The organism is Streptomyces humidus (genome assembly GCF_014649655.1).
Lineage (GTDB): Bacteria > Actinomycetota > Actinomycetes > Streptomycetales > Streptomycetaceae > Streptomyces > Streptomyces humidus.
In genome coordinates this window covers 115,344-173,014 of record NZ_BMTL01000021.1, presented here as the reverse complement: position 1 = coordinate 173,014, position 57,671 = coordinate 115,344, and the positions used below count along the sequence as shown (strand labels likewise).

At 70.1% G+C, this 57,671-nt stretch carries 48 protein-coding genes and 1 pseudogene (2 of these 49 cut by a window edge); 40 read left to right on the top strand and 9 right to left on the bottom strand.

Annotated elements, in window-relative coordinates:
• The 19 genes from folC to galE form a co-directional block, all read left to right on the top strand.
• Window positions 1–337, top strand: partial view of a bifunctional tetrahydrofolate synthase/dihydrofolate synthase gene (gene folC, locus IE239_RS24525; protein ID WP_190151531.1) — the end only. The gene continues 1,196 nt to the left of window position 1, outside the view; 337 of the gene's 1,533 nt are visible here — the last part of the coding sequence; the start codon falls outside the window, past its left edge; its stop codon occupies window positions 335–337.
• Window positions 338–345: 8 nt separating this feature from the next.
• On the top strand, window positions 346–711 hold the full coding sequence (locus IE239_RS24520; RefSeq protein WP_190151530.1) for a DUF4233 domain-containing protein: 366 nt from the start codon (window positions 346–348) through the stop codon (window positions 709–711).
• Between the two features lie 94 nt (window positions 712–805).
• Complete coding sequence (gene ndk / locus IE239_RS24515; protein ID WP_054244926.1) at window positions 806–1,219, top strand: nucleoside-diphosphate kinase; 414 nt, start codon at window positions 806–808, stop codon at window positions 1,217–1,219.
• A 234-nt stretch (window positions 1,220–1,453) separates the two neighbouring features.
• Window positions 1,454–2,473 carry a rod shape-determining protein gene (locus IE239_RS24510; protein ID WP_190151555.1) on the top strand — a complete coding sequence of 340 codons (1,020 nt, stop codon included), beginning with the start codon at window positions 1,454–1,456 and terminating at the stop codon, window positions 2,471–2,473.
• A 207-nt stretch (window positions 2,474–2,680) separates the two neighbouring features.
• Complete coding sequence (gene mreC / locus IE239_RS24505; RefSeq protein WP_190151529.1) at window positions 2,681–3,619, top strand: rod shape-determining protein MreC; 939 nt, start codon at window positions 2,681–2,683, stop codon at window positions 3,617–3,619.
• A gap of 14 nt (window positions 3,620–3,633) precedes the next feature.
• A complete protein-coding gene (gene mreD, locus IE239_RS24500; RefSeq protein WP_190151528.1) occupies window positions 3,634–4,305 on the top strand; it encodes a rod shape-determining protein MreD in 672 nt (223 codons plus the stop codon).
• A 155-nt stretch (window positions 4,306–4,460) separates the two neighbouring features.
• Entirely contained in the window at window positions 4,461–6,710 is a 2,250-nt protein-coding gene (mrdA, locus tag IE239_RS24495) for a penicillin-binding protein 2 (RefSeq protein WP_190151527.1), read from the top strand.
• On the top strand, window positions 6,707–7,906 hold the full coding sequence (gene rodA / locus IE239_RS24490; RefSeq protein WP_190151526.1) for a rod shape-determining protein RodA: 1,200 nt from the start codon (window positions 6,707–6,709) through the stop codon (window positions 7,904–7,906). Before mrdA ends, rodA begins: the two co-directional genes overlap by 4 nt.
• A 102-nt stretch (window positions 7,907–8,008) precedes the next feature.
• Entirely contained in the window at window positions 8,009–9,550 is a 1,542-nt protein-coding gene (locus IE239_RS24485) for a CYTH and CHAD domain-containing protein (protein ID WP_190151525.1), read from the top strand.
• A 123-nt stretch (window positions 9,551–9,673) separates the two neighbouring features.
• Entirely contained in the window at window positions 9,674–11,629 is a 1,956-nt protein-coding gene (locus tag IE239_RS24480; protein WP_190151524.1) for a TIGR03960 family B12-binding radical SAM protein, read from the top strand.
• A gap of 876 nt (window positions 11,630–12,505) precedes the next feature.
• Window positions 12,506–13,774, top strand: coding sequence for a VanZ family protein (locus IE239_RS24475; RefSeq protein ID WP_190151523.1), 1,269 nt, complete (start codon window positions 12,506–12,508; stop codon window positions 13,772–13,774).
• Between the two features lie 186 nt (window positions 13,775–13,960).
• Window positions 13,961–15,106, top strand: a complete 1,146-nt coding sequence (locus IE239_RS24470) for a hypothetical protein (RefSeq protein WP_229878272.1) — start codon at window positions 13,961–13,963, stop codon at window positions 15,104–15,106.
• A gap of 48 nt (window positions 15,107–15,154) precedes the next feature.
• The gene (locus IE239_RS24465) at window positions 15,155–15,919 is read left to right on the top strand and encodes a TIGR03936 family radical SAM-associated protein (RefSeq protein ID WP_190151522.1); all 765 of its coding nucleotides are present in this window, start codon (window positions 15,155–15,157) and stop codon (window positions 15,917–15,919) included.
• A gap of 277 nt (window positions 15,920–16,196) precedes the next feature.
• Window positions 16,197–20,435, top strand: coding sequence for an Rne/Rng family ribonuclease (locus tag IE239_RS24460; protein WP_190151521.1), 4,239 nt, complete (start codon window positions 16,197–16,199; stop codon window positions 20,433–20,435).
• Window positions 20,436–20,892: 457 nt separating this feature from the next.
• Window positions 20,893–22,008 (top strand): DegT/DnrJ/EryC1/StrS family aminotransferase, encoded by a 1,116-nt coding sequence (locus IE239_RS24455; RefSeq protein ID WP_190151520.1) that lies wholly within the window; start codon window positions 20,893–20,895, stop codon window positions 22,006–22,008.
• Window positions 22,005–23,030 carry a Gfo/Idh/MocA family protein gene (locus IE239_RS24450; protein ID WP_190151519.1) on the top strand — a complete coding sequence of 342 codons (1,026 nt, stop codon included), beginning with the start codon at window positions 22,005–22,007 and terminating at the stop codon, window positions 23,028–23,030. The genes IE239_RS24455 and IE239_RS24450 overlap by 4 nt, the downstream gene beginning before the upstream one ends.
• Window positions 23,031–23,138: 108 nt before the next feature.
• Entirely contained in the window at window positions 23,139–24,845 is a 1,707-nt protein-coding gene (locus IE239_RS24445) for a glycosyltransferase family 2 protein (protein ID WP_190151518.1), read from the top strand.
• A gap of 9 nt (window positions 24,846–24,854) precedes the next feature.
• Entirely contained in the window at window positions 24,855–26,138 is a 1,284-nt protein-coding gene (locus tag IE239_RS24440; protein WP_190151517.1) for a nucleotide sugar dehydrogenase, read from the top strand.
• A 74-nt stretch (window positions 26,139–26,212) separates the two neighbouring features.
• Window positions 26,213–27,181 carry a UDP-glucose 4-epimerase GalE gene (gene galE / locus IE239_RS24435; RefSeq protein ID WP_190151516.1) on the top strand — a complete coding sequence of 323 codons (969 nt, stop codon included), beginning with the start codon at window positions 26,213–26,215 and terminating at the stop codon, window positions 27,179–27,181.
• Window positions 27,182–27,270: 89 nt separating this feature from the next.
• Here galE and IE239_RS24430 read toward each other — a convergent pair whose 3' ends face one another.
• From IE239_RS24430 to IE239_RS24410, 5 genes are all read right to left on the bottom strand, one after another.
• Window positions 27,271–29,424, bottom strand: a complete 2,154-nt coding sequence (locus IE239_RS24430; protein ID WP_190151515.1) for a glycosyltransferase family protein — start codon at window positions 29,422–29,424, stop codon at window positions 27,271–27,273.
• Entirely contained in the window at window positions 29,421–30,665 is a 1,245-nt protein-coding gene (locus IE239_RS24425; protein ID WP_190151553.1) for a glycosyltransferase, read from the bottom strand. The genes IE239_RS24430 and IE239_RS24425 overlap by 4 nt, the downstream gene beginning before the upstream one ends.
• Window positions 30,666–30,866: 201 nt before the next feature.
• Window positions 30,867–31,970 (bottom strand): non-hydrolyzing UDP-N-acetylglucosamine 2-epimerase, encoded by a 1,104-nt coding sequence (wecB, locus tag IE239_RS24420; protein ID WP_190151514.1) that lies wholly within the window; start codon window positions 31,968–31,970, stop codon window positions 30,867–30,869.
• A 340-nt stretch (window positions 31,971–32,310) separates the two neighbouring features.
• Entirely contained in the window at window positions 32,311–32,913 is a 603-nt protein-coding gene (locus tag IE239_RS24415; protein WP_190151513.1) for an acyltransferase, read from the bottom strand.
• A 119-nt stretch (window positions 32,914–33,032) separates the two neighbouring features.
• Window positions 33,033–33,296, bottom strand: coding sequence for a hypothetical protein (locus IE239_RS24410; protein ID WP_190151512.1), 264 nt, complete (start codon window positions 33,294–33,296; stop codon window positions 33,033–33,035).
• Window positions 33,297–33,407: 111 nt separating this feature from the next.
• Between IE239_RS24410 and IE239_RS24405 the strand changes: the two genes are divergently transcribed.
• Window positions 33,408–35,690 carry a polymorphic toxin-type HINT domain-containing protein gene (locus tag IE239_RS24405; RefSeq protein ID WP_190151511.1) on the top strand — a complete coding sequence of 761 codons (2,283 nt, stop codon included), beginning with the start codon at window positions 33,408–33,410 and terminating at the stop codon, window positions 35,688–35,690.
• A 9-nt stretch (window positions 35,691–35,699) separates the two neighbouring features.
• The gene (locus tag IE239_RS24400) at window positions 35,700–36,119 is read left to right on the top strand and encodes a hypothetical protein (protein WP_190151510.1); all 420 of its coding nucleotides are present in this window, start codon (window positions 35,700–35,702) and stop codon (window positions 36,117–36,119) included.
• A gap of 159 nt (window positions 36,120–36,278) precedes the next feature.
• Here IE239_RS24400 and IE239_RS43010 read toward each other — a convergent pair.
• A pseudogene (locus IE239_RS43010) lies at window positions 36,279–36,461 on the bottom strand (site-specific integrase); the annotation flags it as partial.
• A gap of 84 nt (window positions 36,462–36,545) precedes the next feature.
• Here IE239_RS43010 and IE239_RS24395 point away from each other — a divergent pair.
• Complete coding sequence (locus tag IE239_RS24395) at window positions 36,546–36,923, top strand: hypothetical protein (RefSeq protein ID WP_190151509.1); 378 nt, start codon at window positions 36,546–36,548, stop codon at window positions 36,921–36,923.
• Window positions 36,924–36,999: 76 nt separating this feature from the next.
• The gene (locus IE239_RS24390; RefSeq protein ID WP_190151508.1) at window positions 37,000–37,320 is read left to right on the top strand and encodes a hypothetical protein; all 321 of its coding nucleotides are present in this window, start codon (window positions 37,000–37,002) and stop codon (window positions 37,318–37,320) included.
• A 218-nt stretch (window positions 37,321–37,538) separates the two neighbouring features.
• Here the strand turns inward: IE239_RS24390 and IE239_RS24385 are convergent, their stop codons facing one another.
• Together IE239_RS24385 and IE239_RS24380 are read right to left on the bottom strand one after the other, a co-directional pair.
• The gene (locus IE239_RS24385) at window positions 37,539–37,715 is read right to left on the bottom strand and encodes a DUF397 domain-containing protein (RefSeq protein ID WP_190151507.1); all 177 of its coding nucleotides are present in this window, start codon (window positions 37,713–37,715) and stop codon (window positions 37,539–37,541) included.
• 10 nt (window positions 37,716–37,725) lie between these two features.
• Window positions 37,726–38,577, bottom strand: coding sequence for a helix-turn-helix domain-containing protein (locus tag IE239_RS24380; protein ID WP_190151506.1), 852 nt, complete (start codon window positions 38,575–38,577; stop codon window positions 37,726–37,728).
• Window positions 38,578–38,828: 251 nt separating this feature from the next.
• Here IE239_RS24380 and IE239_RS24375 point away from each other — a divergent pair, with 251 nt between their 5' ends.
• The 13 genes from IE239_RS24375 (at window position 38,829) to IE239_RS24315 (ending at window position 53,806) form a co-directional block, all read left to right on the top strand.
• Window positions 38,829–39,290, top strand: a complete 462-nt coding sequence (locus IE239_RS24375) for an ATP-binding protein (RefSeq protein WP_190151505.1) — start codon at window positions 38,829–38,831, stop codon at window positions 39,288–39,290.
• Window positions 39,291–39,382: 92 nt separating this feature from the next.
• On the top strand, window positions 39,383–39,994 hold the full coding sequence (locus IE239_RS24370) for a Uma2 family endonuclease (protein WP_190151504.1): 612 nt from the start codon (window positions 39,383–39,385) through the stop codon (window positions 39,992–39,994).
• Window positions 39,995–40,203: 209 nt separating this feature from the next.
• A complete protein-coding gene (gene rplU, locus IE239_RS24365; protein ID WP_007381993.1) occupies window positions 40,204–40,524 on the top strand; it encodes a 50S ribosomal protein L21 in 321 nt (106 codons plus the stop codon).
• 14 nt (window positions 40,525–40,538) lie between these two features.
• Window positions 40,539–40,793: a 50S ribosomal protein L27 gene (rpmA, locus tag IE239_RS24360; RefSeq protein ID WP_010041940.1), complete on the top strand. Its 255-nt coding sequence runs from the start codon at window positions 40,539–40,541 to the stop codon at window positions 40,791–40,793.
• A 148-nt stretch (window positions 40,794–40,941) separates the two neighbouring features.
• Entirely contained in the window at window positions 40,942–42,378 is a 1,437-nt protein-coding gene (obgE, locus tag IE239_RS24355; protein WP_190151503.1) for a GTPase ObgE, read from the top strand.
• Between the two features lie 753 nt (window positions 42,379–43,131).
• Window positions 43,132–44,631 carry a bifunctional cytidylyltransferase/SDR family oxidoreductase gene (locus IE239_RS24350; RefSeq protein ID WP_190151502.1) on the top strand — a complete coding sequence of 500 codons (1,500 nt, stop codon included), beginning with the start codon at window positions 43,132–43,134 and terminating at the stop codon, window positions 44,629–44,631.
• Between the two features lie 159 nt (window positions 44,632–44,790).
• Window positions 44,791–46,893, top strand: a complete 2,103-nt coding sequence (locus tag IE239_RS24345; RefSeq protein ID WP_190151501.1) for a hypothetical protein — start codon at window positions 44,791–44,793, stop codon at window positions 46,891–46,893.
• Window positions 46,894–47,072: 179 nt separating this feature from the next.
• On the top strand, window positions 47,073–48,302 hold the full coding sequence (locus IE239_RS24340; protein WP_190151500.1) for a glycosyltransferase family 2 protein: 1,230 nt from the start codon (window positions 47,073–47,075) through the stop codon (window positions 48,300–48,302).
• Between the two features lie 277 nt (window positions 48,303–48,579).
• Window positions 48,580–49,686, top strand: coding sequence for a glutamate 5-kinase (gene proB / locus IE239_RS24335; protein ID WP_190151552.1), 1,107 nt, complete (start codon window positions 48,580–48,582; stop codon window positions 49,684–49,686).
• Window positions 49,687–49,842: 156 nt separating this feature from the next.
• Window positions 49,843–50,397, top strand: a complete 555-nt coding sequence (locus tag IE239_RS24330) for a DUF8830 family protein (RefSeq protein WP_190151499.1) — start codon at window positions 49,843–49,845, stop codon at window positions 50,395–50,397.
• A 216-nt stretch (window positions 50,398–50,613) separates the two neighbouring features.
• On the top strand, window positions 50,614–51,900 hold the full coding sequence (locus IE239_RS24325; RefSeq protein WP_190151498.1) for a glutamate-5-semialdehyde dehydrogenase: 1,287 nt from the start codon (window positions 50,614–50,616) through the stop codon (window positions 51,898–51,900).
• 136 nt (window positions 51,901–52,036) lie between these two features.
• The gene (locus IE239_RS24320) at window positions 52,037–52,612 is read left to right on the top strand and encodes an SCO2584 family spore wall biosynthesis protein (RefSeq protein ID WP_190151497.1); all 576 of its coding nucleotides are present in this window, start codon (window positions 52,037–52,039) and stop codon (window positions 52,610–52,612) included.
• A gap of 123 nt (window positions 52,613–52,735) precedes the next feature.
• Complete coding sequence (locus IE239_RS24315) at window positions 52,736–53,806, top strand: SCO2583 family membrane protein (RefSeq protein WP_190151496.1); 1,071 nt, start codon at window positions 52,736–52,738, stop codon at window positions 53,804–53,806.
• A gap of 109 nt (window positions 53,807–53,915) precedes the next feature.
• On the opposite strand, the gene IE239_RS24310 is transcribed toward IE239_RS24315, so the two are convergent.
• Entirely contained in the window at window positions 53,916–55,067 is a 1,152-nt protein-coding gene (locus tag IE239_RS24310; protein WP_190151551.1) for a M48 family metallopeptidase, read from the bottom strand.
• 153 nt (window positions 55,068–55,220) lie between these two features.
• Here IE239_RS24310 and IE239_RS24305 point away from each other — a divergent pair, with 153 nt between their 5' ends.
• The 4 genes from IE239_RS24305 to IE239_RS24290 form a co-directional block, all read left to right on the top strand.
• Entirely contained in the window at window positions 55,221–55,382 is a 162-nt protein-coding gene (locus tag IE239_RS24305) for a hypothetical protein (RefSeq protein WP_190151495.1), read from the top strand.
• A 143-nt stretch (window positions 55,383–55,525) separates the two neighbouring features.
• Complete coding sequence (locus IE239_RS24300) at window positions 55,526–55,690, top strand: hypothetical protein (protein ID WP_107450361.1); 165 nt, start codon at window positions 55,526–55,528, stop codon at window positions 55,688–55,690.
• Window positions 55,691–55,787: 97 nt separating this feature from the next.
• The gene (nadD, locus tag IE239_RS24295; protein WP_190151494.1) at window positions 55,788–56,414 is read left to right on the top strand and encodes a nicotinate-nucleotide adenylyltransferase; all 627 of its coding nucleotides are present in this window, start codon (window positions 55,788–55,790) and stop codon (window positions 56,412–56,414) included.
• 16 nt (window positions 56,415–56,430) lie between these two features.
• On the top strand, window positions 56,431–57,671 hold the 5' portion of the coding sequence (locus tag IE239_RS24290) for an LCP family protein (protein WP_190151493.1). 586 nt of this gene lie beyond the right edge of the window; the window shows 1,241 of its 1,827 coding nt (coding positions 1–1,241); its start codon is at window positions 56,431–56,433; the stop codon falls past the right edge of the window.

Genomic DNA, 57,671 nt, shown 5'->3' with positions numbered 1-57,671 from the left:
CGGCGAGGCGTTCGACTTCTCCCGGCTGATCGGTGTGGTCGGAGCCAGCGGCGACAAGAACGTGCGCGGGCTCCTGGAAGCCTTCGAGCCGATCTTCGCCGAGGTCGTGATCACGCAGAACACCAGCCATCGCGCGATGGACGCCGACGAGCTCGCCGCGATCGCCGTCGAGGTGTTCGGCGACGACCGCGTCCAGGTCGAGCCGCGGCTGCCCGACGCCCTGGAGGCGGCGATCACCCTCTCCGAGGAGGAGGGCGAGTTCTCCGGCGGAGGCGTCCTGGTCACCGGCTCCGTCATCACCGTCGGCGAGGCGCGACTGCTCCTCGGGAAGCACTGAGGCCCCCCATGCGTACGCTCTGCTCCTCGACCCTGGTCGGCGAGTTCTTCGTCATCGGCTTCGCCGGCCTGGTCGCCATGAAGGACTCCGACCTGTCCACGTCCACGGTGTGGACGGTCTGCGGCGTCGCCATGCTGCTCACCGTGCTGCTGTGCGGCATGGTCACCCGGCCCGGCGGGGTCGCCCTCGGCTGGGCGCTGCAGATCGCCCTCGTCGCGTCCGGTCTCTTCGTCCCGATCATGTTCTTCATGGGCGTGCTCTTCGGGGCCCTGTGGTGGGCGTCGGTGCACTTCGGCAGAAAGGTCGACGAGGCCAAGGCCCGCTTCGCCGCGCAGGCCTCCGCCGCCTCTGCGGATACCGCTGACGCTGCGTGACGAGCGCCCGGACCCGACCTGTAACCTCATCCCACCGCACCTGCAGGCGCCAGAGCACCGGCGCCGGAACACCGGCCGTAGAAGGAGTCCCCTCGTGAGCCAGCGCACCCTCGTCCTGCTCAAGCCCGACGCCGTCCGTCGTGGCCTGACCGGCGAGATCATCAGCCGTATCGAGCGCAAGGCCGGCTGGCAGATCACCGCGCTGGAGCTGCGCACGCTGGACCAGGACACGCTGGAGCAGCACTACGGTGAGCACAAGGGCAAGCCCTTCTACGAGCCGCTGGTGGAGTTCATGGCCTCCGGCCCGGTCGTCGCGCTGATCGTCGAGGGCGATCGGGTCATCGAGGGCGTGCGCGCGCTGGCCGGCCCGACCGACCCGATCGCCGCCGCCCCCGGCTCCATCCGCGGCGACTACGGCGTCATCGTCCGCGAGAACCTGATCCACGCCTCCGACTCCGAGGAGTCCGCCGAGCGCGAGGTGAAGATCTTCTTCCCCGGCCGAGCCTGACTCCCCGACGGCCGCAGAAGGGTCTGAAGCGGGCGATCGAGGGAACGTGAGCCCCCGAACGCCCGTCTCCAGAAGCGAACCCACACAGCATCTGCAAACAATGGCGGAGACCGCTCCGCAGTGTTCGTGCAGGCGCGTTTACGATGGAAGCCTTCACGTCACAGCACCCACCTCGCCGACCTGATAAGCCCTCAAAGCTCATGGAAGGCCAGTCGAATCCTGATGGGGAACTCAATGTCGTTCATCGGCCGTGACATGGCTGTCGACCTCGGGACCGCCAACACGCTGGTGTACGTCAGGGGTCGCGGGATCGTACTCAACGAGCCGTCCGTCGTCGCGATCAACACCAACACCGGTGGCATCCTCGCGGTCGGCGCCGAAGCGAAGAAGATGATCGGGCGCACGCCCGGCAACATCGTTGCCGTGCGTCCGCTGAAGGACGGCGTGATCGCCGACTTCGAGATCACCGAGCGGATGCTCCGCTACTTCATCCTGAAGATCCACAAGCGGAGGTATCTGGCTCGTCCGCGAGTCGTCGTCTGTGTGCCCTCGGGCATCACGGGCGTCGAGCGCCGTGCCGTCATCGAGGCGTCGACCCAGGCCGGCGCCCGTCAGGTGCACATCATCGAGGAGCCGATGGCCGCGGCCATCGGCTCCGGCCTGCCGGTCCACGAGGCCACGGGCAACATGGTGGTGGACATCGGCGGCGGCACCACGGAGGTCGCGGTCATCTCGCTCGGCGGCATCGTCACCGCCCAGTCCATCCGTGTCGCGGGCGATGAACTGGACAACGCGATCATCCAGCACATCAAGAAGGAGTACAGCCTCCTCCTCGGTGAGCGGAGCGCCGAACAGATCAAGATCACGATCGGTTCGGCGTATGACCTCGACGACGACCAGCACACGGAGATCCGTGGCCGCGACCTCGTCTCCGGACTGCCCAAGACCGTCGTCATCTCGGCCGCTGAGGTGCGCAAGGCGATCGAGGAACCGGTCAACGCGATCGTCGACGCCGTGAAGACCACGCTCGACAAGTGTCCGCCGGAGCTGTCCGGCGACATCATGGACCGCGGAATCGTTCTGACCGGCGGCGGAGCCCTGCTGCGCGGTCTCGACGAGCGGCTGCGCCGGGAGACCGGCATGCCCATCCACATCGCCGAGGACCCGCTGGACAGCGTGGCGCTGGGCTCCGGGAAGTGCGTCGAGGAGTTCGAGGCGCTCCAGCAGGTCCTGGACGCGGCGCCGCGCAGATGACGTAACGCTTCGATTCCGCCGTACGGGACGATCTCCTCTCGTGCGGCGGATCATTGATATAGAGGCATAAGCTCCCATAAAGCGCCCTTGGTCATGCTGGCCCGGGGCTACCCCAATTCCCGACCCGCTTCCTGCAACTGCTTGTCCATACCTGCTTCCTGATTCCTGTTCTGGTTTTTCTCTCGAGGAAGGGCACGGCCGCCGCACGTGAGGGACACACGAGAGAGCCGGCTGCTCCTGGTGCTGCTGATCGCCGTAGCGTTCGCGCTGATCACGGTCGACATCCGGGGCGGGGAGGACTCCCCGGTCGACGGCGCCCGGCAGGCCGCGGCCGCGGCCTTCGGCCCGATCGAGAACGGCGTGGCGTCGGCGGTGGACCCCGTCGGCAACGCCGTCTCGGCCGTCCGTGACTCCGGGGGACGCCATGACCGGCTCACCGCGCTGGAGAAGGAGAACGCGGCGCTCAAGGCGAAGCTCGGCAGCGACGACCGCAACCGCAGCCGGCTGACGCAGCTCGACAGGATGCTGAAGATCGCCGGCACCGGTCAGTACGGCATCAAGGGCGCGGAGGTCATCGCGATAGGAGCGGCCCAGGGCTTCTCCTGGACGATCACCATCGACGTCGGCGCCAACGACGGCGTCAGGCGCGACATGACGGTCCTGAACGGGGACGGGCTGGTCGGGCGGGTCACCACCGTCGGCCCGGACACCGCGACCGTGCTCCTGGCCAGCGACCCCGACTTCACCGTCGGCACCCGGATGGAGGCGTCCGACGAGCTCGGCTTCGCCTCCGGGCAGGGCGACCGCCCGCTGCGCGTCGAACTCCTCAACGGCAAGGCCGACGTGAGGAAGGGCGACCGGCTGGTCACCTTCGGCTCACAGGCCGACAAGCCCTTCGTGCCCGGCGTTCCCGTCGGCGTCGTCTCCCGCGTCGACCCCTCCGGCGGCGACCTCACCCGCACCCTCTACGTCACGCCGTACGTCAGCTTCACCAAGCTCGACATCGTGGGCGTGGTCGTCGAGGCCCCGAAGAAGGACCCGCGCGACACCGTGCTCCCCTCGAAGCCCAAACCGGTCCCCACGCCGACGGTGACCGTCACGGTCACGCCGAGCGCGAACGCACCCGTAGACGGCCAGCAGCAGTAGGAGCTGACACCCCCATGCGCGTCAACCGGATCCTGCTCTCCGTCCCCCTGGTCGTCGTCGCCCTGGTGATCCAGGTGAGCGTCCTCGCCCGCCTCCACCTCCCGGGCGCCGTCCCCGACCTCCTCCTGCTCACCGTCCTCGGACTGGCCATGGTGTACGGCCATGTCGGCGGCGCCCTCATCGGCTTCGGCGCCGGCCTGCTGGCCGACCTCGCGCCGCCCGCCGACCACGCCGCCGGGCGCTACGCCCTGGTGCTCTGCGTGATCGGTTACCTCGCCGGGCTGATCAAGCCCGAGACCGGACAGATCAGATCGGCCACCGGCCCGATGGTCGTGGTCGTCGCCGCCGCCGTCGGCTCCACCCTGCTGTACGCCGGGGTCGGCGCCCTCGTCGGCGACACCGCAGCCCGTCATGTCGGCCTCACCGGGCTGCTGTTCACGTCCGCCCTGTACGACCTGCTGCTCGCCCCGTTCGTGGTCCCGGCGATCATGTTCCTGGCGCGGCGGGCCGACAACGACCCACTCGCCGAGACCAACTCCGCCGCCAGGAGTCCCGACATCTCCTCCGGCTGGCTCTCCTCCGGCACGGGCCTGAGGATCGGCGGGCAGCGCGGCGGACTCAAGCTGAAGGCGGCCAGGTCGCGGGCCACCCGGGCCGGGCGCATCAAGGGGGTCAAGCGGCTGTGAACGCGGGCGTCCGCGCGCCGAGCGCGCCGGTGGATGAATCACCCGAACGAGGAAGTCCAGGCGGAACGAGGTCGCACAGACCGGTCGTTCATCATTCGTCCGCGCACACACGTCCGCACACCGAGTCCGCGTACTGAGAGGGGGAGACAGCCGCAGTGACCAACATTCCCGAGACCGGTCGGAGCCCACGGGTCCAGATCCGGCTCGTCGTGATCCAGATCCTCGTCCTCTCCCTGCTCGGCACCCTCGGCGGCCGCCTGTGGTACCTGCAGATCCGCGAGGGTGCGGCGTACGCCAAGGAGGCCTCCGGCAACCACGTCCAGCAGGTCGTCGAACCCGCCGTGCGCGGCTCGATCCTGGACGCGCGCGGAGTGCCCCTGGCCGACAACGAGACGCGCCTCGTGGTCTCCGCCTCCCGCACCGAGCTGCTGAAGCAGAGGGACGACGGCAAGGCGGTCCTGACCAAGCTGGCCGGGGTCCTCGGCATGAAGCCCGACGAGGTCGCGCTGAAGGTCCGGCTGTGCGACGCGAAAACGCCGCAGCCCTGCTGGAACGGCTCGCCCTACCAGCCGATCCCGATCACCGACGAGGCCACCGCCAAGCAGGCCCTGCAGATCCGCGAACGCGCCGAGGACTTCCCGGGCATCACCGCCGAGCCCGAGGCCGTACGGCGTTACGCGGCCCCCGGCAACGCCAACACCGCCCAGGTCCTCGGCTATCTCTCCCCGGTCACCGACGAGGAGATCACCAAGGCCCAGGACACCGACTCGCCGTACCTGCGCTCCGACCAGGTCGGCCGCAGCGGCCTGGAGCGCCAGTACGACAAGGAACTGCGCGGCAAGGCCGGCGTCACCCGCTACGAGGTCGACAACCTCGGCCGCGTCATCGGCCAGGCCGAGGCGGACGCGGCTCAGCCCGGCTCCAACCTCGTCACCAGCATCGACGCCCGTGTCCAGCGGGTCGCCGAGTACGAACTGAACAACGCGATGAAGATCGCCCGCACCCAGTTCGACAAGATCACCGGCGAGAACTACAAGGCCGACTCCGGCGCCGTCGTCGTGATGGAGGCCAAGACCGGCCGGGTCGTCGCCATGGCGTCCGCCCCGGCCTACGACCCCAACGTCTGGGTCGGCGGCATCTCCGCCAAGGACTACAAGAAGCTCACCGGCAAGGACTCCGACTACCCGCTGCTCAACCGGGCCATACAGGGTCAGTCCGCGCCCGGTTCGACCTTCAAGGTGGTCTCCACGGCCGCCGCGGTCGAAGCGGGCTACGAGTGGGACGGCGGCTACCCGTGCACCAGCTCGTACTCGGTGGGCGGCCAGGTCTTCAAGAACTTCGAGGGGGAGAGCTTCGGCCCCATCTCGCTCGGCCGCGCCCTCGAGGTCTCCTGTGACACCGTCTTCTACGGTCTCGCCGACCGGGAGTGGAAGAAGGACGGCGGCATCAACCCGAAGAAGGGCGAGCCCAAGGACTACTTCTACAAGGCCGCCCACCAGTTCGGCCTCGGCAAGGAGACCGGTCTCGACCTGCCCAACGAGGTCACCGGCCGGGTCCCGGACCGTCAGTGGAAGGAGTCCTACTGGAAGGCCAACAAGGACTCCTGGTGCAAGTCCGGTAAAAAGGACGGCTCTTACGTCGAGAAGATCGCGTACGAGAACTGCCTCGAAGGCAACAAGATGCGCGAGGGCGACTCGATCAACTACTCCATCGGCCAGGGCGACACCCTCGTCACCCCGATCCAGGAGGCCGTGATCTACGGGGCCATCGCCAACGGCGGCACGATGTACACCCCTACCATCGGCAAGGCGATCGTCAGCCCCGACGGCAGGACCGTCCACGAGATCAAGCCCAAGCCCAAGGGCAGACTGCCCGTCACCCAGGCCACGATCAAGGGCATGGACGCCGCGCTGGAAGGCGTGGTCACCCGCGGTACCGCCGCCTGGAAGTTCGGCGGCTGGCCGCAGGAGCAGATCCCGCTGCACGCCAAGACCGGCACCGCGGAGGTCTACGGCAAGCAGACGACGTCCTGGCTCGCCACGTACAGCAAGGACTACACGGTCGTCATGACGATCGCCCAGGCCGGCACCGGCTCGGGCGCCTCCGGCGAGGCCGTGCGGCACATCTACAACGCGATGTACGGCGTCTCCGACGACGGCAAGATCGACAAGAAGAACGCCCTGCTGCCCACGCCGCAGACCGGCCTGCCGAAGATCCAGGCGGACGGCACGATCAAGGCCCCCAAGCTCTCCAAGGACCCGGCCAAGGAGCAGCGCGCCAGCCAGCAGACTGCGCCGAATCCCGGCGACACACAGCCGGCGGGCACCGTGCAGCAGAACACCGACCCCAACCGCGACACCCGCAGACGACGACGGAAGAGGGGAAGCCGGAGGATGTGCACATGACCGGTGCGAACGGTTTCTCCGTCTCCGGATACGGGCCCGCGAGGGCCGGCTGGACGCGGGTCTTCGCCCGTGACTCGCTGGCCCGCAGGCTGGACTGGCCGATACTGCTGTCGGCGATCGCGCTGTCGCTGATCGGCTCGCTCCTGGTCTTCTCGGCGACCCGCAACCGCACCGAGATCAACCAGGGCGACCCGTACTACTTCCTCGTCCGGCACCTGATGAACACCGGCATCGGGCTCGCCCTGATGGTCGGCACGGTCTGGCTCGGCCACCGCACCCTGCGCAACGCGGTGCCGGTCCTGTACGGCCTGTCGCTCCTGGGGATCCTCGCGGTGCTGACGCCGCTCGGCTCCACGGTCAACGGCGCGCACTCCTGGATCGTGCTCGGCGGCGGCTTCTCGCTGCAGCCCTCGGAGTTCGTGAAGATCGCGATCATCCTCGGCATGGCGATGCTGCTCGCGGCACGCGTCGACGCCGGCGACAAGCCCTACCCGGACCAGCGCACGGTCCTCCAGGCGCTCGGTCTCGCGGCCGTCCCCATGCTGGTCGTGATGCTGATGCCCGACCTCGGGTCGGTCATGGTCATGGTGATGATCGTGCTCGGCGTGCTGCTGGCCTCCGGCGCCTCCAACCGCTGGGTCTTCGGCCTGCTCGCCGCCGGCGCGGCCGGCGCGATCGCCGTCTGGCAGCTGCACATCCTCGACGACTACCAGATCGCCCGCTTCGCCGCCTTCGCCAACCCCAGCCTCGACCCGGCCGGCGTGGGCTACAACACCAACCAGGCGCGGATCGCGATCGGCTCCGGCGGCCTCACCGGCGCCGGGCTGTTCCACGGCTCACAGACGACGGGCCAGTTCGTCCCCGAACAGCAGACGGACTTCGTCTTCACCGTCGCGGGCGAGGAACTCGGCTTCATGGGAGCGGGCCTGATCATCGTCCTGCTCGGCGTGGTCCTCTGGCGCGCCTGCCGCATAGCGCGTGAGACGACGGAGCTCTACGGCACGATCGTCGCCGCGGGCATCGTGGCCTGGTTCGCCTTCCAGTCCTTCGAGAACATCGGCATGACGCTGGGCATCATGCCGGTGACGGGCCTGCCGCTGCCGTTCGTCTCCTACGGCGGCACGTCGATGTTCGCGGTATGGGTGGCGGTGGGGCTGCTGCAGTCCATCCGGGTGCAACGGCCGATGTCGGCCTGAGCACCCCGGCACCCCGCGACACCTCGTGTTTCCCCCGGTCCTGCCGCGATTCGGGTCCGGTGCGCACTGCCGCTCGGACCCGAGTGCGACTAGATTCAATTCATGGCGGAGACGAAACGCGAGATCGAGCGCAAGTACGAATCCGACGAGAGCGGGCTGCCCGACCTGACCGGAGTCGGCGGCGTCGCCACCGTCCTCGACAAGGGCGTCACCGAGCTGGACGCGACCTACTACGACACCTCCGACCTGCGTCTGGCCGCGGCCTCGATCACCCTGCGCCGTCGCACCGGCGGCGCCGACGCCGGATGGCACCTGAAACTCCCCGTCGAGGCCGGCGTCCGGGACGAGATCAGATCGCCGCTCTCGGACACCGTGCCCGAAGAGCTCGGCCGACTGGTCCGCTCCCGTGTCCGCGAGGGCCAGTTGGTGCCGGTGGTGCGGCTGCGCTCCAGCCGGGACGTCCGCGAGCTCGTCGACGCCAAGGGCCGGCTGCTCGCCGAGGCCAGCGTGGACGCCGTACGGGCGGACCGGCTGTTCGGCGGCGAGGGCGGCGCCCAGTGGACCGAGATCGAGGTGGAGCTCGCCGACGGCGGTGACCCCGCGCTTCTCGACAAGGTGGACAAGCGGTTGCGCAAGGCGGGCGTCCGGCCGTCGACGTCGCCGTCCAAACTGGCGAGGGCGCTGACGGAGACGGCCTCGAAGAAGAAGCGGAACAAGGGGGGCAAGGGAGGCAACGGGAAGACGGCGGACGAGAAGGCCGCCGTCGGCGATCCCGTCACCGCCGGCGACCACGTGCTGGCGTACGTGCGCGTCCAACGGGACGCGATCGTCGCCCTCGATCCGGCCGTCCGGCAGGAGACCGAGGACTCCGTGCACGACATGCGCGTCGCGACCCGCCGGCTGCGCAGCACCTTCCGCTCCTTCCGCAAGGTCCTCGACCGGACCGTCACCGACCCGATCGCCGACGAGCTGAAGTGGCTCGCCGGCGAACTGGGCGCGGGCCGCGACCAGGAGGTGCTCGACGAGCGCCTGACGGCGGGCCTGGACGACCTGCCCCACACCCTCGTCTCCGGGCCGGTGAGCGCGCGCCTGCGGGCCTGGGCCGAGGCCGAGGCCCGCGGCTCGCGCCACCGGCTGCTCGGGGTCCTGGACTCGCCGCGCTACCTCACCCTGCTCGACGACCTGGACGCCCTGGTCGCCGACCCGCCGCTGCTGAAGGCGGCCGGGGGCAAGCCGGCCAAGGTGCTCGCCAAGGCCGTCCGCAAGGACTTCGCGAAGGTGTCCACGCTGGTCGGACAGGCCCTGGAACAGCCGCCCGGCCCCACCCGCGACGCGACCCTGCACGAGGCGCGCAAGAAGGCCAAGCGGACCCGCTATGCGGCGGAGACCGCCACCCCCGCGGTCGGCGGCCCGGCCAAGACGCTGGCCAAGTCCATGAAGTCGTTGCAGAGCCTGCTCGGCGACCACCAGGACAGCGTCATGGCCCGCCGGACCCTGCGCGAGCTGTCGGCCGTGGCGCACGCCGCGGGGGAGAGCGCCTTCACCTACGGGGTGCTGTACGGCCGTGAGGAGGGGCGGGCCGAGCTGGCGGAGGAGGCGCTGCCCGATCTCTGGGAGAGGGCCTGCGCGCAGATGGAGGTTTAGAACGGATCGCGGCGGATTCTTCGCGGGCGGGGGACGCCTCCGGTCGGGTTACGCTAGATGGTCACCCTCCCCCGAGCCTTTGGCCGGGGGGACCCCCAGTCAGCTCACGAAGGTGCCCCCGCGATGTCTGTCGAGTCGGTCTTCCCGCAGCTCGAAGCCTTGCTCCCGCATGTGCAGAAGCCGATCCAGTATGTGGGCGGCGAGCTCAACTCCACGGTCAAGCCCTGGGAGGCCTGCGACGTCCGCTGGGCGCTGATGTACCCGGACGCGTACGAGGTCGGTCTTCCCAACCAGGGCGTCATGATCCTCTACGAGGTGCTGAACGAGCAGGAGGGCGTCCTCGCCGAGCGCACCTACAGCGTGTGGCCGGACCTGGAGGCGCTGATGCGGGAGCACGGCGTCCCGCAGTTCACCGTGGACGGCCACCGCCCCGTGAAGGCATTCGACGTCTTCGGCCTGTCCTTCTCCACCGAGCTCGGCTACACCAACATGCTGGCCGCCCTCGACCTCGCCGGGATCCCCCTGGAAGCCGCGAACCGCGGCCTCGACGACCCGATCGTGCTGGCCGGCGGCCATGCCGCCTTCAATCCCGAGCCGATCGCCGAATTCATCGACGCGGCGGTCATCGGCGACGGCGAGCAGGCCGTGCTCGACATGACGAAGATCATCCGTGAGTGGAAGGCCGAGGGCCGGCCCGGCGGCCGCGAGGAGGTCCTCTTCCGCCTCGCGAAGACCGGCGCGGTGTACATCCCGCGGTTCTACGACGTCGAGTACCTGCCGGACGGCCGGATCGCACGTGTGGTCCCGAACCGGTCGGGCGTGCCGTGGCGCGTGTCGAAGCACACGGTCATGGACCTCGACGAGTGGCCCTACCCCAAGCAGCCGCTGGTCCCGCTCGCCGAGACGGTGCACGAGCGCATGTCGGTGGAGATCTTCCGCGGCTGCACCCGCGGCTGCCGCTTCTGCCAGGCAGGCATGATCACCCGCCCGGTGCGCGAGCGGTCGATCACCGGCATCGGCGACATGGTGGAGAAGGGTCTGAAGGCGACCGGCTTCGAGGAGGTCGGCCTGCTCTCGCTGTCGAGCGCCGACCACAGCGAGATCGGTGATGTCGCCAAGGGACTCGCGGACCGCTACGAGGAGGACAAGATCGGCCTGTCCCTCCCCTCGACCCGCGTCGACGCCTTCAACGTGGACCTGGCGAACGAACTGACGCGCAACGGCCGCCGCTCGGGCCTGACCTTCGCGCCCGAGGGCGGCTCGGAGCGCATGCGCAAGGTCATCAACAAGATGGTCTCGGAAGAGGACCTGATCAGGACCGTCTCCACCGCCTACGGCAACGGCTGGCGCCAGGTGAAGCTGTACTTCATGTGCGGCCTGCCCACGGAGACCGACGAGGACGTCCTGCAGATCGCCGACATGGCGATGAACGTGATCGCCGAAGGCCGCAAGGTGTCCGGCCAGAACGACATCCGCTGCACCGTCTCCATCGGCGGGTTCGTGCCCAAGCCGCACACTCCCTTCCAGTGGGCCCCCCAGCTCTCCGCCGAGGCGACGGACGCCCGCCTGCAGAAGCTCCGGGACAAGATCCGCGGCGACAAGAAGTACGGCCGCTCGATCGGCTTCCGCTACCACGACGGCAAGCCCGGCATCGTCGAGGGACTCCTCTCCCGCGGCGACCGCCGGATCGGCGCCGTCATCCGGGCCGTCTACGAGGACGGCGGCCGCTTCGACGGCTGGCGCGAGCACTTCTCCTACGACCGCTGGATGGCCTGCGCCGACAAGACGCTGCCCGCCTTCGGCGTCGACGTCGACTGGTACACGACGCGCGAGAAGACGTACGAGGAGGTCCTGCCCTGGGACCACCTGGACTCGGGCCTCGACAAGGACTGGCTCTGGGAGGACTGGCAGGACGCCCTCGACGAGACAGAGGTCGAGGACTGCCGCTGGACGCCGTGCTTCGATTGTGGGGTGTGTCCCGCGATGGGCACGAGTATTCAGATCGGTCCGACGGGCAGGAAGCTGCTGCCGCTGACGGTCAAGAAGGACGCTGCGACCAGCGGAGGACACGCGCACTGAGGTGAGTGGGGCGCCCTCGAGCAGATCGATTCTCGCTGCAGAGTCAATGCTGTTCTGGCGGGTTGGGATCCCAGCCGACCGCGAACGACCAGGTGACCTTCTGATCCGCCGCGAACCGGAGCGAGCCCGTGGCGCGCCCCTCACTGACGTGGATCTCGTTCATGAAAGGCAGCACCTTCCCTTTTTCACACACGAGGGGAAAGGAGATGCCGGTCGGCTGCACCTGCACCCGAAGCCGCCCCGGACCCTGGCAGTTGACGGCGATCGCCAGAGTCGTTCCCGCTCTGATCCCACCAGGGATCGGGTACGTGGCGCTCCCCGTGACCCGAGTGCCGGAGGTCAGCGCGGTGATGCCGCCGGAGGCGAGTTCCGGTGCTGTCGCGACCGACGGTCCGTCCGGCTGACCGGTCGTCCTGGGCGTCGCCGTGGGCGGTGGGGCGCTCGCTGCGGCGCCTGAGGAACCGGGGACGGTGGCGCTGCTCCCGTGGGAGCTGCAGCCGGCTACGGCCAGGGCGGCGGCAAGTGCGCACAAGGCCCCGCGGACCGACGCGCTGGAGTGTGGCATCAGTTCGTCTCCCGGATGTACCAGCCGACGCAGTGGGGGTCCAGCTGGTGATGGTCTTATTTTGATCATTGCATGGCGTTCGACCGGTGGAGCAGGATCGTTGGCTACATGAAGGCGGGCGTCGGCAACTGCTGCACACCCGACCTCGAGGTCTGCCGGCCCGCTTACGCAAGGGCCGGGGTGTCTGACCAGCGTCCCGGTTGCGTGTTCTCGAAGGCTGCAACGTGATTCAAGCGTCCATCTCCGCTGTACCGGGCCTGATCGTCTCTTTCCTGATTCTCGCTGCGCTGGTCGCGGCGCCTACTGCCCTTGTGGCGAAGGCGAGGAGCAAGCCGTGGCCTCTCAGAACGGCTCTGGCCGTCTACCTGGTCGGCATCGCGGCCGTGACGCTGCTGCCGGGCGACGCCGGTCTGGAGTCCTGGCAGTGCGACACCGGCATGCCCACCCGTCTGTTCACGTCGGTGAGTTCCCTGCTGAACATCGCGCTCTTCGCCCCTGGTGCGCTGCTGGCTGTCTTTCTCTTCAGAAGGCCGGTGACGGTCGCGGCTGCCTTCGGGGCCCTCAGCGGAGCCCTGGAACTCGCCCAGTCGGCCGGGCATCTGGGCCGCTCGTGCAGTGTGACGGACCTTGCGGCCAACGCGACCGGCGCACTGCTGGGTTCCTCGGCGGGGGCCCTCTGGATCTACCTCCGGCGGCAGTCTCCGGGCAAGCCGCTGCGCGACCTCGCATGGGGCATGTCGCTCGGCGCACTCGCCGTGCTGGCCGTCGGGGGCGTCTTCGAGTCCCGGATCGACCGGGTCGACATCGTCGCCAGGGATGACCAGAAGCGTGCCCTCGCCGAAACCGCCGTCCAGGCCGACGAGTGGATCACCGCTGCGGCCAGGGGAGTCTTCGGGAGTGATACGCAGGTCCGGCAGACCGCGACCGCGACTGCGAGCGTGACCGAGCCCGATGAAGGCGGATGCCGTCTGCGGATCACCGCGACGACGAACCACGGCACCATCTCCGGTTCCTGGCCGGCGAAGACCCTGGAGAGTGCCCGCTCTTCGGACGTCCGTGCCGACGAGGGCAGCCTCGGCGCGCGGGAAGTCGCGGCGGCCGCGGCACGGCTCGCCCGTGAGTGGTTCCCGCAGCACGCCGCGGGCAGCGTTCAGCGGGTGCGTCCCGTCGGCCACGGCCCGACGACGGTCTACAGGGTGACGTACCGGCGCTACGCGCACGGGGTCCTGATGCCGATGCGCCTCGACCTCACCCTCACCGGCACGGGACGCGTACTCGGGTTCGCGGCCGAGACCGTCGCCGATCCGGTGCTTCCGCCTGTCACCGTCGACGAAGCGGAGGCCAAGGCTCTGGCGCAGGGGGCGGCGGGAGCGCCGGGGGAGTTCCGTCGCGCCCTGCTGCTCGCCCGTCAGGTCAGGGGGGTCTGGCGGCCGGTGTGGCTTGTCGGCGACGGGAGCGGCGGCCGTGCCAGCGGGCGCGATGTCGCCGTCGACGCTGTGACGGGTGAGCGCATCGCCGGGGAGATCTCCGGTGCGGCCACGCCGACGGCGGCGACGGGCGGTCCACCGTCTTCTCGGTGAAGGCCGACGGCGTGGACCCGCCAGGCTCGGCCGTCACGACCATCGTGAACCGTCACGACCGTCTTGAACCGTCACGACCGTCTTGAACCGTCAGGTCGACGGAGTCATGAAGAACACGTCCCGCACCACGGCCTGACAGGCCGTCAGTTCTGCATCCGTCCGGGCGGCTGCGGCGTCTACGTCCACATGGACCTGCAGAAACCGCCTGTCGCCGAGTCGCCCGCGCCGTCGGCCGACCTGACTCCCGGGCAGGGCCCCGAAGGGTGTCTGGCCGTCGCGATCCGGCTGCCCGTGCGCATCGTCGTGCTCGTGCTGGTCGTGCCGGTGCGCATGATGTGGGACGTGCTCGTCGTGGTGGGGCGGCTCCTGCGGGACACGGTGCTGCGGCCGCTCGGGCGGGCCCTGGCGTGGCTGGGGAAGGCGCTGTTCGTCCGGCCGCTGATCGGGTCGTGGCGCTACCTCGTCGTCCCCGCCGCGAGGGCGCTCGCCTGGCTCGGCAAGGTGCTGGTGGTGACGCCGGCCGGCCGGCTGTACCGGTACCTCCTCACCCCGCTCGGGCACGGGCTCGCATGGCTATTGCGAGGAGTCGGTTCCGGTCTGGCGTGGGTGTACGCGCGCGTGCTGACGCCCGTCGGGCACGCCGTCCGCCGGCTGCTGAAGGGGATCGGGTCCGTGGCCGCCGTCGTCGGCGTCGCCGCGTACGGCGCTGCGGCCTGGCTGGTGCGGTACCTCGTCGTCGTTCCCGCCGAGTGGATCCACCGCTGGCTCCTCGCGCCGGCCGGGCGGGCGGCCGTCCGGTGCGCGCGTGGGGTGTGGCTGCTCCTGGGGCTGCTGGCCGGCGGGGCCGGCCTCGTTCTCCACCGGGTCGCCCGGGTCCTGCTCGTGCTGCCCGCGCTCGCCCTGTGGCGCTGGGTGCTGGTTCCCGTCGGCCGCTTCCTCGCGGTCGTCGCACGGGAGGTGGGGGACGCGCTCGGGCACGCCTGGCGGATCGCCGGGCGCGTCTCGCTCTCCGTCGGGCGGTTGCTCGGGACTCTCCTGCGGTGGATCGTCGTGGAACCCGTGCGCTGGGCGTACCGCACCGTGCTCACCCCGGTCGGGCACGTCGTCAGGGACGCCGTGCTGCGTCCCGCGGCCCGGGCCGCGCGAGCCGCGGGCAGGGCCTCCCGGCAGGCGCTGGCCGCCGCCCGGGAGACGGCGCGGCAGACCCGCGCGGACGTGCGCCGCATGCTCTTCGGAGAGCCGGCGCGGCGGGAGGCGGCAGCCCGCCGGGAACCATCGGCGGGCGTGGCACGTACTCTTGGTAGCAGTACGACCGCTCTCACGAAGGACTGAACGACACTGGGCAAGCGACAGCCCGAAGGCCCGCCGCCCGCACCCGCGGTGCAGCGCATCCGACTGCGATACACCAAGCGCGGCCGCCTCCGGTTCACCAGCCACCGTGACTTCCAGCGTGCCTTCGAGCGCGCGTTGCGCCGTGCCGAGGTGCCGATGGCGTACTCGGCGGGGTTCACGCCGCACCCGAAGGTGTCGTACGCCAATGCCGCACCCACCGGCACGGGCAGTGAGGCGGAGTACCTGGAGATCGCGCTGACCGCGGCGCGTGATCCGGAGAAGCTGAGAGCTCTGCTCGACGAGTCGCTGCCCGCCGGGCTCGACGTCGTCGACGCGGTCGAGGCCCGGAGCTCGGGTCTGGCCGACCGGCTGACGGCCTCCGTGTGGGAGCTGCGGCTGGCCGGCGTGGACCCGGCCGACGCCGGCCGCGCGGTGGAGGCCTTCAACGAGGCCGACGCCGTGGAGGTCCAGCGCATGACGAAGAACGGCGTTCGCACCTTCGACACCCGAGCCGCGGTCGTACGGCTGGAAACGTACGGTGAACCTGCTGATAGGCCGACCGACCAGCCCTGTGCGATACTGCGGCTGGTTGTTCGGCACGTGACGCCTGCCGTTCGACCCGACGACGTCCTGTCCGGTCTCCGCGCCGTGGCCGACCTGGCGCCGCCGGTCCCCGCTGCGGTGACCAGGCTGGCGCAGGGGCTGTTCGATGAAGAGACCGGCACGGTGACCGACCCGCTCGCGCCCGACCGCGAGGCAGCTCAGGCCCCCACAACGGCCGATCCCGCTGCCGCCGCGAAGGCGCCCGCGTAGGGAAGGTTCCGCGAAGGAACGTACGTCGTAGCGTCGCCCTCGTACTCGGGAGCCACCTGGGTCGGGCAGCGCACCGACCAGAAGACTTTCGCCAGGCCGTGCGCATTCGGCGTACGGAACCGGCGAGACAGGACACAGAGAGCTCCCGAGCGGCGCCCGCGCCCCGGACGGCGGCACCGCGCATCGCGCGAGCCGCGGACGTCAACGGCGGTCGATCCTTCGTGATCGCCGCCGGACCAGGCGCGGCGCCCGGGAGCCTGACGGGAGAAACGCCCGCATGCTCGAGCCAACCGAATCCACAGAGTCCGTCACGGACTCCGAAGCGAACACCCCCAGCGACACCCTGCCGCCGCGTCGTCGGCGCCGTGCCGCATCCCGGCCGGCGGGTCCGCCGTCCGCAGCCGCCGACGCCTCGGCCGAGATCACCACGCCGGTCGCACCGGCCGTGGAGTCCGTCGAGGAACTGGCGGAGGACGACGTCCAGGACGAGACCGTCCAGGACGAGAACGCCGGCGCGGACGCCAAGGCGGACGAGCCCGAGCAGGCTGTCGAGGCCGCGCCTCGTGCCCGCCGTCGGGCCACCCGCCGCGCCTCCGCGCCCGCCGGCGCACCGGCCGCCGCCGAGGCGGCCGAGACCGTCGTGCCGGTGCCCGCCGAGGCGAGCGCCCCGGCTGTCGAAGAGGCCGCCGCCGAGGAAGCCCCGGCAGAGGACGCGGCTCCTCGCCGCTCGCGCCGTCGGGCCACGCGCCGCGTGACCACGCCCGCCGAGGCCCCGGCCGAAGCCGTGGAGCCCGCCGCCGAGCCCGTCACCGCGGAGGCCGAGCCCGTCGCCGTGGAGGCCGGGGCCGAGCCCGTCGCAGGGACGGCCGAGGAGGCGCCCGCCGAGGCCGCGCCGCGTACACGGCGCCGCGCCACCCGGCGGGTGACCGCCCCCGCCGTCACGCCGGAGACCGAGGCGCCCGCCGAACCCGTCGCAGTCGTGGAGGCCGTCGAGGCCGAGGCGCCCGCGGTGGCGGAGGAGGCGGCCGAACCGGCTGCCCCGCGCTCCCGTCGGCGCGCCACCCGTCGCGTCTCCGCTCCCGCGGCCGAGACCCCCGAGGCCTCCGTGCCCGAACCGGTCCGGGTTTCCCCGGCTGCCGAGCAGTCGCCGGTGTCCGAGGCGGCCGAGGAGCCGGTCGCTCCCGCCGCCGTCGAGGAGCCGAAGGCTCCCGAGGCCGACGACGCCGACGAGGACGCCGGTCCGCGCCGCGGTCGTCGGCGGGTGGTCCGCCGGGCCGCCGGCGGCTTCTCCGCGCCCGAGCCCGTGAGGGGCGAGGACGACGCGCCGCGCCGTCCGGCGCGGCCCGCGGTCGCCGTGTTCCAGGCGCCCGTGTTCGCCGAGCCGCAGTTCCAGACGCCGCAGCGGGCCGCCGCCGAGGCGGCCGCCGAGGCGGAGACCGTCGTGGCGGAAGAGCCCGAAGAGGTGCAGAGCGCCGCGGAGCTTCCCGAGGAGCCCGCCGGCTCGCGTCGCCGTCGTCGCCGCAGGGCCGCCGGCGCCGGTGAGGAGGCCGAGTCCGGCCGCACCGCCGCGCCCGCCGCCCACGCCGTCGAGGACGAGGCGGAGACCGAGCCGGAGGAGGCCGACGAGGCCGCCGAGGACATCGCCGAGGGTGAGGACGACGGCGAGGAGACCGGTTCGCGTCGCCGTCGTCGTCGCGGCGGTCGTCGCCGTCGCCGTGGCGACGCCGCCGACGGTGAGGGGGAGTCCGGCGACGCCGACTCCGACGAACTCGCCGCCGAGCAGGTCGCCCAGGACGCCGAGGACGCCGACGGGCAGGAGGACGAGGAGGACGAGAACACGGAGGACGAGGACGCGGGCGGTTCCACCGCCGGCAGCCGCCGCCGCCGTCGCCGTCGCCGTCGTGCCGGGGACGCCTCCACCGAGGCCGAGCCCGTCGACGGGGACCCGGAGCGCACGGTCGTCAAGGTCCGTGAGCCGCGCAAGCCCTCCGAGCCGTCCGACGAGGTGCAGTCCATCAAGGGCTCGACCCGCCTGGAGGCCAAGAAGCAGCGCCGTCGGGAAGGCCGGGAGCAGGGCCGCCGGCGCGTGCCGATCATCACAGAGGCCGAGTTCCTGGCCCGCCGCGAGGCCGTCGAGCGGGTGATGGTCGTCCGCCAGAGCGGCGAGCGCACCCAGATCGGCGTCCTGGAAGACAACGTGCTCGTCGAGCACTACGTCAACAAGGAGCAGGCCACCTCGTACGTCGGCAACGTGTACCTGGGCAAGGTGCAGAACGTGCTGCCGTCGATGGAGGCCGCCTTCATCGACATCGGCAAGGGGCGCAACGCCGTCCTGTACGCCGGCGAGGTCAACTTCGAGGCGCTCGGCATGGCCAACGGGCCGCGCCGCATCGAGGCCGCCCTGAAGTCGGGCCAGTCGGTCCTCGTCCAGGTGACGAAGGACCCGATCGGGCACAAGGGCGCGCGTCTGACCAGCCAGGTCTCCCTCCCGGGCCGGTACCTCGTGTACGTGCCCGAGGGCTCGATGACCGGCATCAGCCGCAAGCTGCCCGACACCGAGCGGGCCCGGCTGAAGACGATCCTCAAGAAGATCGTCCCCGAGGACGCGGGCGTCATCGTGCGCACCGCCGCCGAGGGCGCGAGCGAGGACGAACTGCGCCGCGACGTCGAGCGGCTGCAGGGGCAGTGGGAGGACATCCAGAAGAAGGCCAAGAGCGGCGGCGGCTCGAGCGCGCCGACGCTGCTGTACGGCGAGCCGGACATGACCGTCCGCGTCGTGCGCGACATCTTCAACGAGGACTTCTCCAAGGTCATCGTCAGCGGCGACGAGGCATGGTCGACCATCCACGGCTATGTCTCGCACGTGGCGCCCGACCTCGCCGAGCGGCTGTCGAGGTGGACGTCCGAGGTGGACGTCTTCGCCACCTACCGGATCGACGAGCAGCTCGCCAAGGCGCTGGACCGCAAGGTCTGGCTGCCCAGCGGCGGCTCGCTGGTGATCGACCGGACCGAGGCCATGGTCGTGGTCGACGTCAACACCGGCAAGTTCACCGGTCAGGGCGGCAACCTCGAGGAGACGGTCACCAGGAACAACCTGGAGGCGGCCGAGGAGATCGTGCGTCAGCTGCGGCTGCGCGACCTCGGCGGCATCATCGTGATCGACTTCATCGACATGGTGCTGGAGTCCAACCGGGACCTGGTGCTGCGGCGTCTGCTGGAGTGCCTGGGCCGTGACCGCACCAAGCACCAGGTCGCCGAGGTCACCTCGCTGGGCCTGGTGCAGATGACCCGCAAGCGGGTCGGCCAGGGTCTGCTGGAGTCGTTCTCCGAGACCTGCGTGCACTGCAACGGGCGCGGCGTCATCGTCCACATGGAGCAGCCGACCTCCGTCGGCGGCGGCAAGCGCAAGAAGCGCGGCCGTGGCGGCGACGGACAGGGCCCCGACCACGAGCACGAGACGGCGGCCGAGGTCGAGCCGTACACGGGCGCCGAGCCGGAGACGGAGAGCGAGGCCGAGGTCGCCGCCGAGGTGGCCGAGCCGGTCGCGCTCGCGGCCCCCGAGTTCACCGCGGACGAGGAGCTGTACAGCAGCGTCGCGGAGGCGGAGGCCGCCGCCACGCGTGGCCGGGGCCGGCGCCGGTCGAGCCGCAGGGCGTCCGCTCCGGCGGGTGCGCCGAGGGGCGGCTCGCGTCGGTCCGGCTCCGAGTCGTTCGTCTCGGAGCTCTCGGCCGGGGCCGTCGCGGAGGAGGCCGTCGAGGCGCCCACCGCGCAGGACGTCACCGTCGAGGCGGAGACCGAGCGTCCGGTGCAGCCGGCCGAGACGGTCACCGCGCACGCGGAGCCTGTCGCCGTCGAGGACTCGGTCGTCGAGGCGCCCGCCGAAACGCCGGTCGTCGAGACCCCGGTCGCCGAGGAGGCCGCGCCCAAGGGCCGTACGCGCCGCCGTGCCACCCGCAAGGCGTCCGCGCCGGCCGGGTCGCCCGCGGGGGCGGAGGCCGCCGTGGTGACGGTCGCCGAGACCCCGTTCGTCGAGACCCCGGTCGCCGAGGCCGCTCCGGCGGAGCAGCCGGAGGAGGCCGGGCAGGCCGCCGAGCCCGTCGCCGGGAGCGCGGCCCCGGCCCGCCCGCGGCGCCGCGCCGTGCGCAAGGCCACCGCGCCGACCGCGTCCGAGGAGACGGCCGTCGTGGTCGTCCCGTCGGTCGCGGCGGAGGCCACCGCCGAGGACGCGTCCCAGGCCGTGCCTGACGGTGCGTCCGAGGCAGCGTCCGAGGAGGCCGCCGAGCCCGCCGAGGAGGCGCAGGCCGCTCCGGCGAAGAAGACGGCCGCACGCAAGACGGCGAAGAAGGCCACGGCCAAGAAGGCCGCCACCAAGAAGACGGCGGCGGCCAAGACGACGGCCGCGAAGAAGACCGCCGCCAAGAAGACGACGGCCAAGAAGGCGGCCAAGTCGGTGTCGAAGAAGACCGTGGCGGCGCAGCAGAGTGTGCCGTCCGTCACGGCCTCGACGGAGGACTGACCCCGCCCGGCGCGGGTACCCATGGCGCGGGCGTCCGGACTTCCGGACGCCCGCGCCGGCGTTTCACCCGCTTCCCGCACTCGCGTCGCCGTGCGTTCACCGGGGAGTTACTCTGTGTCTCGCTTGTGATGGAGTGCACCCGCGCCGCTGGGTTTCGGGGTGGTGACCCTGGGCAAGATCGCCGTCTCCAGACTGGTAACGTGCACTCTGGTCCCGGTGGCCATAGGCATGCACACCGTGACCACAGCCGAAGAGCACATCCGGTCTCAACAGCCGGAGACGGCTGACTTCCCGCAAGGAACCCTCACGGGGCGGGGTCCTGTGTACAAGCCGTCCGCCCGCCTACAGGCGTCGGCGGACAACCAGGGATGCGGCCGTGCTGTGCATCGACACGGTCCCTTCCCGACCATGCATGACGTGGTGCGCCTTCGAGGTCGCCGTAGAGGAGGGGATGTCGATGACCGACGCCCATGAGTTCGTACCGGCCGCCAAACCAGTGATCGGCGAGGAGGAGATCGAAGCCGCCGTCCGTGTTCTGCGCAGCGGCATGGTCGTCCAGGGGCCCGAGGTGGCCGCCTTCGAGGAGGAGTTCTCGGAGCTGGTCGACGGACGGCACTGCGTAGCGGTCAACTCCGGCACCTCGGCGCTGCACCTGTCGCTCCTCGCCCTCGGCCTCGGCCCGGGCGACGAGGTCATCGTGCCGTCGTTCTCCTTCGCCGCCTCCGCCAACGCGGTGCGGCTCGTCGGCGCGGACGTGGTCTTCGCCGACATCGACCCGGAGACGTACTGCCTGGACCCGGCCGCGGTCGAGGCGGCTCTGTCGCCGCGCACGGCCGCGATCATGCCGGTTCACCTGTACGGTCACCCGGCCGCCATGGACCAGATCATGGCGATCGCCCGGCAGCACGGACTCGCCGTCGTCGAGGACGCCTGCCAGGCCCACGCGGCGGCGCTGAACGGCACCCCGGTCGGCGCTTTCGGCGCCGTGGGCACGTTCAGCTTCTACCCGACGAAGAACATGCACAGCCTCGAGGGCGGCATGATCTCCACCGGGGACGCGGAGACCGCGCGGACCCTGCGTCTGCTGCGCAACCAGGGCATGGAGAAGCGCTACGCGAACGAGATCGTCGGCGCCAACGTGCGCATGACGGACGTCTCGGCCGCCATCGGCCGCGTGCAGCGCCGCAAGCTGGACGGCTGGACCGAGCAGCGCATCGCCAACGCCGCGTACCTCAGCGAGCACATCACCGCGCCGAACGTGATCACCCCGAAGGTCGCCGAGGGCGCCCGGCACATCTACCACCAGTACACGGTGCGCATCCAGGGTGACCGCGACGCCGCCATGGCCAGGCTGACCGAGGCCGGCATCGGCAACGCCGTGTACTACCCGACGCCCATCCACCGGCTGAAGCCGTACTGGGAGCCGGACCAGAAGGCGGGTCGTGACTGGGACCTGCCCGAGACGGAGCGGGCGGCCGCCGAGGTCGTGTCGCTGCCCGTCCACCCGGCCCTGTCCGCACAGGAGCTGGAACGCATCGTCACCGCCGTCAATGCTCTGGGGGAGCAACTGTGAGTACCGGGAAGTCGCTGCGAGCGGGACTCGTCGGCCTCGGTTCCATGGGGCGTCACCACGCCCGTGTCCTGTCGGGTCTGGACGCCGTCGACCTCGTCGGCGTCGTCGACCCGATGGGCGACAAGTTCGGCGCCGCCCAGGGCGCGCCGATCCTGGACACCGTCGAGGAGCTGATCGCCCTCGGTGTGGACTACGCCGTGGTGGCCTGCCCGACGCATCTGCACGAAGAGGTCGGTCTCGCGCTCGCCGACGCCGGCGTCTGCGCGCTGATCGAGAAGCCGGTCGCGGAGACCGTCGAGGGCGCCCGCCGTCTCGTCGAGGCGTTCGAGTCGCGGGGCCTGGTGGCCGGCGTCGGTCACATCGAGCGCTGCAACCCGGCGCTGATGTCGCTGCGGGCGCGGCTGGAGGCCGGCGAGCTCGGTGACGTCTACCAGGTCGTCACCCGCCGCCAGGGCCCCTTCCCGCACCGCATCGCGGACGTCGGCGTCGTCAAGGACCTCGCGACGCACGACATCGACCTGACCGGCTGGGTGACCGGGCGTCAGTACGTGTCCATCGCCGCGCACACCGTCTCCAAGAGCGGCCGTGAGCACGAGGACATGGTCTCCGCGGTGGGCCGTCTCGACGACGGCACCATGGTCAACCACCTGGTGAACTGGCTGAGCCCGCTCAAGGAGCGGTTCACCTCGGTCACCGGCGAGCGCGGCTGCTTCATCGCCGACACCCTGACCGCCGACCTGACGTTCCACTCCAACGCCGCGGTGACCACCGAGTGGGAGGCCCTGCAGGCCTTCCGAGGCGTCTCCGAGGGCGACATGATCCGGTACGCCATCCCGAAGCGCGAGCCGCTGCAGGTCGAGCACGAGCTCTTCCGGGACGCCGTGCTCGGCAAGCCCGTCGACATCTGCTCCCTGCGCCAGGGCATGCGGACCGTCGAAGTGGCGGCGGCGCTGCTCGAGTCGGCCACAAGCAACACCAGCGTTACGCTTCCGGTGGAGGACCTGGCCGTCCATGGCAGCTGAGCATCACACATCGGGGGAACGGTGCGTGCTCGGCGGGACTCCTATGTTCTGTGAGACTTTCCCCGCAGGACCCGGCCGGCACGGCCGGCGGAGACCAGGAGTCCCAGCATGAGTGCTGCGCCTGACGTCAGCGTCGTCGTCGCGGTATACAACACGATGCCGTACCTGACGGAGTGCCTCAACTCCCTGGTCAATCAGACCATCGGGCGCGAGCGGCTGGAGATCGTCGCCGTCGACGACGGTTCCACCGACGACAGCGGCCGCGAACTCGACCGGTTCGCGGCCCTGTACCCGGACACCGTCAGGGTGATCCACCAGTCGAACTCCGGCGGCCCGGCGGCGCCCAGCAACCGGGCGCTGGAGGTGGCCACCGGCCGGTACGTGTACTTCATCGGCTCCGACGACTACCTCGGCGAGGAGGCGTTGGAACGCATGGTGAAGTGCGCCGACAAGTACGACTCGGACGTCGTCGTCGGCAAGATGGTCGGTACCAACGGCCGTTACGTGCACCAGGCGTTGTACAAGACGAGCGACCCGGACGTCAGCCTGTACGACTCCGCGCTGCCCTTCACCCTGGCCAACACCAAGCTGTTCCGCCGTGAGCTGGTCGAGAAGCACAAGCTGCGCTTCCCCGAGCACCTTCCCGTGGGCAGCGACCAGCCGTTCACCATCGAGGCGTGCGTCCGCGCGACGAAGATCTCGGTGGTGGCCGACTACACCTGCTACTACGCCGTCAAGCGGGGCGACGCCAGCAACATCACCTACCGCGCCGACCACCTCGCGCGGCTGCGGGCGGCCGGCGAGATCATGGACTTCGCGGCCGGTCTCGTCGAGGCGGGCCCCAAGCGGGACGCGCTGCTGCGCCGGCACTTCACCTGGGAACTCGCCAAGCTCGTCCAGGACGACTTCCCCGGCCTGGACCGCGAGCTCCGGCGGCAGATCTGCGCGGGCATCGCGCGGCTCGCCGACGTCTACTTCACCGACGGCATCCGGGACGCGATGGACGTCAAGCGCCGGGTGCGCATCGCGCTGGCCCGGGCCGGTGCGGTCGACGAGCTCGCCGCCGCGATCAGCTCGGAGCAGGAGCACGGGGCGCCCCCGTTCGTCCTCGAGGGCGGGCGGGCGTTCGCCCGTTACGCCGGTTTCCGCGACCCGCGCATCGGCCTGGAGGACCGGGTCTACGAGCTGCTCGGGGAGTCCGTGCCCGGCGCTCTCGCCGGGGGCACCGAGCTGCTGGCCTCCGCCTGGGAACAGCAGGGCGAGGCGCTCACGTACACGCTGTCCGTGCGGGTGCCGGTGGTCGGCGACGTCCAGGGCAGCGTGGTCCGGCTCGCCACGAAAGCGATGCCCAAGTCGGCGGACAAGCCCGGCGCGCGCCGGCTGAAGGCCGGCCACGTCCTGCCGGCGCCGGTGGGCGAGGTGACGCGCGAGCCCTCCGGGGACGGCGCGGCCACCGTGCTGCACGCCCGGATCCCGCTGGAGTACGTCACCGCCGAGCGCGGTGTGCGGGTATACCTGGACGTGGCCGGTTCGACGTACGAGATTCCCGTGCGGGGCGAGAACCTGCCCATGCCGCTGGCCCGCCTCTGGGGCCGGGAGGGGGATCCCTACCGGGCGTCGGCCGTGGTGAACGGCAAGGGGCGTGTCGTGATCGACACGGCTCAGATGTACCCGCCGAAGAGGGCACTGGTCCTCAGGGCGCTGGCAGCTCCCGTCCGGAAGCTGAAGTCCCTGGCCGTCCGCGTGCGGGCGGCCGGCGTCAGAAAGTTGAAGTCCGCCGGTTTCAAGAAGCCGACCGGTTCCAAAAGGAAGTAGCGACCCTCCATGAACATCTGTGTAGTAGCACTCGGCAAGATCGGCCTTCCGCTGGCCGTGCAGTTCGCCTCCAAGGGCCACCGGGTCATCGGCGCGGACGTCAACGAGAAGGTCGTCGAGCTGGTCAACGCCGGCGTCGAGCCGTTCCCCGGCGAGCACGACCTGGACGTCAAGCTGAAGCAGGCCGTCGACGCCGGGCTGCTGAGCGCGACGACCGACACCGCGTCCGCGGTCGCCGAGTCCGAGGCCGTCGTCGTGGTCGTCCCGCTGTTCGTGGACGCCGAGGGCACCCCGGACTTCGGCTGGATGGACTCCGCGACGAAGGCGATCGCCCAGGGCCTCAAGCCCGGCACGCTGGTCTCGTACGAGACGACCCTCCCGGTCGGCACCACCCGCACCCGCTGGGCGCCGATGCTGGCCGAGGGCTCCGGCCTGACCGCGGGCGACGACTTCCACCTCGTCTTCTCCCCGGAGCGCGTCCTGACCGGCCGCGTCTTCTCCGACCTGCGCCGCTACCCCAAGCTGGTCGGCGGCATCGACGAGGCGTCGAGCGCCCGCGGCGTGGAGTTCTACGAGCAGGTCCTCGACTTCGACGAGCGCGCCGACCTGCCCCGGCCGAACGGCGTCTGGGACCTGGGCACCGCGGAGGCCTCCGAGCTGGCCAAGCTCGCCGAGACCACCTACCGGGACGTCAACATCGGCCTGGCGAACCAGTTCGCGCGCTTCGCCGACCAGAACGACATCGACGTCAAGAAGGTCATCGAGGCCTGCAACTCGCAGCCCTACAGCCACATCCACCAGCCGGGCATCGCCGTCGGCGGCCACTGCATCCCGATCTACCCGCGGATGTACCTGTGGAACGACCCGGCCGCGACCGTCGTGCGCTCGGCGCGCGAGGCCAACGCCGCGATGCCCGAGTACGCCGTCGACCTGCTGGCCGCCGCGTACGGCGACCTGACCGGCGTGGGCGTCCTCGTGCTGGGCGCCGCCTACCGCGGCGGCGTGAAGGAGACTGCCTTCTCGGGCGTCTTCCCGACCGTCGAGGCCCTCAAGGCGCGCGGCGCGGTCCCCTTCGTCTCGGACCCGATGTACACCGACGAGGAGCTCCTCGCCCACGGCCTCACCCCGCACACGGGCGAGAAGGTCACCGCGGCGATCCTCCAGGCCGACCACGCCGAGTACCGCACGCTGACCCCGGCCGACCTGCCGGACGTGACGGTCCTGGTCGACGGCCGCCGCACGACGGACCCGGAGGCCTGGAAGGGCGTCCGCCGCGTCGTCATCGGCGGCTGACACCCGTACGCGAACAACCTCGTGGCCCCGCCCCGCACCTCGGGGCGGGGTCCTCGTGCAAGGAAGGTTTTCCCATGTCCTGGCTGATCACGGGCGGAGCCGGATTCATCGGCTCGCATGTCGTGAGGGCGATGACGGACGCCGGTGAGGGGGTCGTCGTCCTCGACGACCTGAGCACGGGCCGGGCCGAGCGGCTCCCGGACGGTGTGGTGCTGGAGGTCGGCACGGTCCTCGACGCGGACACCGTCGCGCGGGTGCTGCGCGAGCACGGCGTCACCGGCATCGTGCACATCGCAGGCAAGAAGCAGGTGGCGGAGTCCGTGGACCGGCCGCTGTACTACTACCGCGAGAACGTCGAGGGCATGCGGGTCCTGCTCGACGCGGCCGTCGCCGCGGGCATCGGCCGGTTCCTGTTCTCCTCGTCCGCCGCCGTGTACGGCATGCCCGACGTCGACCTCGTCACCGAGAAGACGCCGTGCGCGCCGATCAACCCCTACGGCGAGACCAAGCTCGCGGGCGAGTGGCTGGTCGGGGCGGTCGGCGCCCGGCACGGCATGGCGACGGCCTCCCTGCGCTACTTCAACGTGGCGGGCGCCGCCACCCCCGAGCTGGGTGACGAAGGGGCCTTCAACCTCGTCCCGATGGTCTTCGAACGGCTCGAGGCGGACGAGGCCCCGCGGATCTTCGGCGACGACTACGCGACGCCCGACGGGACCTGCGTCCGCGACTACATCCACGTCGAGGACATCGCCACCGCCCACGTCGCGGCCGCCCGCCGGCTGGCCGCCGACCCGGACGCCCGGCTGGTCCTCAACATCGGCCGTGGCGAGGGCGTCTCGGTCGCCGAGATGATCGGTGTGATCCAGGACGTCACCGGCCGCGCGGAGGCCGAGCCGGTGGTCTTGGGCCGCAGGCCGGGAGACCCGGCCCGGGTCGTCGCCTCCGCCGACCTCATCCGCGAGGAACTCGGCTGGAGCGCGGAGCGCGGTGTGCGGGAGATGGTGGAGTCGGCGTGGGCGGGATGGCGGCTGCGCCACCCCTGAGCGCCCGCGCGAGCACCTCGGTGAGCGCATGAGTGAGGGCCCCGGGACCGATCCCGGGGCCCTCACTCATGCGGGGGAGTGCCGGCCGCTCAGCCGGACCGCTCCTCCCCGAGGAACAGCTTCTCGAAGTGCTTCTGCACCACGGGCCAGTCCCACACGCTCAGCGCGTGATCGGCGGCGAGCTCGCCCGCGGCGCGCCAGGACTCCTCCGTGGCCGTGATCTTCAGGATCCGCTCGGCCGCCTCGGCGGGGGAGGCCACCACCCAGCCCTCGGGGTAGAGGGTGCGGGCGCTGTTGGGCTTGCCCGCGTAGAACGGCCAGTCGCGGACGACGGGGACGGCACCGCTGGCCGCGCCCTCCATCAGGCCGACGTGGCAGCCCTCGCGCACCGAGGAGCTGAGGATCGTACCGATCTCGACGAGCTTGGACGGGACGTCGTCCGTCGCGCCGAGCCGGACCACCGCGCCGGACTCCTCCAGCGGCGCCAGCAGCTCCTCGAACTCGTTCAGGTAGTGCTTGGTGGCCTGGCTGGTCTTCGGATCCATGTCGCCGCCGACCAGGAGCAGCCGGTAGCGGTCGTCGTGCTTGCGGACCCGCTCCAGGACGTCCAGGGCCCACTTCGGGTCCTTCGCGACCTGGCTGATGCCGACCAGGCCGAGGCTGAAGCGGGCCTCGGCCGGCTTCGAACGGTTGAAGCCCGACAGGTCCATGGCGTTGTCGATGAGGTGGAACCGCGGGGCCTGCTCGCCGCGCAGAGTGGGCACGAGCGAGGCCGTCAGGTCCTTCACGTGCGGGGCGACGAAGACCATGTCGTCGATCCGGGAGAAGTCCGTCATGTGCGGCCAGCGCGTGAACGCCTCGTAGCTGTGCAGGCGCACCACGATCCGGGTGTCGCCCGGGTCGATCGTGGTGAGCATCCCGGCCGGGCCCGCCGCCCACTCCAGGAACAGGGTGTCGGCCCAGTCGAGGTGAGGGCGCATCAGGCGCTCGACCTCTTCCTGGTAGTCGCTCGTGTCGCCCGCCAGGCGGTCCTTGAGCATCCGCGGCGCGGCCCAGGAGATCCGCTTCAGGTGCTTGTTGGCGGCCAGGTCGAGGTAGCGCAGCTCGACGCCGGGGTGGCCGGCGAAGTGCTCCTTGATCAGGTGCAGGAAGTTGTCGTTGGCGCTCGTCGCCACCAGCAGCCGCAGCGGGCGGTCGGTGGGGGCGGGCGCGGCGGGCGCCTTGCGGCCGCGGGGGCGGCTCAGCGCCTGGAACGCCTTGGAGCGGTGCAGCGGGGCGACGAAACCCTCGGCGTCCGTCGCCAGCGGCGACGACAGCTGGTCGATGTGCAGCACCCGGTGGAAGTGCAGGAACAGGGCGCGGTTCAGCGCCTCGGCGGCGTCGTCCGTCTTTCCCCCGGCGAACAGCGCGTCGGCGTTGGCGAGCTGGGCGGCGACCGCCTTGCCCAGCTGGCGGGGGCTGATGCCCTTCTTCAGCTCCTGCATGACGCCCTCGTAGTAGAGGTCCGCCCGCAGTTGCAGGTCCGGGATCTTCGAGGCGGCGTCCCCCAGCGTGAGCGCGGCGCCGCTGGTACGGCCCGCCCACTGCATGCCCTCGGCGACGTACCGCGAGGTCGCGGCGCGCACCCTTATGGGCACGCCGGGAGCGGTCACCGCGGAGCGCCACAGACGGGCGCCGACTCCGGAACGCATCAGGGGCCGGGGGGTGACGGTGCGCACCAGCTGTGCGGGGAGCCGGTCGACCGAGCGCTTCACGTCACGGGCGACGGCGCTCAGCGGCGGCAGGACGGTGGAGCGGCGGGCCGTGGGACCGCCCTGCGCCTTCAGTTCCTCCACGGCCTTCAGCGCGGGCGCGAGCCCGAACTTGGCCGCGGCGGTGCGGTTGTACTCGGCGAGCCGCCACACCGTGTACACGGCTGCCACGTCGAGGGCGACGAGGACGTCGGCCTTGCGGCCGTGGGAGCGCAGCCACGAGTCGCCGCGCACCTGCGTCCAGTTGCGCAGACCGCGCGGGGCCTTGCCGAGCCGGCGGCGCACGGCCTGGCTGCGGTGCCTGAGGGTGCGCGGCAACTGGTGCGCGGAGGCCAGCTCGACCTGGGCGAGTTCCTCCGGGACGCCCTCCGCGTCCAGCTGGAAGATGCCCGCCAGATGGACACGAGCACCCAGGGCGTTGAACTTGCGCACCGTGTCGGCGAGCACGCCGAGATTCGGCCGCACGGACGCCACGAGCAGGACTTCGGTCACTTGGCGAGCTCCTCGACAAGGTTCTTGACGGCGACGGACATCAGCGCCTCACGAGTGAACTGGTCGGCGTGGGCCATCGCCTCGGCGTGCTCCTCGTCGCTGGTCTCCACCGCCATGTGGGCGGCTTTGATGAAGGACTCGGTCAGGCCCGCCTCGTCGAGGCCGGGGGCCCCGGTCCACAGCGGATGGCCCCTCAGCACGTTCGAGGCGTCGTGCTCGACGGCGTGCGCCGACACGATCGGCAGGCCGGTCGCCATGTACTCGTACACCTTGCCGGAGGTGACGAACCGGCCGCCGATGAGGATCAGCACCATGGCGTCCCAGCGGGCGTAGATCGAGGAGACCTCGGCCTTGGCGGCGGGACCGCCGAAGAAGACTCCGTCGGCCTCGGCCGCCTTGAAGACCTCGGCGTGCCGGTTCGCACCGCGGGTGGCGCCGTTGCCGAGATGGCCGCGCAGCTCGAAGCGCGCGTTCGCCAGCAGTGGCTCCTTCGCACGGGCCGCACGCCAGGCGTTGAGCACGGTCTCCAGGTGCGGGACGGTGAAGTTGACCGTGCCGAGGTAGCCGAAGACCAGTCCGGACTCCGCGTCCGGGCTGTGCGACCGGCCCGGCGCGCTGTCCGCGTCGTAGCCGTTGCGGACCACGTGCACGCGGTGGGCGTGCTCGGGGTAACGCGCCCGGTAGTGCTCGGCGATGGGATCGTTGACGACCCACAGCGACACGGCGTCGTCCAGGATCTTCTGCTCCCAGACGCCCTCGGCGGAGTCGCGGGCGAAGGCCTCGACGCCGTCGATGACGTCGATGGACCAGCCGTCGCGGAAGTCCACCGCGTACGGCACCTTGGCCTCTTCCCACAGCTTCCAGGCCGCGGCGAGGTTCACGTACGGCACGCAGCTGGCGAGCAGCAGGTCCGCCGGGTGCTCCTGGTGGATGCGCAGCACGGCCTCTTCCAGGTCGCCGCGCCACTCACCGAAGTTGGGCTCCGGGAACGTCTTGGTCTGGCGCTTGCGGAGCTTGGCGACCCAGCCGTTGGGGTCGAGGGCACGCGCCTCGTCGAAGAGACGGATGTCCGTCTCGAGGTCGTCGCGCGACAGCGGCAGCTCGACGATCTTCACCCGGGGGTCGACCTGGTCCAGCAGGGAGAGGTCGATGCCCGAGTCGAGTTCCCAGGACTCCCGGGCGATGTTGACGACCGTGACGTCCCAGCCGACCTTCACGAACTGGTTGGCGGTCTCGCGCATCCGGTACGTGGAACTCTTGGCGGCCGGCGGGAAGCCGATGGCGAGATAGATGACGTGCGGTCGCCTGCCTTCCGCAGGCGGCCCGGACGGGGAAGACGATGACATAGCGGTTGACGCTAGCACGCTGACATGCGCGGACTGTGAGTCACATGTCGCCGCCGGTAAGGCGGACTCCACGGCCCCCTGTTCCACGTCCTCATGTCAGACGGGCCGGCTGCCCCCCTTCCATTCCTCCATGAGACGGACGACGTTGTGCGCCGCGCGGCCGTCGCCGTACGGGATGCCGGGATCGTCGGTCGGCACGGCACGGGTCACGGTCTCGGCCCACTTCTGGGGCGACAGCGTGTGCGGGTCGGGTACGAGGACGTTCCAGCCCGTGTCGACGGTTTCCACCCATTCGGTCTCCGGGCGGATGGTGGTGCAGATGCGCTCCAGCAGGAACGCTTCCTTCTGCAGACCGCCGGAGTCCGTCACCACACCGACCGAGGCCAGCACGGCGGCGACCAGGCTCGCGTACGGCAGCGGACGGCCGACGTGCAGGTTGCCCCTGGACAGGTCGATGCCGTGCTCGTGGGCGCGGGCGACGAGCCGCGGGTGGGCGGCGAGCGCCACCGGCACCGGCAGTCCGGCGAGCGAGTCGACGATCGCGGCGAGCCGCTCGGGGTCGTCGGTGTTGTCCGGGCGGTGCAGGGTCGCCAGCAGGAAGGGCTGGGCCGGGTCGATGCCCTCGGGCAGTTCCGGCGCGGGGAACTCCCCGGCGCGGACCTGGTCGCGGATGCGCAGGCAGATGTCGACCATCACGTCACCGGCCAGCCGGGCGCGCTCGGCGAGTCCCTCGTTCGCGAGGTGGCGCATGGCCTCCTCGGTGGGCGCGAGGAGCAGGTCGGCGCTGTGGTCGGTGAGGACGCGGTTGTGCTCCTCCGGCATCCGCCGGTTGAAGGAGCGCAGGCCCGCCTCCAGGTGCGCCACGGGCAGGTGCATCTTCACCGCCGACAGCGCGCCGGCGATGGTGGAGTTGGTGTCGCCGTAGACGAGCACCCAGTCGGGCCGCTCGCGCTCGAGGACCGGGTCCAGAGCGGAGAGGACCGCCCCGGTCTGCACCCCGTGGCTGCCGGAGCCCACGCCGAGGTGGACGTCGGGGTCGGGGATGCCGAGTCCCGAGAAGAAGACGTCGGAGAGGTCGGCGTCGTAGTGCTGCCCGGTGTGCACGATCACGTGCTCGTGCTCGGTGCCCGCGAAGGCGGCCGCGATGGCGGCGAGCTTCACCAACTGGGGACGGGCACCGACGATGCTGATGACTTTCACAGAGCACTCTTCTTCTGGGGGCGGACTTCTGGACTTCTGGACTTCTGAGACTGTCTGGGGCTGCCGGTCTGCCGGACCGCCGGGTCAGGGCGGACGGGCGGACGGGCGGACGGACAGATGAAAGCGGCAGGGAAATGGTAGGCAGAGCGTTGGACGCGTCAGATCCCCGGTGGGTTGCCCCGAGGTGAGCGAGTCGGGTGCGCGCCGTGGTCAGAACACGACTACCGGGCTTCGACTCGCTCGCATAACGGTTTCGTGAATCTTGTGTTCGGACCGGTGGAAACCCGTCCAACCCGGGCGGCCGTCCCGCCGGCCGCCCGGGTCGCCGCCGCGATGGCGGCTACGCCGCACGCTCGACGAGCGACCCGTCCTTCTCCTCGTACAGGGAACCGGTCTGCGGGCACTCCCACACGCCCGGCTCGCCCTCCCGTTCGACCAGCCGCACGCCGGCGTGCCCGACCCATCCGACGCGGCGCGCCGGAACACCCACGACCAGCGCGAAGTCCGGCACGTCCTTCGTGACGACGGCGCCCGCGGCGACCATCGCCCAGCGGCCGATGGTGATCGGCGCGACACACACCGAGCGTGCCCCGATGGACGCCCCGTCGGCGATCCTCACGCCGACGGCCTCCCAGTCGCCGCCGCGCTTCTGCTTGCCCTCGGGATCCACGGAGCGCGGGTTGTGGTCGTTGGTGAGGACCACGGCGGGGCCGATGAAGACGCCGTCGCCGAGCTCGGCGGGCTCGTACACGAGCGCGTAGTTCTGCAGCTTGCAGTTGTCGCCCATCCGCACACCGGAACCGACATACGCCCCACGCCCGACCACACAGCCCTCACCGAGCCGCGCACCCTCCCGGATCTGCGCGAGGTCCCACACACTGCTCCCGTCGCCGATCTCGGCACTCGCGTCGACCTGGGCGTTGGGCTGGACCCTGTAGTTCACTTCTCCGCCTTCCGGTGTCTGGCTACGCCTGGCGAGCATACGGGGAGGAGCCGCCCGGACGATGTGGGCGGCCCCTCCCCGCTGACCGGCCGGCGTCCTTCGGGCGGCCGGTGCGTGCGTCAGTGTCCGTCGGTGGTGACCTGGTTGGCCGGAATCCAGTACCCGGCGAGTTCCTCCGAGGTGATCCGCACCATCGGCCGCCCGTTCACGACCGCCCTGCGGTCGAACTGGAGGGTGCGCGCCTGGGGGTACTTCAGGGTCTTGAGCGTGCCGGCCACGCCGTTGGCGCCGTAGTCGATCGCCTCGGCGGAGGCGTTGGCGGCGATCGTGAGGGTGCGGGGCGCCTTGTAGGCGACGGTGATGTGCTCACCGCGCAGGAACACCTTCGGGTAGGACTCGCCGACCCAGTAGCCCTTGTACGCTCCGGCGCTGATCCGATACCCACGGGCGGCCGGACGGACGCCCAGTGCTTCCAGTACGACTACCAGCGCCGGATGACCCAGGCGTGGACGAGTTCGACGACGCCGGACAGCGCGATCGGCACGGGCACGACGAACGCGGCCTGTGCCGCGACGCCTTCGGCCTCCAGCGTCGGAGGCCCGGCTCCGTACTGGCGCTCGTACGAGTTCGACGACGTCACGGGCAACCGCAAGAAGGAAACGGCTCACGGCTTCGGCACGGCCGCCGCACCGGACGTCACCCGCACCTACTCCTACGGTGACGCCGACCAGGACGGCACGCCGGGCGAAGCCGGCGACGGCGGCCCGCACGCCCTGACCAAGGTCGAGACGCTCACCCCGGCCTACCAGGGCAAACCGGAGGTGAAGTCCCAGGACACGTACAAGTACGACAGCACGGGCAACACGACCACGCGTGTCCTGAGCGGCAACACCCAGACGCTGGAGTGGAACTCCCAGGGCGACCTGTCGAAGGTCGCCGACGCCAAGACGACGGACTACCTGTACGCAGCCTCGGGCGAGCGCCTGCTGCGCAACGTCGGCGGCGAGAAGACGCTGTACCTGCCCGGCATGGAACTGAGCCTGAACCCCACGACGAAGGCGGTCACCGCCACCCGCTACTACACGTTCGGCGGCGCTACGGTCGCCATGCGCACAACAGCCGGCATCCAGTTCCTGGCGGCCGACCAGCACGGCACGGCCGAGATCGCGGTCAACGCGACCACGGGCGGGATCACCCGCCGCCGCATGGATCCGTACGGCAACGAGCGGGGCAACGACGGCAAGTCCTGGGTCAACGACAAGGGATTCCTGGGCAAGACGGTCGACGAGTCGACCGGTCTGGTCAACGTCGGAGCGCGCGAGTACGACCGGTCGACCGGCCGGTTCATCTCGGTCGACCCGATCATCGACCACAACGACCCGCAGCAGATGAACGGGTACGCCTACGCCAACAGCAACCCCGTGAGCGGCAGCGACGCCAGCGGCCTGTTCTGTGACGGCTGCAGTGTCGACAATCCCGGCACCGCATGGACCGCAGCAAACGGTCCTGGGTGCACGACCGAGGGCTGTTACGACCACGGTGGCAAACTCCTCTACCGGACCAACGGCCAGTCCGCTGCGGAGGAACGGGCCGCGGCCGCACGCGCCAAGGCGAGCAAGGCCAAGCAGCGTGCGGCCGACATCGCCATGGAGCTCGCGGACATCGCGATGGAAGAGCTCGGCATCAAGGACGCCCTGGACTGCTTCACCACGGGCAATCTGGGCGCTTGCGGGGCGACGGTCTTCAACGTCGCCTCCAGCTTCGCCGGGGGCCTGATCGGCAAGTTGGGCAAGAAGTACGGGTTGCCCTGGAAGTGGGACAAGGCGGCAGCCCTCGGCAAGCGCATCTGGGGGCTGGTCAACAAACTGGGCAACGCGGTCAAGGACTGGTTCAAGTCCAGCAAGCTGGCGAAGAAGGCCGAGGATGCGGCTGAAGCAGCAGTCGAAGCCGGAGAGACCTGCAACAGCTTCGTCCCGAAGACGAAAGTCCTGATGGCTGACGGCAGCCGGAAGTCGATCGAGGACATCGACATTGGCGACCGTGTCGTCGCCACCGACCCGGAGACCGGCAAGACCGCGATCCAGACGGTCACTGCGGAAATCAAGGGCAAGGGAACCAAGCACCTGGTGCAGGTCGCCTTCGACACAGACGGCGACAAGGGCTCCAAGACCGCATCCGTCACCGCGACCGACGGCCACCCGTTCTGGGTCCCTGAACTGCGCGAGTGGATCCGCGCCACAGACCTCAAGCCGGGTCAGTGGCTCCGCACTTCGGCCGGCACGCTCGTCCAGATAACCGCAGTCCAGCGCTGGACCCAGCAGTCGGTCGTCCACAACCTCACCGTTAGCGACCTGCACACGTACTATGTGCTGGCGGGGGCTACGCCGGTACTCGTTCACAATTGCGGAGAAGGAACGGCCACGGTCTACTTGGACCCGGTGGAAAAGCACGCGACCGTGAAGGTTGAGACAGCGGATGAGGCGCTGCATACCGAACAAGTGGGCGTCCCCGGTACGGATGCGGTGCCCGCGATTCGCACGGAGTCGCACGCGCCCACTACGATTAGGGTGCGGATTCCATTGCCGAACCCGGGAGGCGCTCTAGCCTTCCAGGAAGTGACTTTGGGGAGGAATCTTGGCCGCTACAACGTCGACAGTCGAAGTTGCGTTACGTACTGTGCTGAAGTTCTACGCGCAGGAGGGGTCACAGATCTCCCGGATATGTCGTCATCCATTGAGCTGACGAAGTACTTGATCCGGCGACACAATGCCGGGTGACAGGGGAAGATGATGTCAGTATCTGATGACTGGGCATGGCTGGAAGAGATGCCCGAGGAGTGGCCAACCCCGGCAGAAATCACCGGTCCAACAGCAGTTCCAGCCACGAACCTGGTCCTTCTGATGTTGAGTAGCGAGATGCTCGGCAACGATCTGGTGGAACTGATCGGTGAATTCATCGCCGAGGATGCCAGGTTTAACAGTTGGATTGGCGCGGCAGGAAAGCGCGAGCTATCTATGCGTCAAGTAGCTGAATGTTCCGCACTGCTCCGGGAGTGTACAAAATCGATTTACGAGGCGTGGTGCGACTTCTCTCAGGCGCATGAGAGGGCGCAGCGGGCAGCAGGTTCGGCTTTGCCTGAAAGGCGTGCACTGTTCGACAATCTCAAATCTGCATCCGAGGAATTGCGCAATGCGAGAATGAAGTGAGATTGCTCGCGTGATGCATCAAATTCGGCAGGTTCGCATGGAGGGTGATTCAGCCTAGCGTTAGCCTCATCCATTGGCGCTCCAACGGAAAGAGGGGCCTCGCCAGAGTCGATTCTGGCGAGGCCCCTCGGGCGTTTGACGGCAACGCTGGCGGCAACGTCAGCGGACGACGGCTGCGGTGGGTGGTTCGTCAGTGCCGTCCTGGGTTGGGCTGAGGGCGCTGTCCAGGGTGTCGATAGCTTGGCGTTGGAGGCGGAGTCGTACGTGGGCGTAGACGCCAGCCGTCACGCCGATGTGAGCGTGGCCCAGGAGTTCCTTGATGACGACGAGGTCCACGCCTTGGAATTCGCTGACCAGCGAAAATGCAGGTGACGCCCGCCCGGCGCGCACACGTACTATGTGCTGGCGGGGGCTACGCCGGTCCTTGTGCACAACTGCGACGAATCTGTTTTCTTTCATGGTAGCGATGTTGAGCCCTTGAAAGAGATATGGGAAAAGGGATTGGACGCTGGATCGGCGGCTGCGAAACATAATGACGGGGTCGGCGGGTTCTTCCTGGCAACCGAATACGATGATGCCGAATACTATGCGTTGCGTGCGCGTGGCGGAATTATCAAGGCAACGATTAGTGCAGATGCGATGAAGGCGCTTAAAATAGCCGGTGCTCAGGTGCGAGACATACCGTACGGAGGACCCGGCACTGTGGCTCGCGTCGGGCAGGAGTTCCACATCCCGACGTCGGCATTCGGCGTCTACAACGAACTCAGAAAAGCGGGAGGAATTGCATATGGTCCAGCTAGATGAGTTCGGGGACCCTCGCGATTTCATTCGACGTCAGCAGCATCGGTTTTTCCGCAGGGGTGTCTATGACTCCCGGGACATGGCTGGACAGATCAGTGCCGAAGCGGTTCTTGCCGGCGCAACAGAAGTGTGTGTTGCAATTGATTCCGAGTGGGTCATCATCGAAGCTGATGTCGACTGGCTCGAGGCATGTACCGAGGATGCATTTTCCTATTTGGCACCCTTTCCTCCAGGTGGGGGCACGGACACGACGAGAGAGATCCTGGCAGTTACATTCTCGCTTGGTGTCGTGACCGCGACGACGCGCGGAATCCGGGTAATCAAGGGCAATTCGGCCGGTCCCGTAACGGAGATTCCGAAAAATGGGCGCGTATTTGCGTTCAGGATGGCCTTCGAATAGGAGAAGTGAATCGGGGCGAGGCTTTATTTGGAGGTCTTGCCGGTTTCTTGCATGTGAACTGCAAAGTTGAAGCCTCGTTAGGTGCGTCCTGGCGGGGCTTCTGCATGGGCCGACGGCAGTAGTTGACGATGCGGTCCAACATCTCACTCGCCTTTTCAGCGACCAGGCCGGTCTGTGTAGTGGACGGTGGAACTCGTTTGAGAGTGCCCGCTTGGCCTTCAGGGGTTACGCAGGGCGGATATCAGGGCTCCGAGTTGGTTCGGGCCGGTGGTGACGATGGTTTCCGGTTCGTCGCTTTCGCGGAGGAGGATCGTTCCGGTGGGGGTAGCGGCGAGGTAGATGCAGGCGGAGCCCTCCTCGCTGTACGTCGACTTCTGCCAGTTCTGGTCGGTCATGTCTCGACTCTCAGGTGTCTTGAGCGATGTGGTGGATGAGGTCCCGGGAGGCGGTGGGCGTCAAGGTGACTGCCTCCATACGGTCCAGGACGAGGCGGTACTTCTCCAGTTGTCCGGCGGCGTCGACGAGTTCGCTGCCGTGGGCGGTGTCGACCTCCACCGTGTCGAGGGTCGGCACCGGACCGTGGAAGTAGTCCACGGCGTGGCCCGTGGTGGGGAACGACGTGCCGTTGAACGGGATCACGCGGAGGGAGATGTTGGCCTGCTCGCTGGCTTCTGCAAGGTGCTCCAGTTGGGCCCGGGCCACCTCGCGGCCGCCGAACTGCATCCGCAGGGCAGCCTCGTGGACGATCGCGGTGTACGACGGAGGCTGCTCGCGATGGAGGATGGCCTGGCGCTTGATGCGGTGGGAGATGCGGAATTCGATCTCGTGTGGGCGCAGGGGCGGAACCGCCTCGCGGAACAGTGCGCGGGCGTGCTCCGGGGTCTGGAGCAGGCCCGGGATATTGATGACCTGGGTGACGCGTAGGGCCGTGGCGTGGTGCTCCAACTCGGCGAGGTCCAGGAGGCGGGGAGGCAGCGTGTCCCGGTACTCCTCCCACCAGCCGCGGGTCCGGTCCGCCGCCATGCCCGCGAGGGCCTCGACCAGGCTCTCGTCCGTGCAGTCGTAGATGTGGGCGAGGGTGCGCACGCGCTCGGCGCTGATGCCGAAGCGGTTGGCCTCGATGTTGCTGATCTGCGCCTGAGTGGTGCCCAGCGAGCGGGCGGCCTCGGCGGCGGTCATGCCGGCGCGTTCCCGCAGGCGGCGCAGCTCGATGCCGATGCGGAGGCGGCGTGCCGTGGGGACGCTTCGTGCTGCCATATCCTCGTCCTCGCTCCGTTCCGTACACCTGCGTGGAGGTCACCCACACGAGGTAAATACCTGAAGGTTTTGCCCGTTACTGCAAAACCTTCAGGGTCTGCGGCCTACGGTGAGAACCGAGCCCCTCGACCGCCCCCGCCGAAAACCCGGAAGCGCACCGCGCACCAGCTGAATACGCGCGGCACTGCCACCGCCCGGCCGGGACTTCGAGCGGGCCGTCGAGCCAACTTCCCCCACCGCAGGAGGCCTTCATGGTCACCGTATCCCCGTCGGAGTGCGAAGCTGTCCCAACTTGGACGTACGTGCTTCAACTGCCTCACGACCCGCGAGCCGCCCGCATCGCCCGCGTCACCCTGCGGGCCGTCCTCGCCGGGCACGGCATGTCCCAACTCCAGGACTGTGCGGAACTGTTGGCCACCGAACTCGTCGCCAACGCCTACCGGCACTCCACCGGCCCCGCCACGCTCCGGCTCCGTGGCCTCGGTCGCGGTCGGCTTCGGGTGAGCGTCTGCGATGCCAACCCGCACATCCCGCCCCCCTTCGGCGAGCGGTCCGGGTCCCGCCGCCTCCCCGTCCCGGCAAGCGCCGACGCCGAGGGTGGACGCGGGCTCTTCCTCGTATGTCATTACGCCGAGGCGTGGGGCGGGTATCCGCTCGGCGGCGGCCACTCCGGGGGCGGCGGGAAGCTCCTGTGGTGCGAGGTCGGCGGGTGAGCGTTGCCGAGGGGCGGGCGGCTGTCACGGCCCGGGGCTATCGTGGTGCAGGCGACACGCTCTGTAATCAGTGGAGGATCGTGGTGACCGTCATGACCGAGCGCCCCCGGGCCATAGACACCCCGCCGAGTGGGTCCTTCGAGGACATGCTGCGGATCGTCGAGGGACTGGACACACCTGCCGGCTACAAGGCCGAGCTCATCCGGGGGAAGATCGTCGTGTCGCCGTGGTCGAAGCTGCGTTACCTGCGTCCCATGCGAAGGCTGCGTGAGCAGGTGGAGGCGCATGCGCCTGACGGGCATGTCACGGAGACCTCCCCCTTTCTCTTCGTCTTTCCTCGCTCCGAGCGTGGCTACGGGCCCGACCTCTTCGTCGCCGACGAATCCGCCTTCGACGCCGAAGGCCGTCACGCCGACGGCACCGCCCTCTCCCTCGCCGCTGAGCTGACCTCCGACTCCACCAAGGACGTGGACTGGCTCGACAAGATGGAGACGTACGGGCGGGTCGTGCCCGTGTATCTGCTGCTCGACATGCGGGTCGGGGAGATCAATGTCCTCTGGGACCCGTCTCCCAAGGGGTATCGGTCGCGGACCAACGTTCCCTTCGGGCGGCCCGTGCGTATCCCCGCGCCGTTCGACTTCGAGCTCGACACGTCCGGGTTCGCCGTCGAGGAGGCCGGGAACCCGGAAGACGAGCAGAGGTGAGGCGTGGGCCTGCCGGCCCGGCCCGGTTTGACCCCTCAAGCGGGGCCCCGTAGCCTGGTCCCTCGGCGTGTCGGTTGACGTGCCACATCTCCGTAAACCCTCTTCCTCCCGGGTACCGGTACCTAGGTGGCCGGGAGAGGCCGTCCGTGTTCGTTCCCGGGCGGCTGGACTGCGGGGATGCCGTCCCAGAGCGAGAGAGTGAGATCCGCGTGTACGCCATCGTGCGCAGCGGTGGTCGCCAGCACAAGGTTGCTGTCGGCGACATCGTTGAGGTTGACAAGATTTCCACTGCCAAGGTTGGCGACACGGTCGAGCTCTCGACCCTGCTCGTTGTCGACGGCGACGCTGTGACCAGCGACCCGTGGGTGCTGGCCGGCATCAAGGTCCAGGCCGAGGTCGTGGACCACCACAAGGGTGTCAAGATCGACATCCTTCGCTACAAGAACAAGACCGGCTACCGCCGTCGTCAGGGCCACCGCCAGCAGTACACGGCGATCAAGGTCACTGAGATCCCCGCGGCTGCGAAGTAAGGGACTGAGGAGACATGGCACACAAGAAGGGCGCATCGTCCACCCGGAACGGTCGCGACTCCAATGCCCAGCGGCTCGGCGTGAAGCGCTTCGGCGGTCAGGTCGTCAACGCGGGTGAGATCCTGGTCCGCCAGCGCGGCACGCACTTCCACCCCGGCGCGGGCGTCGGCCGTGGCGGCGACGACACGCTGTTCGCCCTGCAGGCCGGTTCGGTGCAGTTCGGCACCCACCGTGGCCGCAAGGTCGTGAACATCGTTCCGGTCGCCTGAGTCAGTACCTGACTCACGGCTTGACCGAACGTTTCGCGAGGCGGACCTCACTTCCCTTCGGGGAAGGCGGGTCCGCCTTTCGCGTGTTAGAGCAGTAGACAGAGCAATAGCTCGACCCTGACGTTTTCGTAGTGCTGGAGGCACCCACATGACCACCTTCGTGGACCGCGTCGAACTGCATGTCGCCGCGGGTAACGGAGGCCACGGCTGTGCCTCCGTCCACCGTGAGAAGTTCAAGCCGCTCGGCGGCCCCGACGGGGGCAACGGCGGCCGCGGCGGCGATGTGATCCTGGTCGTCGACCAGTCGGTCACCACGCTCCTCGACTACCACCACAAGCCCCACCGCAGCGCCACCAACGGCAAGCCCGGCGAGGGCGGCAACCGCTCCGGCAAGGACGGCCAGGACCTGGTCCTCCCCGTCCCGGACGGCACGGTCGTCCAGGACAAGGCCGGCAACGTGCTGGCAGACCTCGTCGGCCACGGCACCTCGTACGTCGCCGCCCAGGGCGGCCGCGGCGGCCTCGGCAACGCGGCGCTGGCCTCGGCCCGCCGCAAGGCGCCCGGCTTCGCGCTGCTCGGCGAGCCCGGCGGCCTCCAGGACATCGTCCTGGAGCTGAAGACGGTCGCGGACGTGGCCCTCGTCGGCTACCCGAGCGCGGGCAAGTCCTCGCTGATCTCCGTCCTGTCCGCCGCCAAGCCGAAGATCGCGGACTACCCGTTCACGACCCTCGTCCCGAACCTGGGCGTGGTGACGGCCGGCTCCACGGTCTACACCATCGCCGACGTGCCGGGCCTGATCCCGGGCGCCAGCCAGGGCAAGGGCCTCGGCCTGGAGTTCCTGCGCCACGTCGAGCGCTGCAGCGTCCTGGTGCACGTGCTGGACACCGCGACGCTGGAGTCCGAGCGCGACCCGCTCTCCGACCTCGACATCATCGAGGAGGAGCTCAAGCAGTACGGCGGTCTCGGCAACCGGCCGCGGCTCGTGGTGCTCAACAAGATCGACGTGCCGGACGGCAAGGACCTCGCCGAGATGGTCCGCCCGGACCTGGAGGCGCGCGGATACCGCGTCTTCGAGGTGTCCGCGGTCGCCCACATGGGTCTGAAGGAACTGTCCTTCGCCATCGCCGAGATGGTGGCCGCTGCGCGCGCGGCCAAGCCGAAGGAGGAGGCGACCCGGGTCGTCATCCGTCCGAAGGCGGTCGACGACACCGGCTTCACCGTCTCGCTGGAGGAGGACGGCCTCTTCCGCGTCCGGGGCGAGAAGCCCGAACGCTGGGTGCGGCAGACCGACTTCAACAACGACGAGGCCGTCGGCTACCTCGCCGACCGGCTCAACCGCCTCGGTGTCGAGGACGCGTTGATGAAGGCGGGCGCCCGCGGCGGCGACGGCGTCGCCATCGGCCCCGAGGACAACGCCGTCGTCTTCGACTGGGAGCCGTCGGTCACGGCCGGCGCCGAGATGCTCGGCCGCCGGGGCGAGGACCACCGCTTCGAGGCCCCGCGTCCCGCGACCCAGCGCCGCCGGGACAAGCAGGCCGAACGCGACGAGGCGGCCCAGGAGTTCGAGGGTTTCGAGCCTTTCTGACCCCCTCACCGAACGGCCCTCGCCGAACGACGCGTGCGAACGGCGCGTGTCGAACGGTCCCGGCCCGGGGCGATTGTGGGGCGGGCCCCTTCCGGGGGTCCGCCCCACAGGCGTCCCGGGCTCCGTCAGGGGATCCGCCGCCGCCCGAGGTCTCTCAGCGTCCCCTCAGAAACGTCCGCTACCGTGCCTCTGACCACGGAGACGGACCGCCCAGCCGTGACAGTGCACCCGTTTCCGGCTCGGCGAATCATTCTCCTGTGTCGGCGGGACGGAAAATATCCGGGAATCCCGGATACGAATTCCGTGTTCCGTGTTTTTCGACCTCCGGTGCGGGCTGGAATCCGGTCCGGTCGGCGAAGGGACGGCCACGTGTATGAAGAACGCGTGCCGTCCTGTCGTCCCGCACGTGAAGATCTCGGACCGCTCGCGGACGTCCGGTGCGCCACCGGCCGCCGAAGCGGGGCCGTGCGCCCCCGCGTCACCGCCGCCGCGGGAGGTCGCGGCGGCGTCGGCATGCGTCCGGGACCGTTAGAGTCACATCGGTCACCCGGCAATGCGTTACCCATGTGGAGTAACTCACAGGGTTTAAAGGGGTGTCAGCGGGAAGCCGCGCCGACGCCTCGAACATTGGTCAGCACCCCGAGGTGAATGCCGGGTTGCGTGCACATTTGCAGCGAACGGCGCTCACCTTGCATCGCGGTAACCGCAAGTGGGACCATTTCCCCGTCCCTGTCGCCCCAAGGTAGGTCCCCTGTGTCCCAGCACATAGCCAAGCCCCGTACCACCGCAGTGATCCTGGCCGGTGGCACCGGCCAGCGCGTGGGTCTGTCGATCCCCAAGCAGCTGCTGAAGATCGCCGGCAAGGCAGTCATCGAGCACACGCTGACCACCTTCGAGAAGGCGGACTCGGTCGACGACATCATCGTGCTGATGGCGCCCGGTTACGTCCCCGACGTCGAGAAGATCGTTTCCAAGGCGGGCTTCACGAAGGTCCGGGCGATCATCGAGGGCGGCTCCACGCGGAACGAGACCACCGAGCGCGCCATCGCAGCCCTGGGCGAGGGGCTGGCCGACGGCGAGGATCTCAACGTCCTCTTCCACGACGCCGTACGCCCCCTGCTCTCGCGGCGCGTCATCGACGACTGCGTCACGGCCCTGGAGCGCTACCAGGCGGTCGACGTGGCCATTCCGTCCGCGGACACCATCATCGTCACGCGCACGCACGGTGAGGACGGCGAGTTCATCACCGAGATCCCGGACCGCTCCCGGCTGCGCCGCGGCCAGACACCGCAGGCCTTCAAGCTGTCCACCATCCGCCGGGCCTACGAGGTGGCGGCGGGCGACCCCAACTTCCAGGCCACCGACGACTGCACGGTCGTCCTGCGCTACCTGCCGGACGTGCCGATCCACGTCGTCGCGGGCGACGAGTACAACATGAAGGTGACTCAGCCCGTCGACGTCTTCATCGCCGACAAGCTCTTCCAGCTGGCCTCCTCCGCCACCCCCGAGCAGAACGGCGAGGAGGTCTACCGCGAGCTGCTCACCGGCAAGACCGTGGTCGTCTTCGGCGGTTCGTACGGCATCGGCAAGGACATCGCCGAGCTCGCCGAGTCCTACGGAGCCCGGGTCTACGCCCTGGGCCGCTCGACCACCGGCACGCATGTGGAGAACCCGGAGGAGGTCGACGACGCCCTGTCCAAGGCCTACGGGGAGACCGGGCGCATCGACTACGTCGTCAACACCGCCGGAGTGCTCCGCATCGGCAAACTGGCCGAGACCGACAACGCGACCATCGAGGAAGCGCTGAAGGTCAACTACCTGGCGCCGGTGCAGATCGCACGTTCGGCTTACAAGTACCTGGCCGAGACCAAGGGTCAACTGCTGCTGTACACCTCGAGCAGCTACACCCGCGGCCGCGCCGAGTACAGCCTGTACTCCTCGACCAAGGCCGCCATGGTGAATCTCACCCAGGCCCTGTCCGACGAGTGGGCCGGGGACGGCATCCGGGTGAACTGCGTCAACCCCGAGCGCACAGCCACCCCCATGCGGACCAAGGCCTTCGGGCAGGAGCCCGCGGGCAGCCTGCTGTCCTCCGAGGCCGTCGCCCGTACCTCCCTCGACGTGCTTCTCTCCGAGCTGACCGGCCACGTCGTCGACGTCCGTCAGCAGGACCCGACGGCCGCCGCGGGCAAGGCCTCCGGCTTCGAGCAGGCCCTGGCCGGCGTGCTCGACCGCCAGGACGGCGTGGCATAATCGAGATCAAATAGCCATCGAATTTTCAGGCCTCTGTGGCTCCCGGTTTACGGAGAATTCACAGAGGCCTGAATCCGTAAAACTCCCGAAACCTTCGAAAAAGGATTTTCCGGACTTTTTGGCACCTATGACCGGCCCCCTCCCAGAGCAGGTTTCTCCGTGATATCCACCGCTATTCGCGTAGCCCGGGTGGGCAGCGCGGCCGAACTGGCCGCAGCGGTCCTCATGATGCTGGGCTACCCCGGCCTCATGGCGACCGCGCTCGTCCCGAGCGCTCCCGCCTTCGCCGTCGCGGCCGCCGTGACGTACCTGGCGGACCTCTATCTCCACCACAAGCGCAGTCGCCTCATCGGCCTGCTGTCCAAGGTGCGAGCCGGTGCGTCCACCCGGTTCCTGGTCCGCGAACTGCTGCTGATCCTGTTGCTGGCGAGGCTCGACCTCTCGCGGGAGCCGGTCTTCTACGCGGCGATCGCGTGCTTCACGGTGTTCTTCGGCCTGCAGGCGCCGCACGGCGCGCTGGTCACCCTGATCGGCAAGCGCCGTCAGATGCCGGTCGCGACCCGGAACGTCGACCTGGTCTCCCGGCTGCGCATCCCGGACGCCCCGCCGCGTCTGCTGCTGAGCCGCGCCACGGTGAAGATGCTCCACCTCGACCTCGCGGCCGTCGTGGGCCTGCTCGTCTGCGCCATGGGCGACTCGGTGCGCCCGGGCTTCGCCGGCATCGCCGTCACCCTGGGCCTCGGTGCGCTGTACGTCCTCGCGCTGGTGCCGTATCTGCGGGGCAGGCGGCTCCCGCCGAAGGCTCCCAAGGTGCTGGCCACGGTCAGCTCCTGGCTGCGCGAGTACCGGCCCGAGGTGGTCCTGTACTTCTCCGGCTCCGACGACTCCGCCTACCAGGTCAACATGTGGCTGGAGACCATGGAGCAGATGGAGGCCCGGTCGTTGGTGATCCTGCGTGAGCGCGCCGTCCTGGAGAAGATGGCGCCCACGTCGGTCCCGGTCATCTGCGTGCCCGGGGGGGTGCACCTGATGAACCTGGACCTGTCCATGGTGCGGGTCGCGTTGTACTGCGCGAACGTCGGCAAGAACATCCACCTGCTGCGCGTGCCGACGATGAAGCACGTCTTCATCGGCCACGGCGACAGCGACAAGGCCGCCAGCGTCAACCCGTTCAGCAAGGTCTACGACGAGGTGTGGGTCGCCGGCCGCGCGGGCCGCGACCGTTACGCCATCGCCGACGTCGGCATCCGCGACGAGGACGTCGTGGAGGTCGGCCGTCCGCAGCTGGCGTCCATCAGGCCGGGCGACGGCGTGCCCGCGGACCGCGTCCCGACGGTGCTGTACGCGCCCACCTGGGAGGGCTGGGACGACAACCCGGGCAACACCTCGCTCCTGCTGGCCGGCGAGAACATCGTCAGGAAGCTGGTATCCGCCGAGCCCCCGGTCCGCGTCCTGTACAAGCCGCACCCGTTCACCGGCACCCGCAGCGCCAAGGCCGGCGCCGCGCACCGGCGGATCATCGCTCTGATCAAGAAGGCCGCCGCCGAGCGCGCGAGCGACCCGCGCTTCACCGCGGACCCGGCCGCCCAGGCCAGGGCCAAGGCCGAGCTGACCCGGCTCAAGACCCGCCTGGACGGTCTCTCGCTCGCCTTCGACGAGCGGGCCGACGAGGCTGTGACCAGCCGCGACGGCATCGTCGACGTCCGCAAGCACCAGGAGGCCGCCCGGCTGCGCGCCGAGTGGAACGAGACCTACTGGCGCTCGTTCCCCTCGTACGAGCACCGGGTGATCACCGGCGCCTCACCGCATCTGTACGACTGCTTCAACGCCTCCGAGGCGATGGTCTCCGACATCTCCAGCGTGGTCTCCGACTTCATCGCGAGCGGGAAGCCCTGTGCGGTCACGGACTCCGCGGAGCTGGGCGCGGAGGAGTTCAGGCGGCAGAACACCGCGGTGCGCGCCGCGGTGATCCTCGGCAACGACGCAGCCGAGCTGGACCGGCTTCTGGACGCCGTGCGGGACCCGGCCGGCGACCCGCTGGCGAAGGACCGTGACGAGCTCAAGGAGTACCTGCTCGGACCGGACGAGCCCACCTCCCTGGCACGGTTCGACATCGCCGTCGCCGACCTCGCGCTGAAGGCCGAGGCGCGCAACGTGGGCCAGGTGTCCCTCGTGGTCGCGCCGGACGACATGCCGGACGGCGAGACGAGCGCCGAGGCGGACGGCGAGGCCGCGCGGACCAGGGACGTCACCACCGCCTGACACACGCGTCGCCGCGGGCCGGGTCTTCGGGAGAGAATTCCTCCGGAGGCCCGGCCTTCGGTGCATCCTGTGATGTGGAACACGTGGTGCGGCGCAGGCAACCCTTCCCGTTCACCCACCGTCTTTCGGGTGTCCAAAGCATTTCCGTGTCGGGGAACCGCGCGTGATGAGAGGGAACAGTGACCGTTGCGCAGCCTGACGTCACGGTGGTCATCGGGGCGTACGAAGCGATGCCGTATCTAGTGGAGTGCCTGGCATCGGTCGAGGCCCAGACCCTGGACCCGGCCCGCATCGAGGTCATAGCGGTCGACGACGGATCACGGGACGGCACCGGGGACTGCCTGGAGGAGTTCGCCGCCCGCGCCCCCATGGACGTCACGGTGATCCGCCAGGCCAACTCGGGTGGCCCCAGCGGCCCGCGCAACGTCGGCCTGTCCAAGGCCACCGGGCGCTACGTCTTCTTCCTCGACGCCGACGACCGGCTCGGTGCGGAGGCCCTGGAGCGCATGGTCGCCATGGCCGACAAGAACGGCACGGACGTGGTCCTCGGCCGGGTCGAGGGCGTCAACCGCACGCCGCCCAGGTCGATGTGGGGCGAGACGCTCGACCGGACGGACGTCTACTCGTCCAACATCAAGTTCACGCTCAGCGCGCAGAAGCTGTTCCGCCGGGAGTTCCTGGAGCGGCACGGCATGCGCTTCGACGAGTCGCTGTGGACCGGCGAGGACGCGCTGTTCACGATGGAGGCGTATCTGCGGGCCGACGGGGTCTCCGTGGTCGCCGACTACACCTGCTACTACCTGGTCGGCCGCAGCGACGGCAAGCACGTGACGAAGAGCGGCAGCTACACCCTGCGCTTCGACTCCGCGCGTGCCCTGATGGGCCTGCTGGAGCGGCTGGTCCCGCCCGGCCCCAAGCGTGACGTGCTCATGGTCCGCCCGTTCCTGGTCACCGTGCTGCCGCAGTTCGGTCCCGTCTTCCTCAGGAACGACGAGGAGATTCGGCGCACCAAGCTGGAGCTGGCCAAACCGCTGATGGACGCCTACTGGAACGAAGGGGTCGCCCAGCGTCTCCTGGTCCACGAGCGGCTGCGTCTGGAGCTGGTGGCCCGCGGCCGCGCCGACCTCCTCGTGGACGTCCTGGAGTTCATCCAGGCCAAGAGCAAGCCTGCCCCCGTCCTGAAGAAGCGCGGCACCCAGCTCTACCTGGCCTACCCGCACTACGGCTCCCCGGAGGCCGGCGTCCCCGACCGGATCTACCTGGCCGAGCCCCGCGAGGCCAAGGCGTACCCGGGGTGGCGCAAGAACCCCACCGAGACCTTCCTGCGCGGCTTCGTCCGCAAGGTCCGCCGCAAGGCGAGCCGCGTGCGCCGCACGGCGCGTCCCGGCGGCGGCGCGGCGGCGGCCTGAGCCGCCGCCGCGCGGCGGCAGGCGAGCCGTCGTCGGCGATCCGTGACCGCCCTTCCCGCTGGACCCGGCCCGCACGCAGGGGGAGACGCCGTCGTCGGGCGTTCTCCTCGCCGCGGTCAGGGCGTGAGCGAATCGGCTCCGCGGGCGTATCCGTCCGTGCAGTGAAACCCCTGCGCGGCCCGCGCCCACGTTCGCGTAGATTGCCGGAAAGGGGGCCGTGGACAGCCGTGGACCTATGCGAGGAGCGCAGAACAAGGTGGCAGGGGCAAGGCAGGCCGTGGGCGAAGCCCGCAGGATCGTCGTCAAGGTCGGCTCCTCGTCGCTGACCACCGCCGCCGGCGGACTCGACGCCGACCGGGTCGACGCGCTCGTCGACGTCCTCGCCAAGAGCCGCAGCGGAGGGGAGAAGGAGGTCGTCCTCGTCTCGTCCGGTGCGATCGCGGCCGGACTCGCCCCGCTGGGCCTGCGGCGCCGGCCCAAGGACCTGGCCCGCCAGCAGGCAGCCGCCAGCGTCGGCCAGGGACTGCTGGTGGCCCGCTACACCGCCTCCTTCGCCCGCTACGGCGTCCGTGTCGGGCAGGTGCTGCTGACCAGCGACGACATGAGCCGGCGTGCCCACCACCGCAACGCCTCCCGCACCCTCGACAAGCTCCTGGCGATGGGCGCGTTCCCGATCGTCAATGAGAACGACACCGTCGCCACCGACGAGATCCGCTTCGGCGACAACGACCGGCTCGCCGCCCTCGTCGCCCACCTCGTCCACGCCGACCTGCTGGTCCTGCTGTCCGACGTCGACGGCGTCTACGACGGCGACCCCAGCAGGCCGGGCACCTCGCGGATCGCCGAGGTGCGGGCCCCGGAGGACCTCGCGCACGTCGAGATCGGCAGCGCCGGCAAGGCGGGCGTCGGAACCGGCGGCATGGTCACCAAGGTCGAGGCCGCCCGGATCGCGGCGGCCGCCGGCATCCCCGTGGTCCTCACCAGCGCCGTCCACGCGGCCGACGCCTTCGCCGGCGGGGACACCGGCACCTTCTTCCACGCCACCGGCAAACGCTCGGCCCACCGGCTGCTGTGGCTGCAGCACGCGTCCGCCCCGCAGGGGTCGCTGACGCTGGACGACGGCGCGGTGCGCGCGGTCGTCGAACGGCGCACCTCGCTGCTGCCCGCCGGGATCGCCTCCGTCGAGGGCGAGTTCGTCGCCGGCGACCCCGTGGAACTGCGCGACGCCCGGGGGCGCGCGGTGGCCCGCGGCCTCGTCAACTTCGACGCCAAAGAGATCCCCCAGCTGATCGGGCGGTCCACCCGGGAGCTGGCCCGGGAGCTCGGCGCGGAGTACGAGCGCGAGGTCGTCCACCGGGACGACCTGGTGATCCTGCACCCGTAAACGCGCTCGAACGGGCCGTACCGGTGGGGGACGTTCCGTGAAACCGCCCCACGGAGCCGTGCGGCCTGCTCAACTTTGTCTCAGGAACAGACCGCGCGAGTCCGGTGGGCGAGCGCGGTACACGATCCGCACGAGCGCTGCGAAAAGGAGGCCTTCGTGAGACGAGTGCGCCCTGGGGTGGCAGCGGCCCGTGGGAGTGCCGGCGGGGCCGGCGGGACGGCGTCACGCACGGCCGGGCCGGCGTCGTCGCGGACCGCGGGTGCGCCGGCGCGCGCGCCCGGCGAGGAGCGCGCCCTGACCAGCGTGGCGGCCGGGGAGACGTACGGGGCGCGGGAGGCCGCCGAGCCGAAGGGCGGGCAGCCCGTGGACGTCCCCCGGCTGTGGCATGTGACCCTGAGCGTCTCCGGTGAGCAGGCCCCGCTGACGGAGGTCCGGCGCGCTCTCGAACAGCTCGCTCACGACCACCCCTTCCTCCTGACCAGCAGATACGCGGGCGACCACGCCGAGATCCGGTACTGGGAGGAGGCCCGCGACCTGCACGACGCGGCCGCCGTCGCCCTGCGTCTGTGGGGTGAGCACCGTCAGACCGCCGGGCTTCCGCCGTGGGAGATCGTCGGCCTGGAGGTCATCGACCGCCAGACCTACCAGCAGCGCATCGCCGAGGGCTACGGCCCGGCCCCGGCGACCCCGGTCGGGGTCCACCCCTACTGAGTCCCGTCGCCGGTTGCCCGTCCCCGGTTCCCTGTGGCCGGTCGCCCCTGGCGCGAGCCGTCGCGGGACGTGTCCCGTGCTCGGGATGCGCGGGGTGATCGCGGTGCTCGGGGCGCCGGGCGTCAGCGGCATCCGGGCTGTCTCAGGGTGTCTCGGGGGATCTCGGGGTGTGGACCGAACGGAGATCGGGCCGGGGCGGCGCACTACCCTTCCCTTATGACCACGCTCTCGCCGTACGACTCCATGTCCCCGGTCACCCGCGCCGCCTACCGTGCCAAGGCGGCCGCCGCCGACCTCGCGCCGCTGCCGCGTGCCGTGAAGGACGACGCGCTGCTCGCCATCGCGGACGCGCTGGAGGTCCGCACGAGCGAAATCATCGAGGCCAACGCCAAGGACATCGCCAAGGCCCGGGAGGCCGGCACCAGCGATGCCATCGTCGACCGGCTGACCCTGACCCCGGAGCGGGTCCGGGCCATCGCCTCGGACGTGCGGGACGTCGTCGCCCTGCCCGACCCCGTCGGCGAGGTCGTCCGGGGTTCCACCCTTCCCAACGGCATCGACCTGCGCCAGGTCCGGGTCCCGCTCGGCGTCGTCGGCATCATCTACGAGGCCCGTCCGAACGTCACCGTGGACGCCGCCGCACTCTGCCTGAAGTCCGGCAACGCGGTGCTGCTGCGGGGCTCGTCCTCCGCCTACGAGTCCAACACCGCCCTGGTCAGGGTGGTCCGCGACGCCGTCGGCGGGGCCGGACTGCCCGCCGACGCCGTGCAGCTGGTGCCCGGTGAGGGCCGCGAGAGCGTCGGCGAGCTGATGCGGGCCCGTGGACTGGTCGACGTCCTCATCCCGCGAGGCGGCGCCTCCCTGATCCGCACCGTGGTCACCGAGTCCACCGTCCCGGTCATCGAGACAGGCACCGGCAACTGCCACGTCTACGTCGACGCCCACGCCGACCTCGACATGGCGATCGACATCCTGATCAACTCCAAGGCGCACCGGGTCAGCGTCTGCAACGCCGCCGAGACCCTTCTGGTCCACCAGGACATCGCCCCCGAGTTCCTGCCGCGCGCCCTCGACGCCCTCGCCGAGGCGGGCGTGACGGTCCACGCCGACGAGCGCGTGCTGGCGTACGCCGAGGACTCCAAGGCGACCGTCGTGGAGGCCACCCCGGAAGACTGGGAGACCGAGTACCTCTCCTACGACATCGCCGCCGCCGTCGTCGACTCGCTGGACAAGGCCGTCGAGCACATCCGGCTGTGGACCTCGGGTCACACCGAGGCGATCGTCACCACCTCGCAGCAGGCGGCCCGCCGGTTCACCCAGTTGGTCGATTCCACCACGGTGGCCGTGAACGCCTCCACCCGCTTCACCGACGGCGGCCAGTTCGGCTTCGGCGCGGAGATCGGCATCTCCACCCAGAAGCTGCACGCCCGGGGCCCGATGGGCCTGCCGGAACTGACCAGCACCAAGTACATCGTCACCGGCGACGGGCACGTACGGCGCTGACAGCGGCCCTCGGGCCCGGTTGGTCGAACCCGGCCGGTCGGGCCCGGTCGCCGACCGGCCGTGACCGGCGTCTCATCCGGCGGACGATTTTCCCTGTCGTCTGCCCAAACCGACCCCCCAGGTCTACTCTGGAACCGTGCCGGAGGACGTGGGGGGTTTGCCGTTCCCTGACGGCTGGGAGCCCGACGACGATCACGACCGCGGGGTGTCGGACGAAGAGTTCGCCTCCGTGGTCTTCGACGAGGCCTTCGTACAGGCGGCCGTGGTGCACGAGCCGACCGCCGTCGAACGTCTCCTGGCCGCCGCGGAGGCGAGAGCCAGGGCCTCCGAGGCAGAGGCCCGCCGAGCCCGCGCCAGAGGCGACCGCTATGACGACCTCTACGGGGCCGGCGGTTTCGGCCATGATCCCGACCTCGACGATCCGGACGAGGCCGACCACCCCGAAGCCTGGGAAGGACGCTTCGGCGGTCCCGGCGCGTACGGCAAGCAGGTTCGCTGGCACCGCGCGGTGGCCTGGATGCTCGCCCTCGTGATGGGTATCGGGATGGTCGCGCTCGCCTTCGCCGCGGTCTACCGGGGCGGGTCCTCGGGCAGCCGGGACCAGCTGCCGCAGCCCGCCACGACCGGCCTCGAACAGGGGACCGTGCCACCCCCCTCCGCATCCGCCGACTCTTTCCGGCCACCCGTCTCCGCGGTCCCTCGCACCCCCTGAACGCATGTGCGAGACAGGGCCGCGAGAAGGCCCTGCTGCCAGGGATGAAGCTGGTGAGTACCTGTCAGAAGTTGCGGTACGGCGGGGCGTTTACGCGAGCTCCGCGCGACCTACTCTGAAAGTATGGCCGGGCCTGGAGACCCACCGGAGGGGACACCCGAAGGCACTTCCGGAGGTGGAGAGGACGAGTACCGATCCGTCGTCTTCGACGAATCGTTCGTCCGCGCTGCCCGTATCCAGGAGTACTCCGCCCAGGAGCGTCTGACCGACCATGCGCCCGCCGTCCGCCGTCGTCCGCCCCTGCGTCGGGGGCTGTCCCGGCAGGTGCTGATCCTGGTCCTGCTGATCGCCGTCGCCTTCGGCACGGCCGTCTACATGGGCCTGCGCAGCCCCTACCCGAACCAGGCGGCCCGCCCGGCGGTCGAGCCCCTGCGGATGACCGTCATCCCACTCTCCCCCCAGGGCGTCGTGCCCGGGGCGGCCGCCCCCGAAGCGCTGTTCGCACACAGCCCGGCCGCACAGTTCCGCGTCGGCGCCGAGGGCGTCACGCTGCCCGCCTCCCGGCGGACCGCGCACTTCTCCGAAAGCCAGGTGGTCACCGCCCTGACCACGGCCAAGGACTACATCGTGCACTCCTCCCTCTATCCGGAGGTGCTCACCGGGCAGCAGGTGCGACCCGTGCGCGCCCTGGTCGACGCCGACCAGCTCGACCAGTTCGACGAGAGCTTCAGCCGCCCGACCGCCGACGGGCGGCACGCTCCGACCGGCTGGCTGGTCCGCTTCGACCCGGCCCGGGTGGAGCTGGCCGACACCAGGATCCGCGTCCAGGGCACCCTGCAGGCCGTCGAGGCCGCCGCCTCGACCCTCGAGGTGACCGCCGACCACACCTTCGTCTACGCCCTGCGCCCCACCGGTGCGCGGACGGGCACCGCGGCGTCCCTCTTCACCGTCCGTCGCGAGCTGCACTTCCGCTTCGACCGCACCGACCTGCGCACCCACCAGGTCCAGCTGAGCACGTCCTACGTGCAGGCCGGACCGCTCTCCTGCGCCGAGGACTCCACGAACCACCTGCGTCCCCTGCTCGCCGGCCAGACCGCGAAGGCGGGCGGCCCGGCCGGCACGGACCCCTACGCGACCGGCGACGCGACGGCTCTGTGCGGCGCCCTGGCGACCAGCGCCCAACCGAAGATCTGACCCCACGCCCCGGGCCCCGGTCGTGGGTCACGGCCCGAGGGCCGCCGACCGCCGTAGGCAGGGGGCATGCCCGGCGCACGTGCGGGGCGCTGGCCGTCCCGAGGACCCCTCAGGTCGCGTCGCGCGGAGGCGTGTCCGCCGGCCCGCCGGTGTCATCCGTGCTGCCGGCACGGTCCGAGCCGTCGCGCGGCGTCGAGCCGCCGGACGAACCAGGGCCGGTGAACCCGCCGAAACCGCGCCTCACCCTGCCGCCCAGGTCGCCCGCCCCGCCGGCTATGTCGCTGACCAGCTTCATCAGCGGGTCCTTGGAGCTCTTGACGCTGTTCGCGTAGTGGGCTGCCGACTCGCGGAAGGAGTCCGTGACCGAGGTGTCCTTGTCCTCGCCGCGCCGCGGGTAGTGACCGTCCATGATCCGCTGATGGTCGCGGGACTCCGCCCACTTCTTCAGCTCGGCCGCGCGGACGGCGGAGAAGGGGTGGGTACGGGGCAGCACGTTGAGGATCTTCAGCACCGAGTCGCGCAGGTCCCCGGAGGCCTCGTACTCCTCCGCCTGCTGCAGGAACGCGTCCACGTTCATCTCGTGCAGATGATTGCCGCCGGCGATCTTCATGAGCCCGCGCATCGAAGCCTTCAGGTCCTGGCCGACGAGAAGACCCGCGCGGTCTGCGGACAGCTCCGACTTGCGGAACCACTCGCGCAGCGCCGTCACGATCGCCATGATCGCGAGGTTGCCCAGGGGGATCCAGGCGACCCGGACCGCCAGATTGGTCAGGAACAGCAGGATCGTGCGGTACACGGCGTGCCCGGACAGGGCGTGGCCCACCTCGTGCCCGACGACCGCGCGCATCTCCTCCTCGTCCAGGAGCTCGACGAGACCGGTGGTGACGACGATGATCGGTTCGTCCAGACCGATGCACATCGCGTTGGGCTGCGGATCCTGGTTGACGTACATGGGCGGGACCTTCTCCAGGTCCAGGATGTGACAGGCGTCCCGCAGCATGTCGTCGAGGTGCGCGAACTGCTGGTCGGACACCCGAACGGAGTCGGACAGGAACAGCAGCCTCAGACTCCGCTCGGGCAGCAGCCCGCTGAGCGCCTTGAACACCGTGTCGAAGCCGCTCAGCTTGCGCAGCGCCACCAGCGCGGAGCGGTCCGCCGGGTGCTCGTACGCACGCGAGGAGATTCCCGGGAAGCGCCTGCGCCGCCTGCTCGGCGCCTTCTCGTGACCGGCGCCGTGCTGCTCGTTGCCTGCGTCCGACATGTCTTCCCCCATGTGCGTCTGTGTGGCTGTGCGTCTGTGTGGCCTTTGCCCGACCCTTTGCGGACCCTTGTGCGGCCCTTTGCGCCCCAGAAGCAGAACCCCGCCCGGGCGGAGTTACCGTGGACGGGCACTACACCTGAGGAGTCCACCGCCATGGAGCACCACCCCGCAGCCGACTGGCTCGCCCAAGCCGCCGGCGCCGCCCAGCAGCAGGGGGCGGGGAATCTGCTCCGCGTCGTACTGATCGTGATGATCCTGGGCTGTGTGCTCACCGCGTGGTTCCTGCTGCGGGGGTACAAGCGGAAAGACGACTGAGCCGTCGCGAAGGTTCCCGATGGCGGAGTCGGCGTGATCGCCGCCGAGGCTCACGCTTACCATGGGCCGACGTCGTTTCCCGCCCTCCCCCACTCTCGCCTCCGGTCGAGCGGGGGACCTCCATCGGATAGGTCCTGCCGAAGATGAGCCTTCACAGCGCCGCTGCCCAGTTGGTCACCCTCGCCGCCGAGGGCGAGGAGCACGGTGGCAACCACGAGAGCCTGAGCCCCCTGGTCACCGGTGGCAGCGCGTTCCTCATCCTGCTTCTCCTGCTGTGGATCACCACCCGCTTCAACCGCGACCGCTGAGACGGCACATGTTCACCGACGGGCAGTCCGGCATAGCGGGACGCTCCGGGCGACCGCCGGCCGGGGCCCCGGGACCGGGCCGGTAGGGTCTGCACGCATGGGAGAGCAGGACATGCCTACCGGCCCGAGGAACCCCGGCAAGCGCCGCCTCGGCGTCATGGGCGGAACATTCGATCCGATCCACCACGGACACCTCGTGGCGGCCAGTGAGGTCGCCGCGCGGTTCCACCTGGACGAGGTCGTGTTCGTCCCGACCGGGCAGCCGTGGCAGAAGAGCCACCGCAGTGTCTCCCCGGCCGAGGACCGCTATCTGATGACGGTCATCGCGACCGCCGAGAACCCGCAGTTCTCGGTCAGCCGCATCGACATCGACCGCGGCGGACCCACCTACACCGTGGACACCCTTCGTGACCTGCGGGCCCTCAACCCGGACACGGACCTCTTCTTCATCACGGGCGCCGACGCCCTGGGCCAGATCCTGACCTGGCGGGACAGCGAGGAACTCTTCGCCCTCGCGCACTTCGTCGGCGTGACCCGGCCCGGGCACAACCTCATGGACCCCGGCCTGCCCGAGGGGGGAGTCTCGCTCGTCGAGGTCCCCGCCCTCGCCATCTCCTCGACGGACTGCCGTGCGAGAGTCGCCAAGGGCGACCCCGTCTGGTACCTGGTGCCCGACGGAGTCGTGCGCTACATCGACAAGCGCGAGCTGTACCGCGGCGAGTGAGCCGAGAGGGGTACCGGTGAACGACCGATACGACGCGGGGTACGGGGACGACCAGTACGAACTCGTCGGCTACGACGAGTACGGGCAGCCCGTCTACCGACAGGTCCCGCAGGTCCCGCTCCAGCAGATGCCGCAGCAGTCCTACGACTACGGGCACCAAGGGCAGCAGGAACACCAAGGGCAACACGGACAGCAGGGGCAGCACGGGCAGCAGGGATACGGCTACGACCCGTACGCCACGGGCGGGCAGCAGCAGACACCCGCCTACGACCCGTACGACACCGGTCGGCAGGCGGACGCCTCCGGTTACGACACGGGCCGGCACGCCTCCGCCGGCTACGACCCCTACGGCACCGCCGCCCAGGCGCCGTACGACCCCTACGGCCAGACCGCCCCCGGTGGACAGCAGCCCCGGGTCGAGCAGCCCCGTGCCGCCGAGCAGACCGCGTACATCCCCCAGCAGGCCGGTCCCGTCGAGACCGGGCCCGCCGAGGCGGCCCGCGAAGCCGATGACCCGGCGTCCCGCGCGCGCGACACGTCCGACGCCTCCGCGGGGGAGCAGGGTGATTACCACACCGAGCAGTTCGCGTTCGTCGAGGAGCAGGGCGGTGACTCCGAGGACGTCATCGACTGGCTGAACTTCACCGAGAACCGCACCGAGCGCCGCGAGGAGGCCAAGCGTCGCGCCCGCAGCCGCGTCGTCGCCCTCGCCGTGGTGCTCGCGCTGGCCGCGGCCGGCGGAGTGGGCTACCTCGGGTTCGCCGGCAAGCTGCCCGGGCTGTCGTCGTCCTCGGACACGGACGCCAAGTCCCCGACCGCCGGCGCCCAGAAGCGTGACGTGGTCGTCGTCCACCTGCACAACACCGCGGGGGGCGGCACCTCCACGGTGCTGCTCGTCGACAACACCACGACCAAGCAGGCCACCACGGTCCTGCTGCCCAACTCCCTCGTCCTCACGAACGACGACGGCGCTACGACGACCCTCGCCAAGTCCGTCGACGACGACGGCTCCGCCGGCACGCGCGACGCGCTGGACACGGTTCTCGGCACCAGCATCGAGGGCACCTGGCGGCTCGACACCCCCTATCTGCAGAACCTCGTCGACCTCGTCGGCAACATCGAGGTCGACACCGACGCGGCCGTGCCCGACCCCGCGGCCAAGAAGGGCCAGGCCCCGCTCGTCGCCAAGGGCGCGGACCAGACCCTCAGTGGCAAGATGGCCGTCGCCTATGCCACCTACCGTGCCCCGGGCGAGGC

What these genes read in the sequence shown, in the direction of transcription:
- IE239_RS24455 (WP_190151520.1), top strand. Translation starts at nt 20,893, where the DNA reads ATGACCGACGCCCATGAGTTCGTACCGGCCGCCAAACCAGTGATCGGC.
- IE239_RS24510 (WP_190151555.1), top strand. Translation starts at nt 1,454, where the DNA reads ATGTCGTTCATCGGCCGTGACATGGCTGTCGACCTCGGGACCGCCAAC.
- rpmA (WP_010041940.1), top strand. Translation starts at nt 40,539, where the DNA reads ATGGCACACAAGAAGGGCGCATCGTCCACCCGGAACGGTCGCGACTCC.
- mreD (WP_190151528.1), top strand. Translation starts at nt 3,634, where the DNA reads ATGCGCGTCAACCGGATCCTGCTCTCCGTCCCCCTGGTCGTCGTCGCC.
- obgE (WP_190151503.1), top strand. Translation starts at nt 40,942, where the DNA reads ATGACCACCTTCGTGGACCGCGTCGAACTGCATGTCGCCGCGGGTAAC.
- IE239_RS24390 (WP_190151508.1), top strand. Translation starts at nt 37,000, where the DNA reads ATGGCTGGACAGATCAGTGCCGAAGCGGTTCTTGCCGGCGCAACAGAA.
- IE239_RS24460 (WP_190151521.1), top strand. Translation starts at nt 16,197, where the DNA reads ATGCTCGAGCCAACCGAATCCACAGAGTCCGTCACGGACTCCGAAGCG.
- nadD (WP_190151494.1), top strand. Translation starts at nt 55,788, where the DNA reads ATGGGAGAGCAGGACATGCCTACCGGCCCGAGGAACCCCGGCAAGCGC.
- IE239_RS24315 (WP_190151496.1), top strand. Translation starts at nt 52,736, where the DNA reads ATGGCCGGGCCTGGAGACCCACCGGAGGGGACACCCGAAGGCACTTCC.
- IE239_RS24445 (WP_190151518.1), top strand. Translation starts at nt 23,139, where the DNA reads ATGAGTGCTGCGCCTGACGTCAGCGTCGTCGTCGCGGTATACAACACG.
- IE239_RS24310 (WP_190151551.1), bottom strand. Translation starts at nt 55,067, where the DNA reads ATGTCGGACGCAGGCAACGAGCAGCACGGCGCCGGTCACGAGAAGGCG.
- IE239_RS24305 (WP_190151495.1), top strand. Translation starts at nt 55,221, where the DNA reads ATGGAGCACCACCCCGCAGCCGACTGGCTCGCCCAAGCCGCCGGCGCC.
- IE239_RS24370 (WP_190151504.1), top strand. Translation starts at nt 39,383, where the DNA reads ATGACCGAGCGCCCCCGGGCCATAGACACCCCGCCGAGTGGGTCCTTC.
- IE239_RS24405 (WP_190151511.1), top strand. Translation starts at nt 33,408, where the DNA reads ATGACCCAGGCGTGGACGAGTTCGACGACGCCGGACAGCGCGATCGGC.
- IE239_RS24520 (WP_190151530.1), top strand. Translation starts at nt 346, where the DNA reads ATGCGTACGCTCTGCTCCTCGACCCTGGTCGGCGAGTTCTTCGTCATC.
- IE239_RS24470 (WP_229878272.1), top strand. Translation starts at nt 13,961, where the DNA reads ATGGACCTGCAGAAACCGCCTGTCGCCGAGTCGCCCGCGCCGTCGGCC.
- IE239_RS24425 (WP_190151553.1), bottom strand. Translation starts at nt 30,665, where the DNA reads ATGCGCGAGACCGCCAACCAGTTCGTGAAGGTCGGCTGGGACGTCACG.
- IE239_RS24485 (WP_190151525.1), top strand. Translation starts at nt 8,009, where the DNA reads ATGGCGGAGACGAAACGCGAGATCGAGCGCAAGTACGAATCCGACGAG.
- IE239_RS24380 (WP_190151506.1), bottom strand. Translation starts at nt 38,577, where the DNA reads ATGGCAGCACGAAGCGTCCCCACGGCACGCCGCCTCCGCATCGGCATC.
- IE239_RS24375 (WP_190151505.1), top strand. Translation starts at nt 38,829, where the DNA reads ATGGTCACCGTATCCCCGTCGGAGTGCGAAGCTGTCCCAACTTGGACG.
- IE239_RS24300 (WP_107450361.1), top strand. Translation starts at nt 55,526, where the DNA reads ATGAGCCTTCACAGCGCCGCTGCCCAGTTGGTCACCCTCGCCGCCGAG.
- rodA (WP_190151526.1), top strand. Translation starts at nt 6,707, where the DNA reads ATGACCGGTGCGAACGGTTTCTCCGTCTCCGGATACGGGCCCGCGAGG.
- galE (WP_190151516.1), top strand. Translation starts at nt 26,213, where the DNA reads ATGTCCTGGCTGATCACGGGCGGAGCCGGATTCATCGGCTCGCATGTC.
- IE239_RS24480 (WP_190151524.1), top strand. Translation starts at nt 9,674, where the DNA reads ATGTCTGTCGAGTCGGTCTTCCCGCAGCTCGAAGCCTTGCTCCCGCAT.
- IE239_RS24400 (WP_190151510.1), top strand. Translation starts at nt 35,700, where the DNA reads ATGATGTCAGTATCTGATGACTGGGCATGGCTGGAAGAGATGCCCGAG.
- IE239_RS24325 (WP_190151498.1), top strand. Translation starts at nt 50,614, where the DNA reads ATGACCACGCTCTCGCCGTACGACTCCATGTCCCCGGTCACCCGCGCC.
- IE239_RS24440 (WP_190151517.1), top strand. Translation starts at nt 24,855, where the DNA reads ATGAACATCTGTGTAGTAGCACTCGGCAAGATCGGCCTTCCGCTGGCC.
- IE239_RS24385 (WP_190151507.1), bottom strand. Translation starts at nt 37,715, where the DNA reads ATGACCGACCAGAACTGGCAGAAGTCGACGTACAGCGAGGAGGGCTCC.